This window comes from Klebsiella sp. C349492, assembly GCF_042055345.1.
Taxonomy (GTDB): domain Bacteria; phylum Pseudomonadota; class Gammaproteobacteria; order Enterobacterales; family Enterobacteriaceae; genus Klebsiella; species Klebsiella scottii.
In genome coordinates this window covers 402,718-460,388 of sequence record NZ_JANQCE010000004.1, presented here as the reverse complement: position 1 = coordinate 460,388, position 57,671 = coordinate 402,718, and the positions used below count along the sequence as shown (strand labels likewise).

Here is a 57,671-nt window from a genome sequence, read left to right as displayed (position 1 = left end):
GCGGCGAAAGCTATGCTAAAACAGTCGGGATGCTACAGTATTACATTGATGTACTGCATGTATGCAGAGGAATTCACATTACAGGCTGAAGAAAAATCACCAGCCAGCTTCCCAGGCATAGGGAAACAATACGATTGCATGCCCGGATGCCGTGTAGTGTCGGCACCCGGAGATAGCTTATAACAGAGGATAACCGCGCATGGTGCTTGGCAAACCGCAAACAGACCCTACCCTCGAATGGTTCTTGTCTCATTGCCACATTCATAAGTACCCATCTAAAAGCACGCTGATCCACCAGGGTGAAAAAGCAGAAACGTTGTACTACATCGTCAAAGGCTCTGTGGCTGTGCTCATCAAGGATGAAGAGGGTAAAGAGATGATTCTCTCTTACCTCAACCAGGGCGATTTCATCGGTGAATTAGGCTTGTTCGAAGAAGGCCAGGAGCGTAGCGCCTGGGTACGTGCGAAAACCGCATGTGAAGTGGCCGAAATCTCCTATAAAAAATTCCGTCAGCTGATTCAGGTTAACCCGGACATCCTGATGCGTCTCTCGTCGCAGATGGCCCGCCGTCTGCAGGTGACCTCTGAGAAAGTCGGTAACCTTGCCTTCCTCGACGTCACCGGTCGTATCGCCCAGACGTTGCTGAACCTGGCAAAACAGCCTGACGCTATGACCCACCCGGACGGTATGCAAATCAAAATTACCCGTCAGGAAATCGGTCAGATCGTCGGCTGTTCACGTGAAACCGTTGGCCGTATTCTGAAGATGCTGGAAGATCAAAATCTGATCTCCGCACACGGTAAAACTATCGTCGTCTACGGCACGCGTTAAGCTGATAAAACGGCGTGTTGCTCCCGCAATACGCCGTTTTTGTTTTCCCTCTATGTGGCGCAGGCTGATTTACCACCCGGAAGTCAACTACGCACTGCGGCAAACGCTGGTGCTGTGTTTGCCGGTCGCAATTGGCCTTCTCCTCGGCCATCTGCAGCAGGGCCTGCTGTTCTCGCTGGTTCCCGCATGCTGCAACGTCGCCGGCCTTGATACGCCGCATAAGCGCTTCTTTAAGCGCCTGATTATTGGAGGCTCGCTTTTTGCCGGCTGTAGCCTGATCGTTCAGCTCCTTCTCCAGCATGATATCCCGCTCCCACTAATTCTCAGCGGCCTGACCCTGCTCCTTGGCGTCACGGCAGAGATCAGCTCGCTGCACGCGAGGCTGCTGCCCGCCTCGCTGATTGCCGCCATCTTTACCCTGAGCCTCGCCGGCAATATGCCGGTCTGGGAGCCGCTGCTGATCTACGCGCTCGGCACGCTGTGGTACGGACTATTCAACTGGTTCTGGTTTTGGCTATGGCGCGAGCAGCCGCTGCGCGAATCCCTCAGCCTGCTCTACCGGGAGCTGGCCAACTATTGCGAAGCCAAATACAGCCTGCTGACCCAGCATATCGACCCGGCAACCTCGCTGCCTCCGCTGCTGACCCGCCAGCAAAAGGTCGTCGACATGATCACCCAGTGCTACCAGCAGATGCATATGCTGGCGGCCAATCAGCGTAACGATCATAAGCGCCTGCTGCGGGCGTTTCAGGTTGCCCTCGATCTCCAGGAGCATATTTCCGTCAGCCTGCATCAGCCGGAGGAGGTGCAGAAACTGGTCGAACGCAGCCACGCTGAAGCGGTAATCCGCTGGAATGCGCAAACCGTCGCGGCGCGGCTGAGGGTTCTGGCGGATGACATCCTGTACCACCGCTATCCGCAGCGCTTTAATATGGATAAACAGATCGGCGCGCTGGAGAAGATTGCCTCGCAGCACCCCGACAACCCGGTCGGGCAGTTCTGCGCATGGCACTTCAGCCGCCTTGCCCGGGTGCTACGCACCCAGCGGCCGCTGTACGCGCGTAACCTGATGGCCGATAAGGAACGCCGCCTGCCGCTGCTTCCTGCGCTGAAGAACTATCTCTCTTACAAATCACCGGCTTTGCGCAGCGCCGCCCGGATCAGCGTGATGCTCACCGCCGCGAGCCTGATGGGCAGCGCGCTACATCTTCCCAAACCCTACTGGATCCTGATGACGGTGCTTTTCGTTACCCAGAACGGCTACGGCGCGACGCGGGTCCGCATCGTGCATCGGGCGGCGGGTACCCTTGCCGGCCTGGTGATTGCCGGGCTGACGCTGCACTTCCACGTCCCGGAGGGCTATACGCTGACCGCGATGCTGATTATCACGCTGTTGAGCTATCTGATTATCCGTAAGAGCTACGGCTGGGCGATGGTTGGCTTTACCGTCACGGCGGTGTATACCCTGCAGCTGCTGACGCTTAACGGCGAACAGTTTATTGTCGCCAGGCTTATCGATACGCTTATCGGATGCCTGATCGCCTTCGGAGGGATGGTGTGGCTGTGGCCGCAGTGGCAGAGCGGGCTGCTGCGTAAAAACGCCCACGACGCGCTGGAAGCGGACCAGGAAGCCATCCGGCTCATTCTCAGCGACGATCACCAGGCGCCGGCGCTGGCCTACCGGCGGATGCGCGTCAACCAGGCGCATAACTCGCTGTATAACTCGCTGAATCAGGCAATGCAGGAGCCCGGGTTTAACTCGCACTATCTTGACGATATGAAGCTGTGGGTCACCCATAGCCAGTTTATTGTCGAACATATCAACGCCATGACCACGCTGGCCCGCGAGCACAATATGCTGACGCCGGATCTAGCCCGGCGCTATCTTGAATCCTGTGAAATTGCGCTGCAGCGCTGCCAGCAGCGGCTGGATACCGACGGGCCGGGTAGCGCCGGCGAGGTGAATATCATGGAGTCGCAGAATGCGGACGTGCCCCGTGGCCCGCTGAGCACTATGGAGCAGCACCTGCAGCGGATCCTCGATCATCTGAACACCATGCACACCATCTCGTCGGTGGCATGGCGTCAGCGCCCGCATCACGGCATCTGGCTACGCGCAACTAAGCGCTAAGTACGCGCTGAACGGCCTGCGCGAAGCGCGCCATTCCTTCATCAATATCGCTCTCGTCAATGACCAGCGAAGGCACAAAACGCATGACGTCAGGCCCGGCATTGAGCACCATAACGCCCGCATCCGCCGCGGCATACAGGAAATCACGCGCCCGGCCGTGATGCTGCGGTTTCAGCTCCGCGCCGATCAGCAGCCCCATACCGCGAATATCGCTAAACAGATCGAAGCGGGCATCAATCTGCTGCAGATGCTGCACAAAGCGTTCGCGCTTCGCGTTGACTCCGTCCAGTACCTCAGGCGTGTTAATCAAATCAAACGCCGCACCGGCGACGGCGCAGGCGAGCGGGTTTCCCCCGTAGGTTGAACCGTGAGAGCCGGCATGGAACGCGCTGGCAATGTCATGGGTGGTCAGCATGGCGCTAACCGGGAAACCGCCGCCGAGCGCTTTCGCGCTGGTCAGGATATCCGGCGTCACGCCGTAATGCATATAGGCGAACAGCGAGCCGGTGCGCCCCATCCCACACTGCACTTCATCAAATACCAGCAGGGCCTGGTGCTGGTCGCACAGTTCACGCAGGCCTTTGAGGAACTCAGGAGTCGCGGCCATCACGCCGCCTTCGCCTTGAATCGGCTCGACCACCACCGCGCAGGTGTGATCGTCCATTACCGCCTTCACCGCGTGCAGGTCGTTGAACGGCACGTGAACGATATCCGCCGGTTTTGGCCCGAAGCCATCAGAGTATTTTGGCTGTCCGCCAACGGATACCGTAAACAGCGAACGGCCGTGGAAAGCGTTATGGAAGGCGATAATTTTGGTTTTATAGGGGCTATGGCGGGTGATCGTGTAGTTACGCGCCAGCTTGAATGCGGTTTCGTTGGCTTCGGTGCCGGAGTTCATAAACACCACGCGATCGGCGAAGGTAGCATCGACCAGCTTGCGGCCCAGGCGCAGCGCCGGTTCGTTGGTGAATACGTTGCTGGTATGCCACAGCGTTTCCCCCTGCTCATGCAGCGCCGCAACCAGCGCCGGATGGCAATGGCCTAGCGCCGTGACGGCAATACCACCAGCAAAATCAACGTACTCCTTGCCCTGCTGATCCCATACGCGGCTACCTTTACCTTTTACCGGAATAAACTCTGCCGGTGCATAAATCGGCAAAATAACCTCATCGAACGTGGCGCGGGTAATTGCCGGTTGCTCAGTTGCCATGTGATGCCATCCTTCTTCGTTATGCAATGATGATAGTGATATTATAATCACAAAATATGCATAAAAAATCAGTCAATGGCAACTACAAATCAACGATTGAGGAAGTTTGCCAGCAGCTGATGCCCCTGCTCGCTGAGGATACTTTCCGGGTGAAACTGCACCCCTTCAAGATCCCACTCGCGATGGCGAATAGCCATAATCTCTCCGCTCTCGCTGCGGGCCGTCACTTCGAAGCAGTCAGGCAGAGTATCCGGGTCAATGACCAGAGAGTGGTAGCGGGTGACGGTGAGAGGATTGCTTAACCCTTGAAACACGCCGCGTCCGCCGTGGCTGACGGGCGACGTTTTTCCGTGCATGATTTTGGCGGCGCGGACGATGGTGGCACCGAAGACCTGGGCGATAGCCTGATGGCCCAGGCAGACGCCCAGCAGCGGCACCTTCCCGGCATAATGCCCGATGACGGCCAGGGAAATCCCCGATTCATCCGGAGTGCAGGGGCCTGGTGAGATAACGATTTTCTCCGGCGCCAGCGCCGCGATCTCCTCCAGCGTCAGCTCATCGTTACGCTTAACCAGCACTTCGGCTCCCAGCTCGCAGAAGTACTGATACAAATTCCAGGTAAAAGAATCATAGTTGTCGATAAGCAGGATCATAGTGGCTCCGGAAAGAACAAAACCGGGCTATTCTACTCAGATTCTCGCGCTTCGCTTACCACTTTGGCAAAGATCCGTTCGAGCGGCTGAGGATCGCCCATGGCCCCCAGCTGATTAGCCCGGCTCCACTCCTCAGGATCGATATCGCGCCAGTCGAGGATAAAGCCGGCATGAATCGCCAGCTGCTCAAAGAAAATGCGCTGCGCCAGCCCGCTGCCGAGGCGAAAAGGGTGCAGCACATTGATTTCGCCGTAGTACCAGCTCAGGCGCGCAATAAAAGCGTTGCGCTCCAGGCCGCTCAGATAGTTCTCCTCTTCCAGAGCACGCATCAGCGCGTTGCCCTCCTTTTCAATCCATGCGAAATGACAAAAAGGAGTATCTCCCTGATAGATATCAATTTCCCTGAACTGTCCGGCCCAGGAAAAAATATCCTGGTAGAGCTGATGGTGAATAGAGCAGAGATAGGGCAGCCCGCGCCCGCGCGGCCCCAGGGGAATCGTCGCCGCGCGTAGCGAGGTGACCTCCAGCATCACCTGCTCCAGACGCCGGGCCTGGCGAATGCCGGGAAGATTACGCAATACATCGAGTACGGGATAGAGATAGGGATCGCGATCGTCGCCATATTTACTGCTCATGACGCCCCCTCAGCTCAGCAAGACGCGCCAGCGCTTCCTCGGAGCTTAGCGTCACCAAAGGTACAGCGACCCCTTCCAGGCGACGGCTGGCCTGAAAATTCACGCTACGAGTCTGTTCCCAGAGCCGGGATTTTTGCTTATCGGTGAGTGAACGCATGCTCGCCTCTCTTATCGTCCCCTGTGCCACAAGTATAAGCAGCAATTTCGGGTCACGCAGAAAGGCGGAAACAACGGCGCGAGCGTGAGCCGCCCGCGCGGAAGAACTTAAGGCAGGACCTTCGCTGAGAGGATCACGACAGGTTTTGACGGCACATTCTGATACGGCCCAACGTTATGCGTCTGGACCTGAGAAATCTTGTCGGCGACGTCCATTCCTTTGACGACTTTACCGAACACCGCGTAGCCAAAATCACGCTGTCCGTGGTCGAGGAAGGCATTGTCCGCAATGTTGATGAAGAACTGGCTGGTCGCGCTGTCCTGATCGGCGGTGCGCGCCATCGCGATGGTACCGCGGGTGTTACGCAGGCCGTTGTCCGCTTCGTTCTTGATCGGCGGGTTCGGCTGCTTTTGCTGCATCTGTTCGCTGAAGCCACCGCCCTGCACCATGAACCCTGGGATCACGCGGTGAAAAGTGGTGTTGTTGTAGAAGCCGCTGTTCACGTACTTGAGGAAGTTATCTACGGAAATCGGTGCTTTCTGGCTATTTAACTCCAGCTCAATATTTCCCGCAGAAGTCGTCAGCAAGACATGAGGATCGCCCTTCGCTGCCATAGCCGGGGAGAAAGCGGAAATAGCGAAAACGGCAACCACCGCCGCCAGAGTTGATTTGAGCATCGAGATTCCTTAACGGAGCAGAAAAAAAGCAAGTGCATTGATTCTAAAGAGCCTTTGCATCCTGGGCCAGCCTTTTACCTAATTTTACGTAGCTGAAACAGTTGTAACGAGGCGTCTGCCGCTCGGCTGAATATATAAAAGAGATCCACATCACACTAATCCATGCAAAAAGATCTACATTTCATAATAAACGTTTGCTTACATCACTCGAATGAATAAAATCTGTTCGCCCTGGCGCAGAGTCAACGCGCTTTACATTTCTATTCACAGGCCAGTCATGACTAACAGCAATCGTATCAAGCTCACATGGATCAGCTTCTTCTCCTACGCCCTGACCGGAGCGTTGGTGATCGTCACCGGGATGGTGATGGGCAATATCGCGGATTACTTCCATCTGCCCGTTTCCAGTATGAGCAACACCTTCACCTTCCTCAATGCCGGGATCCTGATCTCTATCTTCCTGAACGCCTGGCTGATGGAAATCGTGCCGCTGAAAACGCAGCTGCGTTTTGGCTTTATCCTGATGGTACTGGCGGTAATCGGGCTGATCTTTGGCCACAGCCTGACGCTGTTCTCCGCGGCGATGTTCGTGCTGGGTCTGGTCAGCGGGATCACCATGTCGATCGGTACCTTCCTGATAACCCATATGTACGAAGGCCGCCAGCGCGGCGCTCGCCTGCTGTTCACCGACTCCTTCTTCAGCATGGCGGGAATGATTTTCCCGATGGTTGCCGCCTATCTGCTGGCGCGCAGCATTGAGTGGTACTGGGTGTATGTCTGTATTGGTCTGGTTTACGTCGCCATCTTCGTTCTGACCTTCGGCTGTGAATTCCCGGTGCTGGGTAAAAAAGCGCAGCAGGACAGCCAGCCGGTAGTCAAAGAGAAGTGGGGTATCGGCGTGCTGTTTCTTTCCATCGCCGCGCTGTGCTATATCCTTGGACAGCTGGGCTTTATCTCCTGGGTGCCGGAATATGCCAAGGGCCTGGGCATGAGCCTTGGCGACGCGGGTAAGCTGGTGAGCGATTTCTGGATGTCGTACATGATCGGTATGTGGTCATTCAGCTTCATTCTGCGTTTCTTCGACCTGCAGCGCATTCTTACCGTTCTGGCGGGCCTGGCTACGGTGCTGATGTACCTGTTTATTAACGGTTCACCGGAGCATATGCCGTGGTTTATCCTGACCCTTGGCTTCTTCTCCAGCGCTATCTACACCTCGCTGATCACCCTGGGCTCGCAGCAGACCAAAGTGTCGTCACCGAAGCTGGTTAACTTTGTGCTCACCTGCGGCACCATCGGGACGATGCTGACCTTCGTGGTCACCGGCCCTATCGTCGCCGCCAGCGGGCCGCTGGCAGCGCTGCAAACCGCTAACGGCCTCTATGCCGTGGTATTTGTGATGTGCATTATCCTCGGCTTCGTCTCCCGCCACCGCCAGCACGGCGCGCAGGCAGGGTCACACTAAGTCGCGTTAGACCTTTGGCCCCTTTGCGTCAGCAGAGGGGCTATTACGGGTAAAGAACAGCTCCTCCCCGCCTTTATCGGTCTGTATCCAGGTCTGCGCCAGCTGCGTTGTGGCAATCACCCGCCCCTGACGAATGGACCAGCGTACCGGTACCTGGCAGCGCACGGCTTCGAAACCGTTTTCCGCAGGTAGAATAATCAGGTTGGCCGTATTCCCCGGGCAGATGCCATAGTCGCTCAGACCAAAAGTGCGGGCGCTGTTGTCGGTAATCAGCTTCAGCCCGTCGTTAATCTGCTGATAGCCCATTAGCTGACAAACGTGCAGCCCCATATGCAGTACCTGCAGCATATTGCCGGTACCCAGCGGATACCACGGGTCTAAAACGTCGTCGTGACCAAAGCAAACGTTGATCCCTGCGGCCATCAGCTCTTTTACCCGGGTAATACCGCGCCGCTTTGGATAATCATCGAAGCGTCCCTGCAGGTGGATATTCACCAACGGGTTGGCGACAAAGTTGATCCCCGAGAGCTTCAGCAGGCGAAACAGCCGCGAGGTATAGGCGCCGTTATAGGAGTGCATGGCGGTGGTATGGCTGGCCGTAACCCGTGGGCCAATCCCCTCTTTTAAAGCCAGGGCCGCGACCGTTTCGACAAACCGCGACTGCTCATCGTCGATTTCATCGCAGTGGATATCCAGCGGACGCTGATATTTCTGCGCCAGGCGAAAGGCGATATGCAGGGACTCAACGCCGTACTCGCGGGTAAACTCAAAGTGGGGAATAGCCCCAACCACATCGGCACCGAGGCGCAGCGCCTCTTCAAGCAAGGCCTCCCCATTGGGGTAGGATAAAATCCCCTCCTGTGGGAAGGCGACTATCTGCAAATCTACCCACGGGGCTACCTCCTGCTTCACCTCCAGCATCGCTTTTAAGGCGGTCAGCGTCGGGTCTGAAACATCGACATGCGTGCGCACAAACTGTATACCGTTCGCAATTTGCCACTTCAGGGTTTTCCACGCCCGGGCTTTTACATCCTCATGGCTCAGCAAAGCCTTGCGCTCTGCCCAACGCTCAATACCCTCGAACAGCGTCCCGGATTGATTCCAGCTCGGCTCGCCGGCAGTTTGCGTCGTATCCAGATGGATATGCGGTTCAATAAACGGTGGAATGGCCAGCCCACCGCGGGCGTTGAGCACTTCAAGGCTATCGCCACGCGCTTCATCCATCGGGGTTATATCGCCAAAGCAGCCTTTATCTATTGCTATCTGCCATAGCCCGTCGCGGTCCGGCAGGCGCACGTTCTGAATCAACCAAAGTGGTGCTGCTGTCATCTTGATGACCCCCGTTGAAATTGCTTAATTTTCATCCATCCCGAACCCGCAATTCCCTACTGTTTTTGTACACAAAAGCAACAAAAAGGAAAAGCCTGACTTTTCCATGACTTAGAAAAACCTAAATAAATCATGATAATACCCATTAAGTGGTAGGCAGGATTGAATTTGATTTGCATCAATAAGTGTACCGGCTGAATCGTTAAGGTAGGCGGTATTAGAAAAGAAATCGAGGCAAAAATGAGCAAAGTCAGAATCGCTATTATCGGTAACGGCATGGTTGGCCATCGCTTTATCGAAGAGCTTCTTGATAAGGCGCCTGCCGGACAGTTTGATATTACCGTGTTCTGCGAAGAACCCCGTATCGCTTACGACCGCGTCCACCTGTCATCTTACTTCTCCCATCATACCGCGGAAGAACTTTCGCTGGTTCGTGAAGGATTTTACGAGAAGCACGGCGTTAACGTCCTGATCGGCGAGCGCGCAATTACGATTAACCGCCAGGAGAAGGTCATTCACTCCAGCGCGGGACGCACCGTATTTTACGACAAACTGGTCATGGCAACCGGCTCCTATCCGTGGATCCCGCCGATTAAAGGCGCAGAAACCCAGGACTGCTTCGTTTACCGTACGATTGAAGATCTTAACGCCATCGAATCCTGCGCACGGCGCAGCAAACGCGGCGCCGTAGTCGGCGGCGGTCTGCTGGGCCTCGAAGCCGCAGGCGCGCTGAAAAACCTCGGCGTTGAAACCCACGTTATCGAATTTGCGCCAATGCTGATGGCCGAGCAGCTTGACAATATGGGCGGCGAGCAGCTGAAGCGCAAAATCGAAAGTATGGGCGTGAAGGTTCATACCAGCAAAAATACGAAAGAAATCGTCCAGCAGGGCAGCGAAGCGCGGAAAACCATGCAATTCGCCGACGGTAGCGAGCTGCAGGTCGATTTCATCGTGTTCTCCACCGGTATCCGCCCGCGCGACAAGCTCGCCACCCAGTGCGGTCTGGCGGTAGCTCAGCGCGGCGGTATCGTAGTGAATGATACCTGCCAGACCTCCGATCCGGATATTTACGCCATCGGCGAGTGCGCCAGCTGGAACAACCGCGTTTATGGTCTGGTCGCGCCGGGCTACAAAATGGCCCAGGTTACCGTCGACCATATCCTCGGCGCGGACAACGCCTTCACCGGCGCCGACCTTAGCGCTAAGCTGAAACTGCTCGGCGTTGACGTTGGCGGTATCGGCGATGCGCATGGCCGCACGCCCGGCGCACGCAGCTACGTCTATCTTGATGAGAGCAAAGAGGTCTACAAACGCCTGATCGTCAGCGCAGATAACAAAACCCTGCTCGGCGCGGTGCTGGTCGGCGATACCAGCGATTACGGCAATCTGCTGCAGCTGGTGCTGAACGCTATCGAACTGCCGGAAAACCCGGACGCGTTGATTCTGCCGTCCCATGCCGGCAGCGGTAAACCTTCTATTGGCGTCGATAAACTGCCGGACAGCGCGCAAATCTGCTCCTGCTTCGACGTGACCAAAGGCATGCTGATTTCCGCTATCAATAAAGGCTGCCACACCGTTGCCGCGTTGAAAGCCGAAACCAAAGCCGGTACCGGCTGCGGCGGCTGTATCCCGCTGGTGACCCAGGTGCTGAACGCAGAGCTGGCAAAACAGGGTATCGAAGTTAACCATAATTTGTGCGAACACTTCGCCTACTCGCGCCAGGAGCTGTTCCATCTGATCCGCGTCGAAGGCATTAAAACGTTCGATGAGCTGCTGGAGAAACACGGCAAGGGCTACGGCTGCGAAGTGTGCAAACCTACCGTGGGTTCTTTGCTGGCCTCCTGCTGGAATGAGTACATCCTCAAGCCTCAGCATACGCCGCTGCAGGAGACCAACGATAACTTCCTCGCCAACATCCAGAAAGACGGGACCTACTCCATTATCCCACGCTCCGCAGGCGGCGAAATCACGCCGGAAGGGCTGGTGGCCGTCGGTCGCATCGCGCGCGAATATAACCTCTACACCAAAATTACCGGCTCGCAGCGTATCGGCATGTTTGGCGCTCAAAAAGACGATCTGCCGGAAATCTGGCGTCAGCTGATTGAAGCGGGCTTTGAAACCGGCCACGCCTACGCCAAAGCGCTGCGTATGGCCAAAACCTGCGTCGGCAGCACCTGGTGTCGCTACGGCGTTGGGGACAGCGTAGGCTTCGGCGTCGAGCTGGAGAACCGTTACAAAGGCATCCGTACGCCGCATAAAATGAAGTTTGGCGTGTCCGGCTGTACGCGTGAATGCGCTGAAGCGCAGGGTAAAGACGTCGGCATCATCGCCACCGAAAAAGGCTGGAACCTCTACGTTTGCGGCAACGGCGGGATGAAACCTCGTCACGCGGATCTGCTGGCGGCCGACCTTGACCGCGAAACGCTGCTCAAGTATCTCGACCGCTTTATGATGTTCTACATCCGTACCGCCGATAAGCTGACGCGTACCGCGCCCTGGCTGGATAACATGGAAGGCGGCATCGATTATCTGAAGCGCGTCATTATCGACGACAAGCTTGGTCTGAACGAACACCTGGAAGAAGAGCTGGCCCGCCTGCGTGCAGCCTTCGCCTGCGAGTGGACTGAAACCGTCAACAGCCCGGCAGCGCAGATCCGCTTCAGGCACTTTATCAACAGCAGCCAGCGCGACCCGAACGTTCAGGTTGTGCCGGAACGCGAACAGCATCGCCCGGCCACGCCGTATGAGCGTATCCCGGTGACTCTGGTGGAGGAAAACGCATGAGCCAGTGGATAAACATCTGCAAGATTGACGAAATCCTGCCGGCAACCGGGGTCTGCGCGCTGCTTGGCCAGCAGCAGGTCGCCGTATTCCGCCCTTACCAGGACGAGCGGGTTTTTGCGATCAGCAATATCGATCCCTTCTTCAACGCCAGCGTTCTTTCTCGCGGCATCATTGCCGAACATGAAGGCGATCTGTGGGTCGCCAGCCCGTTGAAAAAGCAGCGTTTTCGTCTGCGCGACGGCTTCTGCATGGAAGATGAGAGCCACTCCATCGCCCATTTTGACGCGCGGGTAAAAGACGGAAAAATTCAGCTTAAAGCCTGATTTTCCGTGGTTCCCTCTGGTATTCAGGGGGAACCATATGTTCTGCTTATGCCCACTAATCGGTAAGCACCGGAAAAGTCGTATATTTTGTAGGTACTCCGCTGCTATGCTACGGCGGCTCATCATCTCTCATTGCCCTGCTGCGAGGATATTCCGTGGATCACTTACCCATTTTTTGCCAATTGCGCGATCGCGACTGTTTGCTGGTCGGCGGCGGTGATGTTGCCGAACGTAAGGCGCGACTGCTGCTGGATGCCGGTGCCAAATTAACGGTTAACGCCCTCGATTTCTCTCCGCAGTTTCAGGTGTGGGCTGATGAACAGATGCTGACGCTGGTAAAAGACAGGTTTAATCCCCAACTGCTCGATTGCTGCTGGCTGGCGATCGCCGCGACTGATGACAACGACGTTAACCAGCAGGTCAGCCAGGCGGCGGAAGCGCGACGTATCTTTTGCAACGTCGTGGATTCGCCGCAGCAGGCCAGCTTCATTATGCCCTCGATTATCGACCGCTCGCCGCTGATGGTCGCCGTCTCCTCCGGCGGAACTTCACCGGTGCTGGCGCGGCTGCTGCGCGAAAAGCTGGAGTCGGTTCTGCCGCTCCATTTGGGCCAGCTGGCGCATTATGCCGGCCAGCTGCGGGCGCGGGTTAAAAAACAGTTTGCCACGGTGGCCGAGCGTCGCCGCTTCTGGGAAAAGCTGTTTATGAACGACCGCCTGGCGCAGTCGTTAGCCAACGAAGACCGGCAGGCCGTAGCCGATACGACCGAGCAGCTGCTGAACGAACCGCTGGATCACCGCGGTGAAGTCGTTCTGGTGGGCGCCGGACCGGGTGATGCCGGTCTGCTGACCCTGAAAGGGCTGCAGCAGATTCAGCAGGCGGATGTCGTGGTTTATGACCGGCTGGTCTCAGACGATATTATGAATCTGGTTCGCCGCGACGCCGACCGGGTGTTCGTCGGCAAGCGTGCGGGCTACCACTGCGTGCCGCAGGATGAGATTAACCAAATTTTGCTGCGGGAAGCGCAGAACGGCCGCCGGGTTGTGCGTCTGAAAGGCGGCGATCCGTTCATTTTCGGCCGCGGTGGCGAAGAGCTCGAAACCCTGTGTAATGCCGGTATTCCCTTCTCAGTCGTGCCGGGGATCACCGCCGCCTCCGGCTGCTCCGCCTATTCCGGTATTCCTCTGACCCACCGCGACTTCGCGCAGGGCGTTCGCCTGGTCACCGGGCATCTGAAAACCGGGGGAGAGCTGGACTGGCAAAACCTGGCAGTCGAAAAGCAGACGCTGGTGTTTTATATGGGGTTAAACCAGGCGCCAGCGATCAGAGAGAAGCTTATTGCCCACGGCATGGCGGCTGATATGCCGGCGGCTATTGTTGAAAACGGCACGGCGGTCAGCCAGAAGGTGGTCACCGGCACCCTGGATCAGCTGGATGTGCTGGCGCAGCAGATGGCGAGCCCGGCGCTGATTATCGTCGGCCGCGTGGTGAGCCTTCGCGACAGGCTCAACTGGTTCTCTAACCATTAAGATTCGCCGCTTCGGCTTCTCTGCCCGCAGCATGATGAACGGGCGGGCGGCGGACAAGGACAAAAAAGCAAAAGGGCGGGATTAACCCGCCCTCTTTACCGACTTTATGCGTTCTGTCTTGACCGCCGATGCTTACGGCTTCGCAACAAAACCAATCGCTTCGTATACCGCTTTCAGCGTTTGTGAGGCGCGAGCGCTGGCTTTCTCCGCCCCGTCTCTCATCACCTGATTCAGGAAGGCTTCATCGTTACGGAAGCGGTTATAGCGCTCCTGAAGCTCAACCAGCATGCCGGACACCGCATCGGCAACTTCGCCTTTCAGATGACCATACATTTTCCCGTCGAAGTGCTGCTCCAGCTCCGCAATGCTCTGGCCGGTAACGCCGGAGAGAATATCCAGCAGGTTAGAAACGCCGGCTTTGTTCTGCTGGTCGTAGCGCACCACCGGCGGCTCGTCGGAGTCCGTTACCGCACGCTTGATCTTTTTCACGACCGATTTCGGGTCTTCCAGCAGGCCGATCACGTTGTTGCGGTTGTCGTCCGACTTGGACATCTTTTTCGTCGGCTCAAGCAGCGACATGACGCGCGCGCCGGATTTAGGAATAAACGGCTCAGGAACTTTGAACACCTCGCCGTAGATAGCGTTGAAGCGCTGCGCGATATCGCGGCTCAGCTCCAGGTGCTGCTTCTGGTCTTCTCCCACCGGTACCTGGTTGGTCTGGTAAAGCAGAATATCTGCCGCCATCAGCACCGGGTAATCAAACAGGCCGGCGTTAATGTTTTCCGAGTAGCGGGCGGATTTGTCTTTGAACTGGGTCATGCGGCTCAGCTCACCGAAATAGGTGTAGCAGTTCAGCGCCCAGCCCAGCTGCGCATGCTCCGGCACGTGCGACTGAACGAAGATGGTGCTTTTCGCCGGATCGATACCGCATGCCAGGTAAAGCGCCAGCGTATCCAGCGTGGCTTTACGCAGTTTCTCAGGGTCCTGACGCGCGGTGATGGCGTGCAGATCCACGATGCAGTAGATGCAGTGATAGTCATCCTGCATGCCCACCCACTGACGCAGCGCACCCATGTAGTTGCCAATGGTCAATTCACCTGAGGGCTGTGCGCCACTAAAAACGATGGGCTTAGTCATTTTTTAATTCCTGAGTTTCACTGGACGGTAACCCGAGAGCGGGTAAGAGTTCGTTAAATTGGTCAAAGATATAATCCGGCTCGCTGAGCGCAATCGGCTCACCGTAGTTGTAGCCGTAAGTCAGGCCGACTGAGCCAAAGCCGGCCGCTTTCGCCGCCAGAATATCGTTACGCGAATCGCCGACAAACAGCATCTCAGCGGCAGCCAGCCCCAGCTTTTCCGCTACCAGCAGCAGCGGTTCGGGATGCGGCTTCTTGTTCTGTACATCGTCGCCGCCGATAACCACGCTAAAATATTTCGCGATATCCAGGGCTGCCAGCATCGGCGCGACAAACGGCGTCGGTTTGTTGGTTACCAGCGCCAGCGGCAGCCCTTTGGCGTGCAGAGCGCCCAGCGTATCGGCAACCGCCGGGAACAGGAAGCTACCCTCTTCCGCGGCTTCAGCATAGTAGCGGTCAAACAGCTTGCGCAGCACTGCGAGCTGCTCGGCCTGCGGGATGTCATCGCGATCGACGGAAGGTTTCCCCCCGGCCGCACGCAGCGTCGCGCGCTCCTGGCGTGCCCAGGTAAGGGCGCGCTCCATCAGCACGTCCGCGCCGTTGCCAATCCAGGTGACAACGCGATCCTCTCCCGCCATCGGGAGTTCTAAAGCGTAAAGCGCGCTATCAACGGCGGCCGTCAGGCCCGGCGCGCTGTCCACCAGCGTACCGTCGAGGTCAAACGCGATGCCGCGAATAGCCTGTAATTTATCCATGACTAACCTTCGCTAATTCACTGCGCATTTGATCAATGACTTTTTTATAGTCCGGCTGGTCGAAAATCGCCGAGCCGGCCACGAACATATCCGCCCCTGCTGCCGCAATTTCCGCGATATTGCTGACTTTTACGCCGCCATCGACTTCCAGGCGAATATCGTAACCGGATGCATCGATGCGCTGGCGAACCTCACGAAGTTTGTCGAGGGTCTGCGGAATGAAAGACTGGCCGCCGAATCCCGGGTTGACGGACATCAGCAGGATCACATCCAGCTTATCCATCACGTAATCAAGGTAGCTCAGCGGGGTTGCCGGGTTGAACACCAGGCCTGCCTTGCAGCCGTGCTCTTTGATGAGCTGCAGGCTGCGGTCGACGTGTTCCGACGCCTCCGGATGGAAGGTGATGATGCTGGCGCCCGCTGCGGCAAAATCAGGAATGATGCGGTCGACCGGCTTGACCATCAGGTGCACGTCGATGGGAGCGGTGACGCCATAGCCGCGCAGCGCTTTCAGCACCATTGGGCCGATAGTCAGATTCGGCACGTAGTGGTTGTCCATCACGTCAAAGTGCACAACGTCTGCACCTGCAGCTAACGCTTTGGCGGTATCTTCACCCAGACGGGCAAAATCAGCCGACAGAATCGAAGGGGCAATCAAATACTGCTTCATCCGCATCTCCTTGAAAATTATTTAGTCTTCGGCGGACGGTAAAGAGCAAGAAGCTCGTCCACCTTCTTTCGGGTACCACCGTTGCTGCTGATACTGCGTCGAACTTTGACGACGTGCAGTTTAGCCAGACGATACCATTCGCGCGTCAGCGCGGTATCGTGGTTAGAAATCAGAACCGGAACCCGCTGCTCGAACAGGTTCTCCGCCAGCTGCGCCAGGTGGGCCTGCTGTTCAGAATTAAAGCTGCTCGTATGGTACGCCGTAAAATTAGCGGTAGAAGACAAAGGCGCGTACGGCGGGTCGCAGTAGACCACAGAAGCCCCGTCGGCTCGCGCCATGCTGTCGGCATACGACTCGCAGTAGAAGTACGCATTCTGCGCCTTCTGTGCAAAATGATACAGTTCAGCTTCGGGGAAATAGGGCTTCTTATAGCGGCCAAAAGGCACGTTGAACTCACCGCGCAGATTGTAACGACACAGACCGTTGTAGCCATGACGATTCAGATAAAGGAACAGCACCGCACGACGAAGCGGGTCCTGGCTTTGATTGAATTCAGCACGGAACTGGTAGTATCTCTCTGCCACGTTGTTCTCAGGCGTAAACATCTCCTGCGCCGCGGTAACATAATCATCTGCCTGCGATTTGACGATGTTGTACAGGCTGATCAGATCGCTGTTGATGTCCGCGAGGATATAACGAGAAAAGTCGGTATTAAGAAATACCGACCCGGCGCCCACAAAGGGCTCAATCAGACAGTCGCCCTGCGGCAAATGTTTTTTTATATCGTCAAGCAGGGGGTATTTCCCCCCCGCCCATTTCAGAAAAGCGCGATTCTTTTTCATGCTGCCTAACTAATTACACATTCTCCAGCTGTGGAGAAAGCTCCGACAGCACCCTGCGCTTAAGACTACGCCGCGGCTTATTTCAGGTCAGCCTGAACCTGATGCAGCGGTTTTGCCCACGGATTTTTCGCCTGCACATCCGCTGGCAGAGTCGCTACAGCGCGTTTAGCTTCATCTTTCGAAGCGTAAATGCCGCTGACCAGCACATACCAAGGCTGACCGTTACGGGTAGTTTCATAGACGACGTACTTATCCAGCTTCTCTTTCTTCGCCCAGCTACTCAGATTGTTGTAGTTGGAGGAAGAGCTGAGCTGCAGGGTGTAGTTGCCGGCCGGAGCCGCTTTCATCGAGCTCACGTCGCCGGACGTTTTGCCGCCAGAAGCGGCCGCTGTCGCCGCCGGAGCAGCAGTTGCGGTTGCCGCAGGCGCGGCGGCCGGCGTCGGCTTAGCCTGGGCAGTCGCGGCAGGCTTAGCTGGCTCTACGGCTGGCGTTCTCACCGGCGCCGCAGCGACGGTGCTTTCTACACGCTTCGGCTGTGCCGGCTTCGACTCAACCGGTGCTTTCGCGGTAGCCATCGGCTTCGGCTCAATAACGGTGTGCTTACGCTCAGCCGGACGCGGAGCGGCGGCTGTCTGAGTCTGGCGCTCGGTGGTTGCCTGACGCGGAGCCGCACCGTTGCGCATCGGGGCGACGGTTGCAGGTTCGGTCGGTAACGTAGAGTTTGCCACGGCGCTGTCAATCTGGCCCTGCTGCTGAGTCAGGGCGTTGTTCAGATCGCCCTGAACCTCGACGCGCTGCTGTCCCTGAGGCTCAGCGGTAGTCTGACCCTGGGTTGGATTAGACGCAATTGGCGGCAGAGAAACATCCTGCTGCTGGGCGTTACCCGCGGTCTGGTCCTGAGCGGCAGGCTGACCGCTGTTGTCCTGTGCGTCTGACAGATTGATACTCTTCTCACCTGTCGCCGCTTGTTCGTTAGAGGAAGACGGCGATTTCAGTGCGGAACCGATGCCGACAATCAGCAGCAGAAGCACGAGGATCCCCACCCCCATCATAATATACTGGCGAGAGGCAGGCTTCGCTGGCGCTTTCTTACGCTTACGCGGACGGCGCTCAACCTGCTGCTCTTCGACCTCGTCTTCTTCAGACTCCAGGTCTTCTTCATACTCTTCTTCATCGCGCTCACGACGTGCTTTACTCGCGCGCGTCGGACGGCTCTCGTCCGCCTCAAGATCGACATCATCAAAATTGATCTGCGGATCGCTATCGCGCTCGGAAGACTGACGGGAACGACCAGCACGACGATCGTTGCGATCGGCTCTCAAATCGTCTTCTGGTTTTAATTCATCCATTTAACACCCCACTAAAAGGCTTATGCTCACGACTATTGCACGTCACCTGAAATGATAACGCCGCGCGGACGCGGCTAGACCTTCTTATTGTTGCGCCTGCTCAGTATCAGCAATCGCGCCAAGAACTACATCGTGCGACACTCCGCCGCGAACCTCGCTTTTCCCTATAGCGAGCGGTAGCACCAGCCGCATTTCGCCTGCCAGCACCTTTTTATCACGCATCATGTGGGGCAGATACGCCTGCGCGGTCATCTCCTGCGGCCCACTGACCGGCAGACCCGCGCGCTGTAGCAGCGTAATAAGACGCTGCGTATCCTGTGCGCTGAACTGCCCTAACCGTTCGGACGTACGCGCAGCCATCACCATCCCGGCAGCGACAGCCTCGCCGTGCAGCCAGTTACCGTAGCCCATTTCGGCTTCGATAGCATGACCAAAAGTATGTCCAAGATTCAGTAAAGCACGTAACCCGGTTTCACGCTCGTCGGCGGCGACAACTTCGGCTTTCAGCTCACAGCAGCGGCGAATACAGTACGCCATTGCTTTTTCATCCAGCGCCAGCAGCGCATCGATGTTATTTTCCAGCCAGTCGAAGAATTCACCGTCAAGGATTACGCCGTATTTAATGACTTCAGCCAGGCCGGAAGACAGTTCGCGCGCCGGCAACGTCTTAAGACAGTTGAGATCGACAACGACAGAAACTGGCTGCCAGAAGGCACCAATCATATTTTTACCGAGAGGATGATTGACGGCAGTTTTACCACCGACCGAAGAATCCACCTGCGACAGCAGGGTGGTTGGAACCTGAATAAAACGCACACCGCGCTGATAGCTAGCCGCAGCAAAGCCGGTTAAATCACCGACCACGCCGCCGCCGAGTGCTACCAGTGTGGTGTCACGGCCGTGCGGTTTCTGCAGCAAAGCGGTGAAGACCGTATCCATCACCGTCAGGCTTTTATACTGCTCGCCGTCGGGCAAAATAACGCTGTCGACCTTAACACCCGCCTGCTCCAGTACGGAACGAACGTTATCCAGATAAAGCGGCGCCAGCGTTTCATTGGTGACCAGCATAACCTGGTCGCCTGATTGCAGTGGCTGAAAGGAAGCTGGATCGTTAAACAAACCAGCCGCGATGGTAATCGGGTAACTACGTTCCCCGAGAGTTACAGTAAGCCTCTCCATAACGCGACGTCCACCTCAGTTGCTTTTACTCTGACGCACTTTATTAAGCCAGAATCAATTGCTTTCCAGCATATGAATAATCTGGTTTGCCACCACTTTCGCACTCTGATCGTCAGTACGAATAGTGACGTCTGCAATCTCTTCATACAGCGGGTTGCGCTCGTCTGCCAGCGCTTCAAGCACTTCGCGAGGCGGCGCTTCAACCTGTAATAGAGGACGCTTTTTATCGCGCTGCGTACGGGCAAGCTGTTTTTCGATCGTTGTTTCCAGGTAGACCACCACGCCGCGGGCGGAGAGACGGTTACGCGTTTCACGGGATTTTACAGAGCCGCCGCCTGTTGCCAGCACAATTCCCTGTTTTTCCGTCAATTCATTGATGATTTTTTCTTCACGGTCACGGAAGCCGTCTTCGCCTTCTACATCGAAGACCCAGCCAACATCAGCGCCGGTGCGTTTCTCAATCTCTTGATCGGAATCGTAAAATTCCATGTTGAGCTGTTGGGCTAACTGGCGCCCAATAGTGCTTTTGCCGGCACCCATAGGCCCAACCAGAAAGATATTGCGTTTCTCTGCCATTTTTTCGGTACTACTAAGACTATTCGTTAATGGTAAACCCGCTTCGCGAACACCCAGCGCAGCAGGACATGAACTGAAACCTCATATGCAATAGAGCGAGAGTCAGACTAAAAATTATCTCAATACTCCGGCAGGTTTGGCAACTGAATATACGCTTCATTATTCAAACTACCTCGCCGTTGGCTGCACTTATTCGCCTCCAGGTGCATAGTTAGCTATGTTTCTGGGGGTGAACTCGCTTACCGCCTCAATACGTCTTGAACGATTATGAGAATAAATCACCGGACAAAAAGGGAGGATTGATGCCGAACCCGACTCTCAAATCGGTACCCCTTGTATGCTAAATCCGTCCTCACGTCAAACACCTGAAACGTGTTTAGCAAGAAAAACGCCTAATGCACTGCCAGAATACGTGGGGTAATGAAGACAACCAGTTCGCGGCGCTCATTATCTTTTCCGTCCCGGCGAAACAGCTGACCAAGCAGCGGAATATCGCCCAGTAGCGGAATACTGTCGCGGGCAGATTTGTTCTTTTGTGAAAAAATCCCTCCCAGCGCCAGGGTTTCACCGCTGTTAACCTCAACCTGGGTTTCAATTTCCTGTTTATCGATCGCCAGTACTTCGCCATTTTCCTGCTTCAGCACCTGACCCGGCATATTTTCACTGATTCGCAGCTTCAGACGCACGCGGTTCTGTTGCAGTACCGTTGGCGTCACCTCCATTCCCAGCACGGCCTCTTTGAACTCGACCGCCGTTGCGCCGCTCTCTCCCCGGGAAACCTGATAGGGTATCTCGCTCCCCTGCTTGATACTGGCGGGCTGCATATGGGAAGCCAACAGGCGCGGGCTGGCGATGATGTCTACCTGCTGCTTTTGTTCCAGCGCCGACAGCTCCAGCGCCAGCAGCCTCCCGTTAATGCGCCCGATATTAAAGCCCGTGCGCGTACTGGCATCGCTTGCCGCCAGCTGGCTGCCCAGCGCAGTAAATTTGCCGGAACCCGGCATGCTGCTGGCTTCAGCCAGGCTCCATTTCACGCCCAGCTCGCGCAGGCTGGTTTCACTCATTGAGACAATATGCGCCGCCAGCTCTACCTGGCCGACGGGCAGGTCCATCTCCAGAGCCCAGTCCTTCAGCGCGGCCAGATGTTCAGCGTCATCACGAATCAGCAGCCGGTTGGTGCGCTTATCGACGGTCAGGCTACCGCGCGGGCTGAGCAGCCTGTCGCCGTCCTTCGCAAGCTCGCCCGCATCAGCATAGCGCAGCACGATGCTATGCCGCTGCAAGGGGAGATTCTGTGCTCGTTTTGCGCGATCCGACTCAAGCTGCGCCTGCTGCGCTTTTTTCCACGCCAAAGTATGCACATACAGTATCGTTCCCTGCTGGCTGAACGTCAGCCCGGCGCTGTCGACGACTGAGCGCAGGGCCTGCTGCCAGGGAACGTTGTTCAGGCGCAGCGAGAGCGTCCCGCTAACGTCGGAAGCGACCACCAGATTCTGCTGACGCAGCGCCGCCAGCGTTTGTAGCACCTGCACCACCGGGGCATCATCGACCACCAGAGAGATCGGCGGCTCTTTTTTTGCCGCCGCGACCGCCAGCGGCAGCAGAAATAACAGGCTTATCCATCGCATCTTTTTTCTCCTCGCGCAGCCAGCGCCAGTGCCGGGGGTCGCATCCCGGCCCCGTCGTTATTTCGATTTTTTCCGCCGTCAGCAGGCTAATCTTCCAGCCGGCCGCGAGGGTTTCGTTTACCCTCACCCGACGCCACTTTCCCGCGCTGTCCTGCAGGATACCGATCCACTGCTCCGGGGAACCTATCGCCCCGCCGTAGCGCCACTGCGTCAGTTGCGCCACCTGACAGCGATCTTCCGCCGGCTGGAAGGGATCTCGCTCCTCGCCGGGCAGAGGAAGAGGTAGCAGCAGCACCAGACTCCACCATTTACTCCGCATCTTCGGCCTCCAGCTGCAGGCTCAGCCGCAGCACCTTTTTCTGCGGATGTAGCGAAAACGCGACAACCCGCATCCCGCAGTCTGCCAACCAGGAAAAGAGAGCCGGTACCGACGGCCAGCGCAGCTCAAGCACCATCTCCCCGCCTCTTCCTCCGGGCTTCCAGGCAATCAGCGCCGCCTCATCGACCGGCAGATGAAGCGGGGAAAAAGCCCGTCTCGCCAGCCCGACCGCCTCCTCCTGGGCCAGCGCTCCCCGCAGCGGCAGCAGCTTCCGCCACTGCTGGCGCAAACGATCCGAGCGGCCGTTTTCCTGCGCCGGTGGCGGAGCTATCAGCCAGAAACCGGCGGCGATCGTGAGCGGCAGCGCGATTGCCAGCGCCAGCCAACCGCCGCGAAGAGGGAAAAGTGATGCCTTCCAGCGCTCAATGAGTGCCCGCATAAACGCTTTCTCCTGCAAGGGAAAAACTAAACAGCCAGCGCCCACCGCCATCGCGCCGGGTTTCACCGGTTTTTGCCGGCCGAAATCCATCGATCTTCGTCAGCGCGGTTTCCAGCGCCGATAATGCGTTCAGGTGAAGGGTCAGGCCGCTGAGCGTCAGGGTGTTTTGCTGATATTCCAGCCGGGTTAGCCAGGCCGGCTCCGGCACCAGCGACGCAATCTTGCGCAGCCGCGGCTGCCAGGATCGGGTCAGCTCCCGCTGCCGTTGGCGCAGGTGCTGCTTTTCATGCTGCCGGAGCTGCTCGCGCATCAGGCTTTCACGCTGCTGGAGCGCGGCATACAGCTGATTTTCGGCTGCTAATCTCACTGAGCCGAGCCTGTCGTCCGCTTCCCGCGACGCCCGGGAAAGCGATAGCGCCATCAGCAGGCCCAGCAGCAGCCCGCCGGCAGAGAGCAGCCAAAGGCGCAGCCGCTGCCGCCGACGCGTTTCCCGCCAGGGAAGAAAGTTGATTGCCTGCACCACGATCAGCGCACTCCCAGCGCAAGCCCTAGCGCCACGACGAAGCTGTCGCCGCTGGAAGGAAGCGGAGGCTGCAGGCGATGGATCACGCTCCACGGGTCAAAGCGATATTCATCGGCAGGCCGGCCCGCGCAAAGCCCGAGCTGCCGGACGTTTAATCGCGCAGAAAGCTGAGCGAATGAGGCAACCTCTGCGCACGGGCAGCTGCCCCAGCTATCCTGCAAAGCCCATATCCAGTGCATTTCATCCTGCCACGCCAGTCCTGACCATTCCGGGGGCAGCCAGGGGAAAAAGGCGCTGAGGGCGCTGGCATCCGGGACAATGGCGCTAACCCTGAGCTTTAGCCGGGCGGCAAGCTGGCGTAGGGCGTCGATATCCAGCCGCTGAGCGGCAGTCACCCGCCACTCGTTGGCGACCGAGGATGCGCTATAATCGACGCATAATGAGGAGGCGGGCATTTCCAGCTGCTGGGCCATAGCGCTGGCTGCCCACATCGCCAGCTCGCTTTCACGCAGAGAAAGCTGCGGATGAGGGAGTCTCTTTTGCAGCGTTCGGCTGGCGGGAAAGGCGATGCTCACCTGATGCTGTAGCGGCAGCTCCCGTCGCCAGCCGCGCAGCCGCTCGGCCAGCGCAATGCCGTCAGCCACCTGCCCGTTTCGGACGATGCCGGGAGCCAGCGCAATATGCCACCAGCGACACAGCGCCCAGCGGGAGCGTTCAAGCCGCAGCGCCACGATAGCTATCTTATCCTGCTGGATATGCATCCCTATTCGCCAGTTCCTGAAAGCCATGCCGATATCTCCTTATCCGCCGTTACGGTTGAGCTCTATCAATGCACCAGGCTTGCCTTTATACTACTGCGCGTTTGTTTATAAACTGCCCAAATAAAACTAAATGGGAAATCTCCGGTGAAGTTCGTAAAGTATCTATTCATCCTTGCAGTCTGTTGCGTTCTGCTGGGTGCAGGCTCGATTTTTGGCCTTTATAAATATATTGAGCCACAGCTCCCCGACGTCGCGACCCTGAAGGATGTGCGCCTGCAGATCCCGATGCAGGTCTACAGCGCGGATGGCGAGCTTATTGCGCAATATGGCGAGAAGCGCCGTATTCCCGTAACCCTGCAACAAATGCCGCCTGAGCTGCTCAAAGCGTTTATTGCCACCGAAGACAGCCGCTTTTACGAGCATCATGGCGTCGATCCGGTCGGTATTTTTCGTGCAGCCAGCGTCGCCATGTTCTCAGGCCATGCGTCGCAGGGCGCCAGCACCATCACCCAGCAGCTAGCGCGTAACTTCTTCCTTAGTCCGGAGAAGACGCTGATGCGTAAGATCAAAGAGGCATTCCTCGCGATCCGCATCGAGCAGCTGCTGAACAAAGATGAAATCCTTGAGCTGTACCTGAATAAAATCTACCTCGGCTATCGCGCCTATGGCGTCGGCGCCGCGGCGCAGGTCTACTTTGGTAAATCCGTCGACCAGCTCAGCCTGAGCGAAATGGCCGTCATTGCCGGCTTGCCGAAGGCGCCGTCGACCTTTAACCCGCTGTACTCAATGGACCGCGCGACCGCACGCCGCAACGTGGTGCTGGCGCGTATGCTGAGCGAAGGCTATATCACGCAGCCTCAGTACGACCAGGCGCGTGGCGAAGCGATCGATGCCCGATACCATGCGCCGGAAATCGCCTTCTCCTCACCGTACCTCAGCGAAATGGTGCGTCAGGAGATGGTTAACCGCTACGGCGAAAAGGCCTATGAAGACGGCTATCGCGTCTACACCACGATTACCCGTAAAAACCAGCAGGCGGCTCAGCAGGCGGTGCGTAATAACGTGCTGGACTACGACATGCGCCACGGCTATCGCGGACCGGCAGGCGTGCTGTGGAAAGTGGGTGAAACCCCGTGGGACAACAAGAAAATCATCGCGACCTTAAAAAATCAGCCCGGCGCCGGGCCGCTCTCTCCGGCGGTCGTGACGTCAGCGAATCCGCAGGAAGCCGTTGCGCTGCTCGCTGACGGTACGTCGGTGATGCTGAATATGGACGGCGTTCGCTGGGCTCGTCGCTTTATCTCTGATACCCAGCAGGGCGCCACGCCGCGTAAAGTGACCGACGCAGTGCAGACGGGGCAGCAGATCTGGGTCCGTCAGGTGGGCAGCAGCTGGTGGCTATCGCAGGTACCGGATGTAAACTCGGCGCTGGTCTCCATTAACCCGCAAAATGGCGCCATTATCGCGCTGGTCGGCGGCTTCGACTTTAACCAGAGCAAATTTAACCGCGCCACCCAGGCCTTGCGTCAGGTGGGGTCGAACATTAAACCGTTCCTCTACACCGCAGCGATGGATAAAGGCTTAACCCTGGCGAGCATGCTCAACGATGTGCCGATTTCCCGCTGGGATGCCGGCGCAGGTTCTGACTGGCAGCCGAAAAACTCACCGCCGCAGTACGCGGGGCCAATTCGTCTGCGTCAGGGGCTGGGACAGTCGAAAAACGTGGTGATGGTTCGCGCGATGCGCGCGATGGGCGTTGATTACGCGGCGGAATACCTGCAGCGGTTCGGCTTCCCGGCGCAGAACATCGTGCATACCGAATCCCTGGCGCTGGGTTCAGCGTCCTTTACGCCGCTACAGGTTGCCCGCGGCTACTCGGTGATGGCCAACGGCGGCTTCCTGATCACACCGTTCTTTATCAGTAAGATAGAAAACGATCAGGGCGGCGTAATCTTCGAAGAGCGGCCGAAAATTGCCTGCCCGCAGTGCAACTCCCCGGTGATTTACGGCGATACGCCGAAGTCCAACGTTCTGGAGAATAAAGACGTCGAAGAGGTGGCGACCTCTGAAGATCCGCAAAACCCGGCAGTTCCGCCGCAGCCGCAGCTTGAACAGGCTAACCAGGCGCTGGTTGCCCAGAGCGGAACGCCGGAGTACGCGCCGCACGTGATTAACACGCCGCTGGCCTTCCTGATTAAAAGCGCGCTGAACAGCAACATCTTCGGCGAGCCGGGCTGGATGGGAACCGGCTGGCGCGCCGGCCGCGATCTACAGCGCCACGATATTGGCGGCAAAACGGGCACCACCAATAGCTCGAAAGATGCGTGGTTCTCAGGCTACGGCCCGGGCGTGGTGACGTCAGTATGGATTGGCTTTGACGATCACCGACGCGATCTGGGCCGCACCACCGCTTCCGGCGCCATTAAAGAGCAGATCTCCGGCTATGAGGGGGGGGCGAAAAGCGCCCAACCGGCGTGGGATGACTTTATGAAGAGAGTGCTTGAAGGCGTACCGGAAGAGCCGCTGACGCCGCCTTCCGGCATAGTCACGGTCAATATCGATCGCAGCACCGGCCAGCTGGCCAGCGGCGGCAATAGCCGCGCGGAGTACTTTATTGACGGCACGCAGCCCACGCAGCAGGCGGTCCATGAAGTCGGTACGACCCTTACCGACGGCGGTGGAGAGACCCACGAGCTGTTCTGACAAAAACAAAAAAAGCGCCTGCGGGCGCTTTTTCTTTTTCATCCATCCGTACGCTCAATGCGTCGCATCGCCGCAAGGAGCGTCTTCGAACTACAGGCGGCCCTGCGCCTGCAGCCATTCACGCAGCAGGAACAGCGCGCTGACGTTGCGTGCTTCGTTAAAATCTTCTTCGTCCAGCAGCGTCATCAGCTCGGATAGCGGCCAGCGCACCTGCGGTAAGGGTTCCGGCTCATCGCCCGGCAGCGATTCAGGGTAGAGATCTTCGGCAACCAGGATATTCATTTTGCTGGAAAAGTAGGACGGTGCCATGCTCAGCTTTTTCAGAAACGTCAGCTTCTGCGCGCCGAAGCCGACCTCTTCTTTCAGCTCGCGGTTCGCCGCTTCCAGCACGCTCTCGCCCGGATCGATCAGCCCTTTAGAGAAACCTAACTCATAGGACTCCGTTCCTACCGCGTATTCGCGAATCAGAATAATATGGTCGTCGACAATCGGCACAATCATCACGGCTTCACGCGTAGAAGGCCGCATGCGTTCATAAACGCGCCGCACGCCGTTGCTGAATTCCAGATCCACGCTTTCAACGTTAAAAAGACGCGAACGCGCTACCGTTTCAACATTGAGAATGGTGGGTTTTTGTAATGATTTGCTCATTGTTATCGGTCTATGCTGTGATTACAGAGGTCATTGTGCGATATGGAGCACGCTTTCGGCAATTCAATTCGCCACTAATTTACATAGTTGCAACGTATTCGGTCGCAATGAGAGAATCATAAAGATAAAAAAGTCAATAGGTTGAAATGTATTTGAGAATTTACCGATTCCTGCATTTTAACGTTTTTGATAAGCTTGTATGCTGCTGTAACGCGCAATAAATTTTCCCTTACTTACACAATATCTGCCGGTAGCAAACTGCAGGCTCACGCGACGAGCCTCCCCCGTCGGGCGTTAGTGTCGCCGGCAGTCTGAGCGGATAGCGCGCAGAAACCGAAGCGTACCGAGCGTAGCCGAGGATTTCTCGCTCTTTCCTGGCCCATAATCGCAGGTAAAATAATCCTGAAGGATGGCTTTTGAGTGTTAATGGCAGCCAACGATACCGGTAAGAAAAGAATAACTATGATGGGATGGGCATGGGCACCTTTCTGATTTTTTTCACGGCGCTGCTGCTCTGCGCACTGCTGATCGGGTGGCGGTATCGCGCGCATGTCAGACGTCGTCGCCTCCCTTTGCTGCATGCCTTTAGCGATGCCGCTACGCGCAAGCTTTCCGCCGATGAGCGCCGGGCGGTAGAAAAGTACCTGGAAGGACTCAGCCAGGCTCAGAAGATGCCGGCCACGGGCGCGAGCGTTGCGCCCGTCTCTCTGACGCTGAACGCGCAGAGCGATACCGTTATTACGGTGACCCGGGCCATCACCCGCTACGGCATCACCACTGACGATCCGAACAAATGGCGCTACTTCCTTGATTCGGTGGAGGTCCACCTGCCGCCGTTTTGGGAGCAGCACATCAACGACGAAAATAGCGTTGACCTGATCCCAACCGACAGCCTGCCGCTGGTCATTGCGCTCAACGGCCACGCGCTCAGCGACTATCCGCAGGAGGCCCGCGGCTACGCTCTTGAAAGGGCGTCGGCAACTCAGGCATCTATCCGCGGTGAAGAGAGTGAGCAGATCGAGCTGCTGAATATTCGCCAGGAGACCGCTGAAGAGCATGCGCTTAGCCGCCCCGACGGTCTGCGCGAGGCGGTGCTGATAGTCGCCGCGTTCCTGCTGTTTTACTTCAGCCTGATCAGCCCCTACGTTTTCACTCCCTGGCTGCTCGGCGGCGGGCTCCTGCTGCTGCTCGCTGGCCTGTGGGGGATGTACGCTCCGCCGCGTAAAAACTCCCTGCGGGAGATCCACTGCCTGCGCGGAATGCCAAAACGCTGGGGTCTGTTTGGCGAAAACGATCAGGAGCACATCAATAATATCTCCTTGGGTATTATCGACCTGATCTACCCGCGCCACTGGCAGCCGTGGATTGCCCAGGATCTCGGTCAGCAAACGGATGTGGATATCTATCTCAATCGCCACGTCGCGCGCCAGGGGCGCTTCCTGTCGCTACACGATGAGGTCAGGCACTTCCCGCTCCAGTACTGGCTACGCAGCGCCATTATCGCTGCCGGCGCCCTGCTGGTGGTGGTGATGCTGTGGGCCAGCGTGCCGCTGAACATGCCGTTTAAATTCACGCTTTCGTGGCTCAAAGGCGCACAGACGATCGAAGCGACGACCGTCGCGCAGTTAGAAAAGTCGCAGGTCCGCATCGGCGATACCCTGCGGCTGCAGGGCATCGGGATGTGTAATATCCACACTCCGGATACCTGGACGGCAAAAGAGAACTCGCCGTTTATGCCGTTTGACTGCTCGCAAATCGTCTGGAACGATGCGCCTCCCCTGCCGCTGCCGGAGTCTGACATCGTTGGCAAAGCCACCGCGCTGATGCAGTCCGTCCAGCGCCAGCTGCACCCGGACCCGGACGACGATTCACGCGTTAGCCCGGCGCTGCGCTCGGCCATTCAGAAATCCGGAATGGTGCTGCTGGATGATTTTGGCGATATCGTTATCAAAACCAATAGCCTATGCTCGGCAAAAGATGACTGCACGCGCCTGAAGAATGCGCTGGTCAACCTTGGCAATACGCGCAGCTGGGATGCCCTGACCAAACGCGCCAGCGCCGGCAAGCTGGACGGCATCAACGTGCTTTTACGCCCGGTCAGCGCGGAGTCGCTGGAGAACCTGGTGACGACCTCCACGGCGCCGTTCGTGATCCGCGAAACCTCGCGCGCGGCGCAGGCGCTGAACAGCCCGGCTCCCGGCGGTTTCTTAATCGCCAGCGATGAAGGCAGCGATCTGGTCAGCCAGCCGTGGCCCACCGTCAGCCTGTATGATTACCCTGCCCACGATCAGTGGGGCGAGCTGCAGCGGCTGGCCGGAATGCTGATGCATACGCCTTTCCACGCCGAGGGCATTGTCACCAATCTCTATACCGATGCCAACGGCACGCAGCACATCAATCTGCACAGCATTCCCGATCGTTCAGGGCTGTGGCGCTATCTCGGCACGACGCTCCTGCTGCTGGTGATGCTCGGCTGCATGTCCTGGCATGGCGTCCTGGCGATTCGCCGCTACCAGCGCCATCGCCAGCGGATGGAAGAAATTCAGAAGTATTATGAAAGCTGCCTGAACCCGGTGCTTATCCCCTCGCCGGAACATCACGAGTAATCCTTTGCGCGACGGGGTGTGTTAACCTGTCGCGCATTTCCCCTCGCTGGAGACTCACCATGCACTTTGATATCGCCTGGCAGGAGGTTGATACCGTTCTGCTGGATATGGATGGCACCCTGCTCGACCTCGCCTTCGACAACTATTTCTGGCAAAAGCTGGTCCCGGAAACCTGGGGAGCCGCCCGCGGTCTTAACCTGCAGGAGGCCAGAGAGGCGATGCATCAGGAGTATCACGCGGTGCAGCATACGCTAAACTGGTACTGTCTGGACTACTGGAGCGAGCGCCTGAATTTGGATATTCGTGCGATGACCAGCGAGCAGGGGCCGAAAGCCGCCCTGCGCGAAGATACCGTGCCGTTCCTTGCTGCCCTCAAAGCCAGCGGCAAGCGGCGCATCCTGCTGACCAACGCCCATCCGCACAATCTGGCGGTCAAGCTCAAGCACACCGGTCTTGATGCACACCTTGATTTATTGCTTTCCACCCACACATTTGGTTATCCGAAAGAAGATCAGCGTCTGTGGCGCGCGGTGGCTGAGGAAACCGGCTTCGATGCGCGCAAAACGCTGTTTGTTGATGACAACGAGGCGATCCTCGATGCGGCAGCGCAGTACGGCATTCGCTATTGCCTCGGGGTGACCAATCCTGATTCCGGGCTGGCGGAAAAGAGCTACGTCCGTCATCCTGGCCTGAATGATTACCGGCGCCTGATCCCCTCGCTGACGCCAAAGGAGAGGCCATGAAAGAGAAGCCCGTCGTGGCCATCCGGCTGGACAAATGGCTTTGGGCAGCCCGCATTTATAAAACCCGTGCGCTGGCGCGCGAGATGATTGAAGGCGGCAAGGTGCACTATAACGGACAGCGCAGCAAGCCTGGGAAAATCGTCGAGCTGGACGCCACCCTGACGCTACGCCAGGGCAACGACGAACGCACCGTCATAGTAAAAGGCATTACTGAACAGCGCCGGCCCGCCAGCGAAGCCGTCGCGTTGTACGAAGAGACGGCAGAGAGCATCGAGAAACGCGAAAAAATGGCGCTGGCGCGCAAGATGAACGCGCTAACCATGCCGCATCCCGACAGACGTCCGGACAAGAAAGAGCGCCGCGACCTGATGAGATTTAAACACGGCGATAGTGAATAACGGCCTGAACGCCAGGCACCGCTGTTGCCAGCAAGAGAGACTATTATGACTCAACACGATCAATTACATCGTTACCTGTTTGAAAACTATGCCGTGCGCGGCGAGCTGGTTACCGTTTCAGAAACTCTGGAACAAATTCTGGCTAACCATAGCTACCCGCAGCCGGTCAAAACCGTGCTGGCGGAGCTGCTGGTGGCCACCAGCCTGCTGACCGCAACGCTGAAGTTTGCCGGCGATATTACCGTGCAGCTCCAGGGTGACGGCCCCCTCTCTCTGGCGGTGATTAACGGCACTAACCAGCAGCAGCTGCGCGGCGTCGCGCGCATCCAGGGCGAGATCCCGGAAGATGCCGATCTGAAAACGCTGGTGGGTAACGGGTATCTGGTCATTACCATCTCTCCGGATGAGGGCGAGCGCTATCAGGGCGTCGTCGGTCTGGAAGGCGAAACCCTGGCCGCGTGCCTGGAAGATTACTTCCAGCGCTCGGAGCAGCTGCCGACCCGCCTGATCATTCGTACCGGCGAACATGACGGAAAACCGATGGCCGGCGGCATGCTGCTGCAGGTGATGCCGGCGCAGGACGCCCAGGCCGCTGATTTCGAGCACCTGGCTACCCTGACGGAGACCATTAAGGCCGAGGAGCTGTTCACCCTGCCGGCCAACGATGTCCTGTGGCGCCTGTACCATGAAGAAGAGGTCACGGTTTACGATCCGCAGAACGTGGAGTTCAAATGTACCTGCTCCCGCGAACGCTGTGCGGGCGCGCTGAAGACGCTGCCGGATGAAGAGATTGATAGCATTCTGGCCGACGAGGGCGAAATTGATATGCACTGCGATTACTGCGGCAATCACTATCTCTTCAACGCTATGGATATTGCTGAAATCCGCAATAACGCTTCTCCGGCCGATCCCCAGCTTCACTAATCGCCCCACCCCGCCAGGAGCTTCGCCGGGGGTTTGCTCCCCCGCCGTTCCTGGCGTCAAGTTTTTTTCGCGCGAGATGAATCGATTCTGACTGAAAGGGTTACGTAATTTTCTTTCAGGAAAGCGATTACATTCACAGTTCAGCAGTTTTTTTAATTACTTTTTAACCATTAAGAAACATCTATCCCCACCAATAGCCAATTTCCTGAGATAATCCACCCGTTTCGTGACAGGAGTCACCGTGTTTTCCGTCAGCAAGGCGTTTGTCGAGATACGTAAATCTATGAGCCTGGTCGCGGTCTATACCCCTCAATAACCCCTACAATTTAAAGCAGTATATATTGGCTAAGGAGCAGTGACATGCGCGTTAATAATGGTTTAACCCCGCAGGATCTCAAGGCTTATGGTATCAACGACGTCCAGGATATCGTCCACAATCCCGACTACGACACATTGTATCAGGAGGAGCTCGACCCCAATCTGGAAGGGTATGAGCGTGGCGTATTAACCAATCTTGGTGCTATCGCTGTCGATACCGGTATTTTCACCGGCCGTTCGCCGAAAGATAAATATATCGTTCGCGACGATACGACCCGTGACACCGTCTGGTGGTCCGATAAGGGTAAGGGCAAGAACGACAACAAGCCGCTCTCACAGGAGACCTGGCAGCACCTGAAGGGGCTGGTTACCCATCAACTCTCCGGCAAGCGTCTGTTCATCGTTGACGCCTTCTGCGGCGCTAATGCCGACACCCGCCTGAGCGTACGCTTTATTACCGAAGTGGCCTGGCAGGCGCACTTCGTCAAAAACATGTTTATCCGCCCTACGGATGAAGAGCTGGCGGTATTTGAGCCGGATTTTATCGTCATGAACGGCGCGAAATGCACCAACCCGCAGTGGCAGGAGCAGGGGCTGAACTCAGAGAACTTCATCGCCTTTAACCTGACCGAGCGTATCCAGCTGATTGGCGGGACCTGGTACGGCGGCGAAATGAAAAAAGGGATGTTCTCGATCATGAACTACCTGCTGCCGCTGCAGGGCATCGCGTCAATGCACTGCTCGGCCAACGTCGGTGAAAAAGGCGATGTCGCCGTCTTCTTCGGCCTCTCCGGCACCGGTAAAACCACCCTTTCCACCGATCCGAAGCGCCGCCTGATTGGCGATGACGAACACGGCTGGGATGACGACGGCGTGTTTAACTTCGAAGGCGGCTGCTACGCGAAGACCATTAAGCTTTCCGAAGCCGCTGAGCCTGATATCTACCACGCCATTCGCCGCGACGCGCTGCTGGAAAACGTCGTCGTTCGCCCGGACGGTACCGTCGATTTTGATGACGGTTCAAAGACCGAGAATACCCGCGTCTCCTACCCGATCAATCACATCGAGAATATTGTTAAGCCGGTATCTAAAGCGGGTCATGCCACCAAGGTTATCTTCCTGACGGCCGATGCGTTTGGCGTACTGCCGCCGGTATCGCGCCTGACCGCCGATCAGACGCAGTACCACTTCCTCTCCGGCTTTACCGCCAAGCTCGCGGGAACCGAGCGCGGCGTGACTGAGCCGACGCCGACCTTCTCCGCCTGCTTCGGCGCCGCCTTCCTGTCGCTGCACCCGACGCAGTACGCGGAGGTGCTGGTGAAGCGCATGCAGGCATCCGGGGCGCAGGCATACCTGGTGAACACCGGCTGGAACGGCACCGGCAAGCGTATCTCGATTAAAGATACCCGCGCGATCATCGACGCGATCCTTAACGGTTCGCTGGATGATGCGGAAACCTTCACGCTGCCGATGTTCGACCTGCAGATCCCGACCGAGCTGCCGGGCGTGGATACCCATATCCTCGATCCGCGCAACACCTACGGTTCTCCGGAACAGTGGCAGGAAAAGGCAGAGCAGCTGGCGAAGCTGTTTGTGGAAAACTTCGAGAAGTATACCGATACGCCGGCAGGCGCGGCGCTGGTTGCCGCAGGGCCGAAACGCTAAGCGTGAACCCGCGTTAAGCAAAAGCCGGGCGCTGCCCGGCTTTTTTATGCCCCGTTGCTCATTTCCCCGGCTGACGATGACGATCGGCGCAGAGCGCGATCAGCTCTCTTTGCCCGGTCTCGCCGGCGCCAGGGCGCGATGGACGGGGATCGGCAGCCATGCGCGAATCAACAGCCCGCCCCGCTCGCTGGAACCTATCTCCAGCCGACCGTTATGGTTATCGATAATGCGCTGCACGATGGCCAGCCCCAGACCGGTACCGCTGGTGCTGCGGGCGCTATCGCCGCGAACAAACGGCTGGAACAGGTGCTCGCGCTGCTCCGGCTTGATGCCAGGACCATCGTCCTCAACCTGGAACCACGCGCTGCTTGCTTCACTTCCGCTGCTGACCTTAATCCAACCGTTGCCGTAGCGCGCGGCGTTCACCACCATATTGGCCAGCGCGCGCTTGATGGACAGAGGATGGATGCGTAGCGGGATCTCCCCCGCCTGCAGGTCGGTGGCAATCTCGCGCTCATAGCCGCTTTCCGCCGCGATAACCTCACCCAGCACCGAGTTAAGGTCCGCCAGCTCCATCGGCATCTCCTGCCCGGTACGCAGATAGTCAATAAACTGCTCAATGATGGCGTTGCACTCTTCGATATCTTTATTAATCGACTCGGCAAGGTAACCGTCTTCTGCCGCCATCATCTCAGTCGCCAGACGAATACGCGTCAGCGGCGTGCGCAGATCGTGGCTAACGCCGGCCATCAGCAGCGTGCGATCGTCAGCCAGCTGCTTAACGCCCGCGGCCATATGGTTGAAGGCGCGGGTCACCGAGCGGACCTCTGACGCCCCGTACTCCCGCAGCGGCGGCGGAATAATGCCCCGCCCAACCTGCAGCGCCGCATGCTCAAGGTCAACCAGCGGTCGGTTCTGAATACGGATAAAGAGCCAGGCTCCGCCAATCGCCAGCAGCATAATCGCCAGGGTATAGCGGAACAGCGGCGAGAAATCGCCCTGATGGATTTCCGTCAGCGGGACACGCACCCAGATATTGGGGGAGAGCCAGGTTTTCAGCCACACCACCGGCGAGCTTTTGTTGACCTCGACCCGCACTTCGGTTGGCCCGCCGAGCTGGTGCGCCATCTGCTGACTTAAAAATTCGTAATGCTGCGCCCAGCGCAAACCCGCATCTTCCGCCGCTTCGTTGGAATAGAGCGAAATGCCCAGCTCCCGATAAATCTCGCGACGAAAAGCCGGAGGCACCACCAGCTGGGTGCCATCCTCTAGCTGCAGCTTATCGGTCATCAGCATACGGACTTCGTAGGCCAGAACCTTATTAAACTGCTGCAGACTCGGCAGGATCGCGAAATTCAGCACCACCAGATAGGTCGTCACCAAGCTGACGAACAGCAGGGTGACAATCAGCAACAGGGTGCGAGCAAACGAACTTCGCGGCGAAAAGCGCACGCGTTTCATGCCTTAGAGCCGTCCGGTACGAAGACGTAGCCAAGGCCCCACACGGTCTGGATATAGCGCGGATGTGCCGGGTCCTCTTCCACCATGCGGCGCAGGCGGGAGATTTGCACATCGATGGAGCGCTCCATTGCCGAGTATTCGCGGCCGCGGGCAAGGTTCATCAGCTTATCGCGGGAGAGCGGCTCGCGCGGGTGGCTCACCAGCGCCTTCAGCACCGCAAACTCACCGCTGGTCAGCGGCATAGGCTCATCTTCACGGAACATCTCGCGGGTGCCGAGGTTAAGCTTGAATTTACCAAAAGCGATAACTGCCTCTTCCTGCGATGGCGCGCCCGGCAGCTCATTCGCCTGACGGCGCAGCACGGCGCGGATACGCGCCAGCAGCTCGCGCGGGTTGAAGGGTTTGGGAATGTAGTCGTCAGCGCCGATCTCCAGGCCAACGATACGGTCAACTTCTTCCCCTTTCGCCGTCACCATAATGATCGGCATCGGGTTGCTCTGGCTACGCAGGCGACGGCAGATGGACAGGCCATCTTCGCCAGGCAGCATCAAATCCAGCACCATCAGGTGGAAGGACTCGCGGGTCAGCAGGCGATCCATCTGTTCGGCGTTGGCTACGCTTCGAACCTGGAAGCCCTGCTCGGTCAGATAACGCTCGAGCAGCGCGCGCAGGCGCATGTCGTCATCGACAACCAGAATCTTATAATTCTCTTGCATTGTTTATACTCCCAAAGGTTCACTGCAATTGTCAGTGCGTATTCTCAAAAAAGCCCGTGCCGCTCACCAGCTAAATCTGGTATATATTCCAGGCTAAATTGTTACAAAGCATATTTAACAGCAGCTTAAGTATACATTTAATCATACGACACATTATTTATCCTGTCGGTATTATTACGCGCTACGAACCGTGCGCAGCAGCACAGAACCCTGCGCAATACCCGACAATCAGAAGGTAGAACGATTAATGAAAACGCCGCTGATTACCCGTGAAGGGTATGAAAAACTTAAAAAAGAGATGGACTATCTATGGCGCGAAGAGCGCCCTGAAGTCACTAAAAAAGTTACCTGGGCGGCAAGTCTTGGCGACCGCAGTGAAAACGCCGACTATCAGTATAATAAAAAACGCCTGCGCGAAATTGACCGCCGGGTGCGTTATCTGAGCAAATGTCTTGAGAATCTGAAGATCGTTGATTACTCCCCGCAGCAGGAGGGCAAAGTGTTCTTCGGCGCGTGGGTCGAGATTGAAAACGATAGCGGCGACAGCAAGCGCTTTCGCATCGTCGGTTACGACGAAATCTTCGGCCGCAAAGACTATATCTCCATCGACTCGCCCATGGCCCGCGCCCTGCTGAAAAAAGAGGTCGGCGACCTGGCTACCGTCCAGACGCCCGCCGGCGAAGCCAGCTGGTACGTTAACGAAATTGAATACGTCAAATAGACCCCCGTCTCCTCGGGCTATTTTATTTGCCACTTTGCTCCCGGGTTTATGCCCGGAAGATTCCGAGAGACCTCCGCCGCGACTGGCATTTTGCGGTGTCAGTCCGTATAACTATCCCCTGATTTTTTGATCCAGTAGATGAAACCAAGCCATGATGAATGATTCGCTCTGCCGCATTATTGCGGGTGAACTTCAGGCCAGGTCTGAACAGGTAGAAGCTGCCGTTCGCCTGCTTGATGAAGGGAACACCGTGCCGTTTATTGCACGTTATCGTAAAGAAGTCACCGGCGGTCTGGATGACACGCAGCTGCGTAATCTGGAAACCCGCCTCGGCTATCTTCGCGAGCTGGAAGACCGCCGTCAGTCGATCCTCAAATCGATCGGGGAGCAGGGTAAATTGACCGATGCGCTGGAAAAAGCCATCACCACCACCCTGAGCAAAACCGAGCTCGAAGACCTTTACCTGCCGTATAAACCCAAGCGCCGCACCCGCGGGCAGATCGCTATCGAAGCCGGGCTGGAGCCGCTGGCGGACCTGCTGTGGAACGACCCGTCCCACGATCCGGAAGCCGAAGCCGCCAAATTTATCAATGCCGATAGCGGCGTGGCGGATACCAAGGCCGCCCTCGACGGCGCGCGCTATATCCTGATGGAGCGCTTTGCTGAAGATGCCGGGCTGCTGGCAAAAGTGCGCGACTATCTGTGGAAGAACGCGCATCTGGTCGCTACCGTGGTCAGCGGGAAAGAAGAGGAAGGCGCGAAGTTCCGCGACTACTTCGATCATCATGAACCGATTTCAACCGTGCCTTCACACCGCGCGCTGGCGATGTTCCGCGGCCGCAACGAAGGCATCCTGCAGCTGGCCCTGAACGCCGATCCGCAGTTCGACGAGCCGCCGAAAGAGAGCCACTGCGAGCAGATCATTATCAGCCATCTCGGCCTGCGCCTGAACAACGCTCCGGCAGATAGCTGGCGTAAAGGGGTGGTGAGCTGGACATGGCGCATCAAGGTCCTGATGCATCTCGAAACCGAGCTGATGGGCACCGTACGCGAACGCGCGGAAGATGAAGCCATCAACGTCTTTGCGCGCAACCTGCACGACCTGCTGATGGCGGCGCCCGCGGGGCTGCGCGCGACGATGGGTCTCGATCCGGGCCTGCGTACCGGCGTGAAGGTGGCGGTCGTTGACGGCACCGGCAAGCTGGTCGCCACCGACACCATCTATCCGCATACCGGCCAGGCGGCTAAAGCCGCGGTGGCGGTCGCCGGGCTCTGTCAAAAGCACAACGTTGAGCTGGTCGCTATCGGTAACGGCACCGCATCGCGCGAAACCGAACGCTTCTTCCTCGACGTGCAGCAGCAGTTCCCGAAGGTCACCGCGCAGAAGGTGATCGTCAGCGAAGCGGGGGCGTCGGTTTATTCGGCCTCCGAGCTGGCGGCGCTGGAGTTCCCGGACCTTGACGTTTCCCTGCGCGGCGCCGTATCTATCGCGCGCCGCCTGCAGGATCCGCTGGCCGAGCTGGTGAAGATCGATCCGAAGTCTATCGGCGTGGGCCAGTATCAGCACGATGTCAGCCAGTCCCAGCTGGCGCGCAGGCTGGATGCGGTGGTTGAGGACTGCGTAAACGCCGTCGGCGTTGACCTGAATACCGCCTCCGTGCCGTTGCTCACCCGCGTCGCCGGGCTGACCCGCATGATGGCGCAAAACATCGTCGCCTGGCGCGATGAAAACGGTCAGTTCCAGAACCGCCAGCAGCTGCTGAAGGTGAGCCGCCTCGGTCCCAAAGCCTTTGAGCAGTGCGCGGGGTTCCTGCGCATCAACCACGGCGATAACCCGCTGGATGCCTCCACCGTGCACCCGGAAGCCTATCCGATCGTAGAGCGGATTCTGGCCGCTACTCAGCAGGCGCTCAAAGAACTGATGGGTAACAGCAGCGAGCTGCGCAACCTCAAGGCCAGCGAGTTCACCGATGAGAAATTTGGCGTTCCGACGGTGACCGACATCATCAAAGAGCTGGAAAAACCGGGCCGCGATCCGCGTCCGGAATTCAAAACCGCGAAGTTCGCTGATGGCGTAGAAACCATGAACGATCTGCTGCCGGGCATGGTGCTGGAAGGGGCGGTCACCAACGTCACCAACTTTGGCGCGTTTGTCGATATCGGCGTGCACCAGGATGGCCTGGTGCACATATCATCGCTATCGAATAAGTTCGTTGAAGACCCGCATACCGTGGTCAAAGCGGGTGATATCGTCCAGGTTAAGGTGATGGAAGTTGACCTGCAGCGTAAGCGTATTGCCCTGACGATGCGCCTGGATGAACAGCCTGGCGAGAGCAACGCGCGCCGCGGCGGCAGCGAGCGCCCGCAGGGCAATCGTCCGCCGGCAAAAGCGGCAAAACCGCGCGGCCGTGAAACGCAGTCGAACGGCAATAGCGCAATGATGGATGCGCTGGCGGCGGCAATGGGTAAAAAACGCTAGCCTCTCTTTGCCCCCCGTTCCGGGGGGCAAACTCCTGCTAATCACTCAGCAATATTGCGCAAACGCTTCACAATAAATTCCAGTAACCTGTTAATAAACGCGAAGGGAATTCTATTTATTAAGGTTTCATTTCATTAACCAATGAAACCTTAATTAAACATTAATTTCAGAATGTAATATTTAATTTATTTATTGCTATCGCACAGACCTTGAGTCATATCAATAAAACAGTAAATTTCCGCACAAAGTCTATTATTACGCCAGTTATGTATTGATGATAAAAACTATTCTCATTATCATTATTTGCAGTATGAATTTATCTTCATTGGCTATGCTCCCCGGTGCCGCATGACCGCTGCGCACGGTAAACTCTCGTTCAGTTAGCGATATATAAGTAGGCCCTATGCAATTCACTCCTGATAGCGCGTGGAAAATCACCGGTTTCTCTCGCGAAATAAGCCCGGCTTATCGGCAGAAACTGTTATCTCTTGGCATGTTGCCTGGCTCTTCTTTTAACGTGGTACGCGTGGCGCCGCTTGGCGATCCTGTTCATATCGAAACCCGGCGCGTGAGCCTGGTATTACGTAAAAAAGATCTCGATTTAATAGAACTGGAAGCGGTTGCACAATAACGTCCGGCCCGGCAATAAGAGTCTGAAATATGAAAAAATTAACCATTGGTTTAATTGGTAATCCTAACTCCGGCAAGACCACGTTATTTAATCAGCTCACCGGCGCGCGCCAGCGCGTGGGGAATTGGGCTGGCGTGACCGTCGAGCGTAAAGAGGGAGCCTTTACCACGACGGATAATCAGGTCACGCTGGTTGACCTGCCCGGCACCTATTCGCTGACCACCATCTCCTCGCAAACCTCGCTGGATGAGCAGATTGCCTGCCACTATATTCTCAGCGGCGACGCCGATCTGCTGATTAACGTCGTGGATGCGTCAAACCTTGAGCGCAACCTCTACCTGACGCTCCAGCTGCTGGAGCTGGGGATCCCCTGCGTCGTCGCCCTGAACATGCTGGATATTGCCGAGAAGCAGAAAATTCGCATCGACGTCGACGCCCTCTCCGCCCGCCTTGGCTGCCCGGTTATCCCGCTGGTGTCGACCCGCGGCCGCGGTATCGAAGCCTTGAAGATGGCTATCGATCGTCACCAGAAAAATAAAGAGATTGAGCTGGTGTACTATCCGCAGCCGCTGCTGCGCGAGGCGGAAAAACTGGCGCAGGCCATGTCCCGCGACATTTCGCAGCGTCAGCGCTGCTGGCTCGGCCTGCAGATGCTGGAAGGCGATATCTACAGCCGTGCCTACGCGGGCGACGCCGCCGATAAGCTCGACGCCGCCGTTGCGAACCTGAGCAAAGAGATTGACGATCCGGCGCTGCATATTGCCGATGCCCGCTACCAGAGCATTGCCGCCATCTGCGACGCCGTCAGCAACACGCTGACCGCCGAGCCGAGCCGCTTCACCACCGCGATGGATAAAATCATCCTCAACCGGGTGCTTGGGCTGCCCATTTTTCTGTTCGTTATGTATCTGATGTTTTTACTGGCCATCAACATCGGCGGCGCGCTGCAGCCGATATTCGACGCCGGATCGGTGGCTATCTTTATCCACGGCATTCAGTGGCTGGGCTATACCCTGCATCTCCCGGATTGGCTGACCGTGTTCCTCGCCCAGGGGATCGGCGGCGGTATCAACACCGTGCTGCCGCTGGTGCCGCAAATCGGCATGATGTACCTGTTCCTCTCCTTCCTCGAAGACTCCGGCTATATGGCACGCGCGGCGTTCGTAATGGATCGCCTGATGCAGGCGCTGGGCCTGCCGGGGAAATCCTTCGTGCCGCTGATTGTCGGCTTCGGCTGCAACGTGCCGTCGGTGATGGGCGCGCGTACGCTGGATGCGCCGCGCGAGCGCCTGATGACGATCATGATGGCGCCGTTTATGTCCTGCGGCGCGCGGCTGGCTATCTTCGCCGTCTTCGCCGCGGCCTTCTTTGGTCAAAACGGCGCGCTGGCGGTCTTCTCGCTGTACCTGCTGGGCATCGTGATGGCGATCCTCACCGGCCTGATGCTCAAACACACCATTATGCGCGGCGAAGCCTCGCCGTTCGTGATGGAGCTGCCGGTATATCACGTACCGCATATCAAAAGCCTGGTCATTCAGACCTGGCAGCGCCTGAAAGGCTTCGTGCTGCGGGCGGGTAAAGTCATTGTGATCGTCAGCATCTTCCTCAGCGCGCTGAACAGCTTCTCGCTCAGCGGCAGGCTGGTGGATAACATTAACGACTCGGCGCTGGCGTCGGTCAGCCGGGTCATCACCCCGCTGTTTAAGCCGATTGGCATTCATGAAGACAACTGGCAGGCGACGGTCGGGCTGTTCACCGGCGCAATGGCCAAAGAAGTGGTGGTCGGCACGCTAAATACGCTCTATACCGCGGAAGACATTCAAAACGAAGCGTTTAATCCGCAGACCTTTAGCCTCGGCGACGAGCTGCTGGCGGCAGCGGATGAAACCTGGCAGAGCCTGAAAGATACCTTCAGCCTGAGCGTGCTGGCGAACCCGATTGAAGCCAGCAAGGGCGATGGCGAAATGGCCACCGGCGCTATGGGCGTGATGAGCAGCAAATTTGGCAGTGCCGCCGCGGCGTACAGCTATCTGATTTTCGTCCTGCTCTATATTCCGTGTATCTCGGTGATGGGCGCCGTCGCCCGCGAATCGAGCCGCGGCTGGATGTCGTTCTCCATCCTGTGGGGGCTGAACATCGCCTGGTCGCTCTCCACGCTCTACTATCAGACCGTGAGCTTTAGCCAGCACCCGCGCTACAGCCTGGTGTGCATCCTCGCCGTCGTGCTGTTCAACGTCGTGCTCTTTGGCCTGCTCCGTCGCGCGCGCAGTCGGGTCGACATCTCGCTGCTGGCCACGCGCAAAACGCCGTCGTCGTGCTGCCAGAGCCCGGCCGGTGATTGCCACTAAGGAGTGATGATGGCGTCGTTGATTGAAGTACGCGATATGCTGGCTCTGCAGGGGCGTATGGCGGCCGCACAGCTCAGCGCCCACCTGCATGCGCCGCAGCCGCTGATTGACGCGATGCTGAGTCGCCTGGAAGCTATGGGCAAGGTTCAGCGGATCGCCCAGGACCCTGAAGAATGCCTGGCCGGCAGCTGCAAAAGCTGCCCGGAAGGAAAGGCCTGCTTACAGGAGTGGTGGTCGCTGCGTTGACGGGTTGTGAAGAGTAAAGCCGCCTTCGGGGAGAAGCGGGTCCAGGGACCCGCTTAGTGGATTATTTGTAGACGTCTGCGTTAGCGTGAACCGTTCTTTCGTTTTTGTTACCCGCAATGACTACGAAATATTTACCACCAAGCTCATCCGCCTTATTCGACAGATCGCGCTTCGCATCCATCGGCGAGGTCGTTTTAGAGGTGGTGATGCTTCCGACTTTGGTCAGCTTCAGCGTAGCGACCTCATCTTTCTGAATTTCTTTCGCTGCGAACGCGCCAAACGACAGACTGCCAATCACCAGAGATGTCAAAATACCCGTAATAAGTTTCATAGCCTCTACTCTCCATTAGGTTGTTTTTTTAGGCCGCCGAGATGAAATGAAATAATCATCTGCCGCAACAACCTAAGTATTGCTATGCCCCGGATTTTTACCACGTGCGGTTAAAAATAATTCCTCAACCGGTTTTTCAACGCCAGCAGCGGTTGGCAGAAGTCGTGTGGATGCGAGATAAACGGCGCATGTGCCGCCTTTTCGAAGACGATGGATTCACTCTTTTCCCACATCGTATCGAGAAGAGGGACGATTTTGCGCGGCACCAGGCCGTCCAGGCGACCGTACAGCCGCAGGAAAGGCATCGGCAGCGCGGCCAGCGGCTGGCGCAAATCGGCGGTTTTCAGAATTTCCAGCCCGCCGTTCAGCGCCGCTATCGACGGCATCGGTAGCGACAGGACGGTGCTTTTCAGCGCTCGGGCATCCTGGCGCGCGCTTTCGGTTCCCATCGTTTGCAGAGCCAGAAAACGCTCAACGGTACGCTGAAAGTCGTCGCTGAGCTGCTGCTGAAAACCGCTCAGCACTTCCGGTTTAATGCCCGGCCAATCGCCATGAGCGCTGAAGCTCGGGGACGAAGCGACGGTAACCAGCGCCAGTACGCGCTGCGGATGCTGTAAGGCTATCTGGCTTGCTACCAGGCCGCCCAGGCTCCAGCCCAGCCAGATGGCCTGCTCGGGGGCTTTTGCCAGCACCTGCTGCGCCATCTCCTCCAGCGACAGCGCGCCGAAGCCGCTGCTGCGACCATAGCCCGGCAGGTCAACCACATGCAGCGTGAAGTGCGAAGCCAGCTGCGGCGTAATGCAATCCCACACCCCGGCATTCAGTCCCCATCCGTGCAGCAGCACAAGATGACACTTCCCTTCGCCCACGGTTTGCCACCAGATGTCGTTCATCAGCTATTGTTCTCTTTTCACCAGATATGAGGGGGAAATATGCTAACAGCACACGGCTTATGCTGGCTATGCCAAATGCCGCTGGCCATAGCCAGCTGGGGATTCTGCTCCCGCTGCGCCGCATCGCTGGCGTCCCGGCTGCCGCGGTGTCCGCGCTGCGGTCTACCTGCCGGCGTCAGCGCCGTTCCCTGCGGGCGCTGTATACAGGACCCTCCGCCGTGGCAGCGGCTGGTGGCCGTCAGCGACTACCTTCCGCCGCTCAGCGGCCTGATCCATCAGCTGAAATTTACCCGGCGCCCCGAGCTGGCCCCGGCGCTGGCTCGCCTGCTGCTGCTGCGTATCCGCCAAAGCGAAGGCTTACCTCGTGCGGATCGGATTGTCGGCGTCCCGCTGTGGCAGCGGCGGCAATGGCGGCGGGGTTTTAACCAGAGCGACCTGCTGTGCCGTCCGCTGGCCCGCTGGACGCGCGCTATCTGGCGCAGCGACGCGCTGCGGCGCAACCGCCCTACTGCAACCCAGCACCAGCTCACCGCGAGGTTGCGCAAGCAGAACCTGAAAAATGCGTTTCAGCTTGAATTATCGGTTCAGGGTCACCATATCGCCATTGTGGATGATGTCGTCACAACCGGAAGCACCGTCGCCGAGATATCCCGCCTGCTTTTGCGAAACGGCGCCGCGACGGTTCAGGTATGGTGTATATGCCGTACCTTGTAGACCCCTGCTGATGGGCGTATTATAACCCAGTAAAATAGTCAACTATTAGGCCAACGCTATGATCCGTATTTCCGATGCTGCACAAGCGCACTTTGCCAAACTGCTGGTAAATCAGGAAGAAGGGACACAAATTCGCGTATTTGTGATTAATCCCGGCACCCCAAACGCTGAGTGCGGCGTATCCTACTGCCCACCGGATGCGGTGGAAGACACCGACACGACGCTGAAGTTTGAGCAGCTGACCGCGTACGTCGACGAACTCAGCGCGCCGTATCTGGAAGATGCTGAAATCGACTTCGTGACCGATCAGCTTGGCTCCCAGCTGACGCTGAAAGCGCCAAACGCCAAGATGCGTAAAGTGTCCGACGACGCGCCGCTGATGGAACGCGTTGAGTATATGCTGCAGTCGCAGATCAACCCGCAGCTGGCCGGCCACGGTGGTCGCGTTACGCTGATGGAAATCACCGAAGACAACCTGGCGATTCTGCAATTCGGCGGCGGCTGTAACGGCTGCTCGATGGTCGATGTGACCCTGAAGGAAGGGATCGAGAAGCAGCTGCTGAACGAATTCCCGGACCTGAAAGGCGTGCGCGATCTGACCGAGCATCAGCGCGGCGAGCACTCCTACTACTAAGCAGCCCGCCATACCGCACTCCCCAGCCCGGCCGTACTTTTGCTGCCGGGCCGCCCCCTCCTGACGTTACTCCGCCCGCTTTATCGCTAGTCGCACATGCAAAAAACCCGCGAAAGAGTATGACTTAAGTCTCATATTTAAAATATTCACCGCCAGGGTGATTCTCAACCTTCACATGTTACCCGTATCATCTCTCTCAGGCTCCGCTGCTATAAAAATAGCCAGCTATCCTTTCTGATAAGAAGTGATAGTCGATTTTATGGCACCACACAGTTTGTATCCCCGCCAGGAGCAAACGGAACAAGATTGATTTTTTACGTTACCCATAACAAATGAAAGGCCAGGTAAATTATGCCATTAGTCATCGTTGCTATCGGGGTTGCCCTGTTATTACTGCTGATGATCCGCTTCAAAATGAACGGCTTCATCGCTTTGGTTCTGGTGGCGCTCGCCGTCGGGCTTATGCAGGGCATGCCTCTGGATAAAGTCATCGTATCCATCAAAAACGGCGTCGGGGGCACCCTCGGCAGCCTCGCGCTGATCATGGGCTTCGGCGCTATGCTCGGCAAGCTGCTGGCGGACTGCGGCGGCGCGCAGCGAATTGCCACCACGCTCATCGCTAAATTTGGCAAAAAGCACATTCAGTGGGCGGTGGTCCTGACCGGTTTCACCGTCGGTTTCGCGCTGTTCTATGAAGTGGGCTTCGTACTCATGCTGCCGCTGGTGTTCACCATCGCCGCATCAGCCCGCATCCCGCTGCTGTACGTTGGCGTACCGATGGCGGCCGCGCTCTCCGTTACCCACGGCTTCCTGCCGCCGCACCCGGGCCCGACGGCGATCGCCACGATCTTCCACGCCGATATGGGTAAAACCCTGCTGTACGGTACGCTGCTGGCAATCCCGACCGTGATCCTCGCCGGCCCGGTCTTCGCCCGCTTCCTGAAAAATATCGATAAGCCAATTCCGGAAGGCCTGCACAACCCGAAGACCTTCACTGACGAAGAGATGCCGGGCTTTGGCGTCAGCGTCTGGACCTCTCTGGTGCCGGTCGTGCTGATGGCGATGCGTGCCGTTGCCGAAATGGTGCTGCCGAAAGGCCACGCGTTCCTCTCCTGGGCCGAGTTCTTTGGTGACCCGGTTATGGCAACGCTGATCGCCGTCCTGATTGCTCTGTTTACCTTTGGCCTTAACCGTGGCCGCTCGATGGAACAGATCAACGAAACGCTGACCTCGTCGATTAAAATCATCGCCATGATGCTGCTGATTATCGGCGGCGGCGGCGCCTTTAAGCAGGTTCTGGTTGATAGCGGCATGGATAAGTACATCGCCTCGATGATGCATGGTTCCAGCATGTCTCCGCTGTTTATGGCGTGGTCAATTGCGGCGGTTCTGCGTATTGCGCTGGGTTCAGCGACCGTCGCCGCCATCACCGCTGGCGGTATTGCCGCTCCGCTGATCGCCACCACCGGCGTCAGCCCGGAACTAATGGTTATCGCCGTCGGCTCCGGCAGCGTGATTTTCTCCCACGTCAACGACCCGGGATTCTGGCTGTTTAAGGAATACTTCAACCTGACCATCGGCGAGACCATTAGATCGTGGTCGATGCTGGAAACGATTATCTCGGTCTGCGGCCTGATCGGCTGTCTGCTGCTGGGAATGGTCGTGTAAGGATCAATTAAGCATAAAAAAAGGCCGGGTATGCGTGATGCTACCCGGCCTTTTTATCGTTTGTTTTCGCCGCTTCCCCGGCGACGAATCTCCGCCGCCGGGGAAGCACGATCTCATTACGGTTTCTTCTTTGCCGCCGCCCTGCGACGCTTGTCTAAATCCTTGATCAGCTTGTTGACCTGCGCATCGGCAAACATCTGCTCAAGCGAAGTCGAAAGCTTACGCCGCCAGTTCGGATATTCGGTGCTGGTGCCCGGAATGTTAACCGGCGTGGCCATCTCCAGCCAGTCCTCCGGCTGCAGGCCCAGCAGCGCGCTATTGCTGTCGGCGATGTAGCGCTGCATTCCGCGGTTCAGAGTCGAGGTCATCGTCATCAGCGACGCTTTATGTCCGGCGCGCTTAGGCAGGCAGCCGTACCGATGCAGCGCATTCAGCAGCCCCTGCTTCGCCAGCTCCCTGTCCTGATATAACCCACGCAGCACCACTTCATCCGGATAGAGTCCCAGAGATTTGCCGAGCGTCAGGTCGCCGCTTTCCCAGTAGCCGCGCAGCGTTGGCAGGTCATGCGTTGTTGCCACAGCCATTGATTGCTCCGGATACGTCTGCGGCGCACGGAACGTCTTTTCATTGTCATTTTCAAAGTACAGCACTTTGTAGGAGTAGACGCCGCTCTTACGCAGCTTGCTGACAATTTCCACCGGCACGGTGCCAAGATCTTCACCGATCACCATGCAGCTATGACGCTTACTCTCCAGCGCCAGAATAGACAGCAGATCGTCTACCGGATACTGGACGTAGGCTCCGTGATCGGCGGTTTCGCCGTACGGGATCCACCACAGGCGAAGAACCGACATAACGTGGTCGATACGCAGCGCGCCGCAGTTTTGCATATTGGCGCGCAGCAGCTCGATAAACGGCTCGTAGGCGCGGGCGACGATGATGTGCGGATCCATCGGCGGCAGGCCCCAGTTTTGCCCGAGCGGGCCCAGAATATCCGGCGGAGCTCCTACCGAGGCTTTCAGGCAGTAAAGCTCGCGATCGCACCAGGTCTCAGACCCGCCTTCCGCTACGCCAACCGCCAGATCGCGATAGAGGCCAATCGGCATCGCATCGCGCTGGCTGGTGTGCCAGCAGGTGGCAAACTGCGAACAGGCCAGCCACTGCAGCCAGAGGTAAAAATCCACCTCATCGGCGTGTTCAGAACAGAAAGCCTTCACTTCCGGGCTGGAGATATCCTGATACGCCTTTGGCCATGCCGGCCAGCCCCAGCGCAGCGGATCCTGCTGGACCTGCCGCGCGTGCAGCGCATCGAACGCCGCCTGCCAGTAGAGGCTTTCCCCTTCGCGCTGAACGAACTGACGGAACTCCGTCATCGCCTCATCGCTGCGGGCAGAGAAGCCCTTCCAGGCCATGCGCAGCGCGGTCATTTTCAACGCCGTGACGGCGGTGTAGTCAACATCATCCGTCTGCCGTGCCGCCCGTAAAGCCTGCTGGGTCGCCGGCAGCTGCCACCACGCCTGCGCCTCTTTGCTCAGGCGGAAATCTTCGACCGCGTTAACGTCGATATAGATAACGTTCAGCCAGCGGCGCGAGGAGGGGCTGTACGGGCTGGCGCTTTCCGGGTTCGCCGGATAGAGCGCATGAATCGGGTTGAGGCCAATAAACGCCCCGCCTCGCTGAGCGATTTGCGGCAGCATCGCGCGCAGGTCGCCGAAGTCGCCAATCCCCCAGTTTTTTTCCGAACGCAGCGTATACAGCTGCACGCAGGCGCCCCACAGCTTCTGCCCCTCTTTCAGGGCCTGCGGCTCGTAGCAGCGCACGGGGGCGACAATCGCCCGACAGTGCCAGCGGTCGCCGTCCCGGGTGAGCGTCAGGGTATGATAGCCTTCCGGCAGCTTCGTCGGCAGCGACAGCGTGTCGCCACCTTTTACCTGCCCCTGATACTGCTTCCCTTCTTCGGTGGTAAGGATCCACTGAAACTCACCGTGCCCGGCCACCGGCAGCGACATTTTTTTGCCGTGGGTGAAAACCTGTACATTCGGCAGCGGGTTAACCGCCACCTGCGCGGCGGTTGTCGTACGATGCATCGCATCAAGCAGACGCTGCTTGGTCACCGCGGCAATCGACTGCGGCTTGCCGTGCGCGTTGATGTAGCTCGGGCTGATCCCCGCCGCTAACGCGGCGTTATCAAGGCGTTTCGTCTCCATAGGCCTGTCCTTAGCGTTTTGCCTGCCAGATACGTTGCTGATAATCGCGAATTGAGCGATCGGAACTGAACATTCCGCAGCGGGCGGTATTCAGAATCGTTGCCCGGGTCCAGGCATCCTGGTCACGGTACAGCTCATCCACCTGCTTCTGCGCGGCAACATAGGCCGCGAAGTCCGCCAGCACCAGGTACGGGTCGCCGCCTTTGAGCAGGCTATGCAGCATCTGGTCAAACGCGTGCTTATCACCGTCGCTGTACTTACCGCTTTCCAGCTCTTTCAGCACCGCGTCCAGCAGCTTATCTTTCTTACGCCATTTCAGCGGATCGTAGCCTTTGGCCTTCAGCGCCTTAACTTCTTCCACGGTATTACCGAAGATAAAGATGTTCTCCTCGCCCACCTGCTCGGCGATTTCAACGTTCGCGCCGTCCAGCGTGCCGACGGTCAGCGCGCCGTTCAGCGCCAGCTTCATGTTGCCGGTACCGGAGGCTTCTTTACCCGCCGTCGAGATCTGTTCAGAGATGTCCGCCGCCGGGATCAGCATTTCCGCGGCCGACACGCAGTAGTCCGGCAGGAAGACCACCTTCAGCTTATCGCCCACCAGCGGATCGCTATTGACGGCCTGCGCCACCTTGTTGATAGCGAAAATGATATTCTTCGCCAGGTAGTAGCCCGGTGCCGCCTTCGCGCCGAACAGGAACACGCGCGGTACGCGGTCGGCCTGCGGGTTTTCGCGAATCTCTTTATACTGCGCCAGGATATTCAGCAGGTTGAGGTGCTGACGTTTGTACTCATGCAGGCGCTTAATCTGGATATCAAAAATCGCCTGCGGGTTAATGTCGATCCCGGTACGCGCCTTCACAAACTCAGCCAGGCGAACCTTGTTGGCCTGCTTAATCTCGCGATAGCTCTGGCGGAACGCCGCATCATCGGCGTACTTTTCCAGGTTAATCAGCTGGTCGAGATCGTTCGCCCACTCTTTTTTCAGCGATTTATCGAGCAGCGCGGCCAGGGCCGGGTTGCACTGTTTAATCCAGCGGCGCGGCGTGATGCCGTTGGTCACGTTGTGGAACTTGTTCGGCCACAGCTGGTGATATTCCGGGAACAGATCCTTCACCACCAGTTCGGAGTGCAGCGCGGCCACGCCGTTTACCGCAAAACCGCTGACCACGCACATGTTCGCCATGCGAACCTGCTTGTCATGCACCACCGCCAGCTTAGCCCATACCTGCTCGTCGCCGGGCCAGGTTTTCTCCACCAGCGTCTTAAAGCGGGCGTTAATCTCTTTGATAATCTGCATATGGCGCGGCAGCAGCGCTTTGACCAGCTTCTCGTCCCAGCACTCCAGCGCTTCAGGCATCAGCGTGTGGTTGGTATAGGCGAAGGTTTTACTGGTGATTGCCCACGCGTCGTCCCAGCTCAGCTGGTGCTCATCGATCAGCACCCGCAGCAGTTCAGGGATCGCAATCGTCGGGTGGGTATCGTTCAGCTGAATCACTTCATAATCCGCCAGCTCGCCCAGCTTACGGCCCGCCAGATGATGACGACGTAGAATATCGGCAACCGAGCAAGCGCACTGGAAGTACTGCTGCATCAGGCGCAGCTTTTTCCCGGCCTGGTGGTTATCGTTCGGATAGAGCACTTTGGTCAGTTTTTCCGCGTCAATGCCCTGCTGCTCGGCGCGCAGGAAATCGCCGTCGTTAAATTTGGTCAGGTTGAACGGATGCGCGTGCTTAGCCTGCCACAGGCGCAGCGGCTGCGCGACGTTGTTGCGATAGCCCAGCACCGGCAGATCCCAGGCTTCACCGGTAATCACGAACGCCGGCTGCCAAAGCCCGTTTTTCGAGACCTTGCCGCCTAACCCTACCTGCACGTCGAGCTGCTCGTTGTGGCGGAACCACGGATAGCTGCTGCGTCCCCAGTCATCCGGCGCTTCCGCCTGCTGGCCGTCGTCGAAAGACTGACGGAACAGACCGTACTGATAGTTCAGGCCATAGCCGGTTGCCGACTGGCCGACGGTGGCCATCGAATCCAGGAAGCACGCCGCCAGACGACCCAGACCGCCGTTACCGAGGCCCGGATCGATCTCCTCTTCCAGCAGGTCCGTCAGGTGAATGTCGTGCGCCTTCAGCTCGTCGCTCACCCCTTGATACCAGCCAAGATTAAGCAGGTTGTTGCCGGTCAGACGACCAATCAAGAACTCCATCGAAATGTAGTTAACGTGGCGTTGACCTTCCGCAGGCCTCGCTGCCGGTTGAGCAGCCAGCAGCTCGGCTAACGCGCCGCTCACGGCACGCCACCACTGACGCTGGGTCATCTCAGAAGCGGACTGTAGGCCAAAATGCTGCCACTGACGCGTCAGTGCAGCCTGAAACCGATCTTTGTTAAAAGAAGTCTGTGACATAAGAAATCCGGGTCCTTTACTAAAACGTTAGCGTTAGTGTGCCGACCTGCCGGGATAACGTCCTCATCCCGGCAGGGATTAGCCAGGGAGGAGTAGCAGGGATGAGCGAAAAGTGTGATCGCTGCCACTATAACGGTAGCCTCCCGCTAAAAAGATGCTGCAAAATTCACCGCCAGGAAACAATATACCGTTCAATTACCGTGCTAACAGATTTGTTACAGCCCAATACCGCACGGATGAATAAAAAAGCCCCTGCTAATTATCAGCAAATAACAATTAGGCCTGCAGCAAAATAAACATGTTTGATGATGTAAATACGTCAAAGAGATTACTTATCAGAATTAACTGACATTAACTTAATAAAAACAAACAACTACAAAAAATGGGAATAAAAGTGATTTCCCGGCAGGTGAAAGTGAGGAAAACCCAGACGTCATGCCCACTGGTACCGGTTTTAGGATGTTGACGATCTAATTGAGAATTTGTGACATGGTGCAAATTCAAGAGCATAAAATTCGGACATAACTTGCAATAACTTTCATTATCGCCGACCTTATTAGGTATTAATTACGAAGCGCAAAAAAAATCGCACCTCCTCTCTTGCACAGCGAAATGTTGAACTATGTTGATTCCGTCTAAATTAAGTCGCCCAGTCCGCCTTGAACACACCGTGGTTCGCGAACGATTGCTGGCGAAACTTTCCGGCGCGAACAATTATCGTCTCGCGCTGGTCACCAGCCCCGCCGGGTATGGCAAGACCACGCTCATTTCTCAGTGGGCGGCAGGAAAAAATGAGCTCGGGTGGTTCTCGCTGGATGAAGGCGATAACCAGCAGGAGCGTTTTGCCAGCTATCTGATCGCCTCTATTCAACAGGCGACCGGGGGCCACTGCGTGGCCAGCGAAACGATGGTGCAAAAGCGCCAGTATGCCAGCCTGCCCTCGCTGTTCGCGCAGCTGTTCATCGAGCTTGCCGAGTGGCAGCGTCCGCTATTCCTCGTCATTGACGATTACCATCTGATCAATAATCCGGTGATCCACGACGCCATGCGCTTCTTCCTGCGCCACCAGCCGGAAAACCTGACTCTGGTGGTCCTGTCGCGTAACCTGCCGCAGCTGGGTATTGCCAACCTGCGCGTGCGCGATCAGCTGCTGGAAATTGGCAGCCAGCAGCTGGCGTTTACCCATCAGGAAGCAAAACAGTTTTTCGACTGCCGCCTCGCCTCGCCTATTGAGGCTGAAGATAGCAGCAGGCTCTGCGACGACGTCGCCGGTTGGGCAACGGCCCTCCAGCTTATCGCCCTCTCCGCGCGCCAGAATAACTCCTCCGCCCAGCACTCCGCCCGCCGCCTCGCCGGCATTAACGCCAGCCACCTTTCCGACTACCTCGTCGATGAGGTGCTGGACAACGTTGACGCGCGCACCCGCAGCGTGCTGCTAAAAAGCTCGCTGCTGCGTTCGATGAACGATGCGCTTATCGTTCGCGTTACCGGTGAAGAAAACGGCCAGATGCAGCTGGAGGAGATTGAACGCCAGGGGCTGTTCATGCAGCGCATGGACGATTCCGGCGAGTGGTTCCGCTACCATCCGCTGTTCGGCAACTTCCTGCGCCAGCGCTGTCAGTGGGAGCTGGCGACCGAGCTGCCCGAGATTCACCGCTGTGCGGCGGAAGGCTGGATGGCGCAGGGCTTCCCTAGCGAAGCGATCCACCATGCGCTGGCGGCCGGCGATGCCAAAATGCTGCGCGATATTTTACTTAATCACGCCTGGGGCATGTTCAACCACAGCGAGCTGGGGCTGCTCGAACAGTCGCTGGCGGCGCTGCCGTGGTCAAACCTGCTGGAAAACCCGCGGCTGATCCTGCTGCAGGCCTGGCTGATGCAAAGCCAGCACCGCTACAGCGAAGTTAACACCCTGCTGGCCCGCGCTGAGCAGGAGATGGACGCGGAGATGGATATCGCCATGCATGGCGACTTTAACGCCCTGCGCGCGCAGGTCGCCATTAATGCCGGCGATCAGGACGAAGCCGAACGTCTGGCGATGGTGGCATTAGAAGAGCTGCCGCTGGCAAGCTACTACAGCCGCATCGTCGCCACCTCGGTGCACGGCGAAGTTCTGCACTGCAAGGGCCAGCTCAGCAAATCGCTGGCGGTGATGCAGCAGACGGAGCAGATGGCTCGCCGCCACGATATCTGGCACTACGCCCTGTGGAGCATGATCCAGCAAAGTGAAATCCTGTTTGCCCAGGGTTTCCTGCAGGCGGCGTGGGAAATTCAGGAGAAAGCCTTCCAGCTCATCCGCGACCAGCACCTCGAACAGCTGCCGATGCACGAATTCCTGCTGCGCATTCGCGCCCAGCTGCTGTGGGCCTGGGCGCGGCTGGACGAAGCCGAGGCCTCTGCGCGCGGCGGGATGGACGTTCTTTCAACCTATCAACCACAGCAGCAGCTTCAGTGCCTGGCGTTAATGGTGCAGTGCTCGCTGGCGCGCGGGGATTTAGATAATGCCCGCAGCCACCTGAACCGGCTGGAAAACCTGCTCGGCAACGGCCACTATCACAGCGACTGGGTGTCAAATGCCGACAAGGTGCGGGTGATCTACTGGCAGATGATCGGCGATAAAGCCTCGGCGGCCAACTGGCTGCGCCAGACGCCGAAGCCGGAGTTCGCCAATAACCACTTCCTGCAAAGCCAGTGGCGCAACATCGCCAGAGCGCAAATCCTGCTCGGTGATTTCGATTCCGCCGAAATGGTGCTGGAAGAGCTCAATGAAAACGCGCGTTCGCTGCGCCTGATGAGCGATATTAACCGCAACCTGCTGCTGCTCAACCAGCTCTACTGGCAGGCGGGACGTAAGAGCGAGGCGCAAAAAGTCCTGCTGGAAGCGCTCACGCTCGCCAACCGCACCGGATTTATCAATCACTTTGTTATCGAAGGCGAGGCTATGGCCCAGCAGCTGCGCCAGCTTATTCAGCTCAATACGCTGCCGGAGCTGGAGCAGCATCGCGCTCAGCGCATTCTGCGCGATATCAACCAGCACCATCGCCACAAGTTCGCCCACTTCGATGAAGGCTTTGTCGAACGACTGCTCAACCACCCGGAAGTCCCGGAGCTTATCCGGACCAGCCCGCTCACCCAGCGCGAATGGCAGGTGCTCGGCCTGATCTATTCCGGCTATAGCAACGAGCAGATCGCCGGCGAGCTTGACGTCGCGGCAACGACCATTAAAACGCACATTCGCAATCTGTATCAGAAGCTCGGAGTCGCGCACCGCCAGGATGCCGTTCAGCACGCCCAGCGGTTGCTTAAAATGATGGGATACGGCGTCTGACGCCGTTTAGCACAGCTCCAGCTGCAGGTTATTGTCCTTAATAACCTTCAGTACGCCCGCTGGCGGCATCACGTCAGTATAAACCGCATCAACCATGCTGATGCTGCCCATATTCACCATCGCGTTACGGCCGAATTTCGAATGATCCACTACCAGCATCACGTGGCGCGAGTTTTCAATAATCGCGCGCTTGGTGCGGACTTCATGATAATCAAACTCCAGCAGCGAGCCGTCGCTATCGACGCCGCTGATGCCGAGAATGCCAAAATCAAGGCGGAACTGGGAGATAAAATCCAGCGTCGCTTCGCCGATAATCCCGCCGTCCCGGCTGCGCAGCTCGCCGCCCGCCAGAATAATGCGGAAGTCGTCCTTCACCATTAGCGTATTCGCAACGTTGAGGTTGTTGGTGACGATGCGCAGATCGTTGTGCTCCAGCAGCGCGTGCGCCACCGCTTCTGGCGTCGTGCCGATATCAATAAACAGCGTCGCCCCGTCGGGGATCTGGCTGGCAACCTTGCGGGCAATACGCTCTTTTTCCTGGGTCTGGGTCGCCTTCCTGTCGTGCCAGGAGGTGTTAACCGAGCTGGACGGCAGCGCGGCGCCGCCGTGATGGCGCAGGATCATTTTTTGTTCGGCGAGATCGTTCAGGTCACGACGAATGGTCTGCGGGCTGACGGAAAATTGCTCAACCAGCTCCTCCGTACTGACATATCCCTGTTTTTTTACCAGCTCGATAATAGCGTCATGACGTTGTGTTTGTTTCATGCAATATCCCTGGGAAAATTTGACTCGCTTATCATGGATGACGGGGGAGTCTCTATGTTCGTTTTCGCACATGCTGAGTATCAACAAACGCCATCGCCAGTCCGGTCGCCAGGCCGGCTACGTGCGCGCCGTTCGCAATCGACATGCCAAAAACATCAAACCATCCAGCAATTAACCATACTAAGGAGAAGAGTATCAAGCCGCGCTGTAAATAAACGCCGCTCTGCGGATCCCGCTCTCCCCGCAGCCAGACGTAGCCCATCAGCGCATACACCACGCCGGATAAGCCGCCAAACCAGGGGCCGCTAAACTGATGTTGAACAAATCCGCTCAGCAGCGCGCTGATGACGGCGATCACCACCAGCTTGCCGCTGCCAATCCGTTTTTCAACCGCGCCGCCGAGGTACCACCACCATAGCAGGTTAAACAGAATGTGCATCAGCGAGAAGTGCATCAACGCATGGCTAAAGTAGCGCCAGACCTCAAACTTCAGTGAGGGATCGTACGGCCAGGCCAGCAGCAGCATAACCGGCTGGTCGCCAAGGACATTTTGCAGCACAAAGACCAGCACGCAGAGCACGAGAACCGCCCACGTAAAGGGCCCGGCGTTGTGGCGCAGGGTCGCGAAGAAGGGAAAGCGCTGGTAGTGCAGCCCGCTGTTGGTTTGTCCCGATTGCCAGCTTGCCGCCAGATAGCGCGGGTCGGCGGGGTTTTCGAGAAAGCGAGTCAGTTCGGCCTGAACCCGCGCAGCCTGGCTTTCGTCCGCCAGCCAGACGTCGCTCTGGCTGTGCTGCTGAATCGTCAGGATAACGCCCTGGGTCGCCATATAGTCGACAAACGCCTGGGCCACGCGCGGGTTAGCAAAAGAGGTAATCATTAACATGCAGCGGGTCGCTTATTCCACACAAAGGGGGACAGTATATACGCAAAATCATTCAAGGTGCGTGGCGACGGCAGCCGCGGGCGAGCATCGGTGCCCGGCACGGCGGCCGTTTGAAACATCAAGCGTATACGGTAACGGCTCAGAGCGTTCCGTGAGCCACTTCGGCCGGGAAGTGACGATGCCAGGCATCGAAGCCGCCGTCCACGCTGTAGACTTTGTCATAGCCCTGCTGCAGCAGATACTGCGCGGCGCCCTTACTGCTATTTCCGTGGTAGCACATCACCATCACCGCCGTCTCAAAGTCGTTATCACGCATAAACGCGCCCAGCGTATCGTTGGTCAGATGAAACGCACCCGGAGTGTGGCCCATCGCATAGCTTTGCGGGTCACGGATGTCCACCAGTACCGCCATCGCCTGCTGCAGCTTCTGATGCGCCTCTTCTACGTTGATACATTCAAAGTGATCCATGTGCTCTTGTCTCTTTATTGCGGGGTGATATAGCAGGCTGGTTACCGGCCATGATTCTACTATCTAGTGTACCGTCAGACGGGAAATAAACGCCAATATGTTACATGCATCACTCTGAAATGTTTTTTTGATGTTACCAATGGCGCGTTTGTTTGCTATATTGAGCGATATCGAACATTTATGAGCTTAAACGAAAGTGCCAGAGGTAGCGAACGTGGAAACCAAAGATCTGATTGTGATAGGGGGAGGCATCAACGGTGCCGGTATCGCGGCAGACGCCGCCGGGCGTGGTTTATCCGTACTGATGCTGGAAGCGCGCGATCTCGCCTGCGCCACCTCCAGCGCCAGCTCAAAGCTGATTCACGGCGGGCTGCGCTACCTTGAACACTACGAATTCCGCCTGGTCAGCGAAGCGCTGGCCGAGCGTGAAGTGCTGCTAAAAATGGCGCCGCATCTCGCCTTCCCGATGCGCTTCCGCCTGCCGCACCGCCCGCATCTGCGCCCGGCGTGGATGATCCGCATTGGTCTGTTTATGTACGATCATCTGGGAAAACGCACCAGTTTACCCAGCTCAACCGGCTTGCGATTTGGCGCAGAATCGGTACTAAAACCTGAAATCGTGCGCGGTTTCGAATATTCCGACTGCTGGGTAGACGATGCGCGGCTGGTGCTGGCGAACGCGCAGATGGTGGTGCGCAAGGGCGGTGAAGTTCGTACCCGCACCCGGGCCATCTCCGCCAGACGCGAAAACGGGCTGTGGATTGTCGAGGCGGAAGATATCGATAGCGGCGAGAAGTTTACCTGGCAGGCGCGGGGCCTGGTGAACGCCACCGGCCCGTGGGTCAAACACTTCTTTGACGAAGGCATGC

50 protein-coding genes (1 of these 50 running past the window's edge) are annotated in these 57,671 nt (G+C 57.5%); 22 read left to right on the top strand and 28 right to left on the bottom strand.

Annotation, left to right across the window (positions count from 1 at the left end; genetic code table 11):
- The first annotated feature begins 199 nt into the window (after positions 1–199).
- On the top strand, positions 200–832 hold the full coding sequence (gene crp, locus NWP14_RS17435; protein WP_000242758.1) for a cAMP-activated global transcriptional regulator CRP: 633 nt from the start codon (positions 200–202) through the stop codon (positions 830–832).
- A gap of 52 nt (positions 833–884) precedes the next feature.
- The gene (locus NWP14_RS17430; protein WP_331835177.1) at positions 885–2,963 is read left to right on the top strand and encodes a YccS/YhfK family putative transporter; all 2,079 of its coding nucleotides are present in this window, start codon (positions 885–887) and stop codon (positions 2,961–2,963) included.
- Here the strand turns inward: NWP14_RS17430 and NWP14_RS17425 are convergent.
- From NWP14_RS17425 to ppiA, 5 genes are all read right to left on the bottom strand, one after another.
- Positions 2,953–4,173, bottom strand: coding sequence for an aspartate aminotransferase family protein (locus NWP14_RS17425; RefSeq protein WP_375215737.1), 1,221 nt, complete (start codon positions 4,171–4,173; stop codon positions 2,953–2,955). The genes NWP14_RS17430 and NWP14_RS17425 overlap by 11 nt on opposite strands.
- Before the next feature lie 89 nt (positions 4,174–4,262).
- Entirely contained in the window at positions 4,263–4,826 is a 564-nt protein-coding gene (gene pabA / locus NWP14_RS17420) for an aminodeoxychorismate synthase component 2 (protein WP_375215736.1), read from the bottom strand.
- Positions 4,827–4,858: 32 nt separating this feature from the next.
- Entirely contained in the window at positions 4,859–5,461 is a 603-nt protein-coding gene (locus NWP14_RS17415; protein ID WP_095105260.1) for a putative adenosine monophosphate-protein transferase Fic, read from the bottom strand.
- Positions 5,451–5,618 (bottom strand): YhfG family protein, encoded by a 168-nt coding sequence (locus tag NWP14_RS17410; RefSeq protein WP_375215735.1) that lies wholly within the window; start codon positions 5,616–5,618, stop codon positions 5,451–5,453. The genes NWP14_RS17415 and NWP14_RS17410 overlap by 11 nt, the downstream gene beginning before the upstream one ends.
- 107 nt (positions 5,619–5,725) lie before the next feature.
- Positions 5,726–6,295, bottom strand: coding sequence for a peptidylprolyl isomerase A (gene ppiA / locus NWP14_RS17405; RefSeq protein ID WP_045854052.1), 570 nt, complete (start codon positions 6,293–6,295; stop codon positions 5,726–5,728).
- A gap of 277 nt (positions 6,296–6,572) precedes the next feature.
- Between ppiA and tsgA the strand changes: the two genes are divergently transcribed.
- The gene (tsgA, locus tag NWP14_RS17400) at positions 6,573–7,757 is read left to right on the top strand and encodes an MFS transporter TsgA (RefSeq protein ID WP_331835173.1); all 1,185 of its coding nucleotides are present in this window, start codon (positions 6,573–6,575) and stop codon (positions 7,755–7,757) included.
- 6 nt (positions 7,758–7,763) lie between these two features.
- On the opposite strand, the gene NWP14_RS17395 is transcribed toward tsgA, so the two are convergent.
- Positions 7,764–9,086: a cytosine deaminase gene (locus tag NWP14_RS17395; protein ID WP_375215734.1), complete on the bottom strand. Its 1,323-nt coding sequence runs from the start codon at positions 9,084–9,086 to the stop codon at positions 7,764–7,766.
- Between the two features lie 240 nt (positions 9,087–9,326).
- Between NWP14_RS17395 and nirB the strand changes: the two genes are divergently transcribed.
- The 3 genes from nirB to cysG all read left to right on the top strand — a co-directional run bounded on the left by nirB (position 9,327) and on the right by cysG (position 13,722).
- Positions 9,327–11,870, top strand: a complete 2,544-nt coding sequence (nirB, locus tag NWP14_RS17390; RefSeq protein WP_331835171.1) for a nitrite reductase large subunit NirB — start codon at positions 9,327–9,329, stop codon at positions 11,868–11,870.
- Positions 11,867–12,193: a nitrite reductase small subunit NirD gene (gene nirD, locus NWP14_RS17385; protein WP_095105270.1), complete on the top strand. Its 327-nt coding sequence runs from the start codon at positions 11,867–11,869 to the stop codon at positions 12,191–12,193. The genes nirB and nirD overlap by 4 nt, the downstream gene beginning before the upstream one ends.
- A gap of 155 nt (positions 12,194–12,348) precedes the next feature.
- Positions 12,349–13,722, top strand: coding sequence for a siroheme synthase CysG (cysG, locus tag NWP14_RS17380; protein WP_375215733.1), 1,374 nt, complete (start codon positions 12,349–12,351; stop codon positions 13,720–13,722).
- 132 nt (positions 13,723–13,854) lie between these two features.
- Here cysG and trpS read toward each other — a convergent pair whose 3' ends face one another.
- The 12 genes from trpS to NWP14_RS17320 form a co-directional block, all read right to left on the bottom strand.
- Positions 13,855–14,859 carry a tryptophan--tRNA ligase gene (gene trpS / locus NWP14_RS17375; protein WP_095105272.1) on the bottom strand — a complete coding sequence of 335 codons (1,005 nt, stop codon included), beginning with the start codon at positions 14,857–14,859 and terminating at the stop codon, positions 13,855–13,857.
- Positions 14,852–15,613, bottom strand: coding sequence for a phosphoglycolate phosphatase (gene gph / locus NWP14_RS17370; protein ID WP_095105274.1), 762 nt, complete (start codon positions 15,611–15,613; stop codon positions 14,852–14,854). Before gph ends, trpS begins: the two co-directional genes overlap by 8 nt.
- A complete protein-coding gene (gene rpe, locus NWP14_RS17365) occupies positions 15,606–16,283 on the bottom strand; it encodes a ribulose-phosphate 3-epimerase (protein WP_095105275.1) in 678 nt (225 codons plus the stop codon). Before rpe ends, gph begins: the two co-directional genes overlap by 8 nt.
- A gap of 17 nt (positions 16,284–16,300) precedes the next feature.
- Positions 16,301–17,125: an adenine-specific DNA-methyltransferase gene (gene dam, locus NWP14_RS17360; RefSeq protein WP_095105276.1), complete on the bottom strand. Its 825-nt coding sequence runs from the start codon at positions 17,123–17,125 to the stop codon at positions 16,301–16,303.
- 77 nt (positions 17,126–17,202) lie between these two features.
- Positions 17,203–18,474 carry a cell division protein DamX gene (gene damX / locus NWP14_RS17355; protein WP_331835169.1) on the bottom strand — a complete coding sequence of 424 codons (1,272 nt, stop codon included), beginning with the start codon at positions 18,472–18,474 and terminating at the stop codon, positions 17,203–17,205.
- A gap of 84 nt (positions 18,475–18,558) precedes the next feature.
- A complete protein-coding gene (aroB, locus tag NWP14_RS17350; protein WP_331835168.1) occupies positions 18,559–19,653 on the bottom strand; it encodes a 3-dehydroquinate synthase in 1,095 nt (364 codons plus the stop codon).
- A 54-nt stretch (positions 19,654–19,707) separates the two neighbouring features.
- Entirely contained in the window at positions 19,708–20,229 is a 522-nt protein-coding gene (aroK, locus tag NWP14_RS17345) for a shikimate kinase AroK (RefSeq protein ID WP_004868452.1), read from the bottom strand.
- Positions 20,230–20,621: 392 nt separating this feature from the next.
- Positions 20,622–21,857, bottom strand: coding sequence for a DNA uptake porin HofQ (hofQ, locus tag NWP14_RS17340; protein ID WP_375215732.1), 1,236 nt, complete (start codon positions 21,855–21,857; stop codon positions 20,622–20,624).
- Complete coding sequence (locus tag NWP14_RS17335; RefSeq protein ID WP_375215731.1) at positions 21,772–22,176, bottom strand: HofP DNA utilization family protein; 405 nt, start codon at positions 22,174–22,176, stop codon at positions 21,772–21,774. The genes hofQ and NWP14_RS17335 overlap by 86 nt, the downstream gene beginning before the upstream one ends.
- Complete coding sequence (locus NWP14_RS17330; RefSeq protein ID WP_095105282.1) at positions 22,166–22,615, bottom strand: hypothetical protein; 450 nt, start codon at positions 22,613–22,615, stop codon at positions 22,166–22,168. The genes NWP14_RS17335 and NWP14_RS17330 overlap by 11 nt, the downstream gene beginning before the upstream one ends.
- Positions 22,599–23,138, bottom strand: a complete 540-nt coding sequence (locus tag NWP14_RS17325; protein ID WP_095105283.1) for a PilN domain-containing protein — start codon at positions 23,136–23,138, stop codon at positions 22,599–22,601. The genes NWP14_RS17330 and NWP14_RS17325 overlap by 17 nt, the downstream gene beginning before the upstream one ends.
- A 2-nt stretch (positions 23,139–23,140) precedes the next feature.
- Entirely contained in the window at positions 23,141–23,926 is a 786-nt protein-coding gene (locus NWP14_RS17320; protein WP_375215730.1) for a pilus assembly protein, read from the bottom strand.
- 117 nt (positions 23,927–24,043) lie between these two features.
- On the opposite strand from NWP14_RS17320, the gene mrcA reads away from it, so the two are divergent.
- Positions 24,044–26,602, top strand: coding sequence for a peptidoglycan glycosyltransferase/peptidoglycan DD-transpeptidase MrcA (gene mrcA / locus NWP14_RS17315; protein ID WP_189339929.1), 2,559 nt, complete (start codon positions 24,044–24,046; stop codon positions 26,600–26,602).
- Between the two features lie 90 nt (positions 26,603–26,692).
- Here the strand turns inward: mrcA and nudE are convergent, their stop codons facing one another.
- Positions 26,693–27,253, bottom strand: a complete 561-nt coding sequence (gene nudE, locus NWP14_RS17310; protein ID WP_041147478.1) for an ADP compounds hydrolase NudE — start codon at positions 27,251–27,253, stop codon at positions 26,693–26,695.
- A 476-nt stretch (positions 27,254–27,729) separates the two neighbouring features.
- Between nudE and NWP14_RS17305 the strand changes: the two genes are divergently transcribed.
- From NWP14_RS17305 to pckA, 5 genes are all read left to right on the top strand, one after another.
- The gene (locus NWP14_RS17305) at positions 27,730–29,859 is read left to right on the top strand and encodes an intracellular growth attenuator family protein (RefSeq protein ID WP_375215729.1); all 2,130 of its coding nucleotides are present in this window, start codon (positions 27,730–27,732) and stop codon (positions 29,857–29,859) included.
- 59 nt (positions 29,860–29,918) lie between these two features.
- Positions 29,919–30,602, top strand: a complete 684-nt coding sequence (yrfG, locus tag NWP14_RS17300; RefSeq protein ID WP_095105289.1) for a GMP/IMP nucleotidase — start codon at positions 29,919–29,921, stop codon at positions 30,600–30,602.
- The gene (gene hslR, locus NWP14_RS17295) at positions 30,599–31,000 is read left to right on the top strand and encodes a ribosome-associated heat shock protein Hsp15 (protein WP_095105290.1); all 402 of its coding nucleotides are present in this window, start codon (positions 30,599–30,601) and stop codon (positions 30,998–31,000) included. The genes yrfG and hslR overlap by 4 nt, the downstream gene beginning before the upstream one ends.
- A 45-nt stretch (positions 31,001–31,045) precedes the next feature.
- Positions 31,046–31,924: an Hsp33 family molecular chaperone HslO gene (gene hslO / locus NWP14_RS17290; protein ID WP_095105292.1), complete on the top strand. Its 879-nt coding sequence runs from the start codon at positions 31,046–31,048 to the stop codon at positions 31,922–31,924.
- Positions 31,925–32,284: 360 nt separating this feature from the next.
- On the top strand, positions 32,285–33,907 hold the full coding sequence (pckA, locus tag NWP14_RS17285) for a phosphoenolpyruvate carboxykinase (ATP) (RefSeq protein WP_095105293.1): 1,623 nt from the start codon (positions 32,285–32,287) through the stop codon (positions 33,905–33,907).
- Positions 33,908–34,006: 99 nt separating this feature from the next.
- On the opposite strand, the gene envZ is transcribed toward pckA, so the two are convergent.
- Together envZ and ompR are read right to left on the bottom strand one after the other, a co-directional pair.
- The gene (gene envZ, locus NWP14_RS17280; RefSeq protein WP_095105295.1) at positions 34,007–35,368 is read right to left on the bottom strand and encodes a two-component system sensor histidine kinase EnvZ; all 1,362 of its coding nucleotides are present in this window, start codon (positions 35,366–35,368) and stop codon (positions 34,007–34,009) included.
- Positions 35,365–36,084: a two-component system response regulator OmpR gene (ompR, locus tag NWP14_RS17275; RefSeq protein WP_001157751.1), complete on the bottom strand. Its 720-nt coding sequence runs from the start codon at positions 36,082–36,084 to the stop codon at positions 35,365–35,367. The genes envZ and ompR overlap by 4 nt, the downstream gene beginning before the upstream one ends.
- A 247-nt stretch (positions 36,085–36,331) precedes the next feature.
- Here ompR and greB point away from each other — a divergent pair, with 247 nt between their 5' ends.
- From greB to feoC, 5 genes are all read left to right on the top strand, one after another.
- A complete protein-coding gene (gene greB, locus NWP14_RS17270; RefSeq protein ID WP_095105296.1) occupies positions 36,332–36,805 on the top strand; it encodes a transcription elongation factor GreB in 474 nt (157 codons plus the stop codon).
- Between the two features lie 151 nt (positions 36,806–36,956).
- Positions 36,957–39,284 (top strand): Tex family protein, encoded by a 2,328-nt coding sequence (locus tag NWP14_RS17265; RefSeq protein ID WP_095105297.1) that lies wholly within the window; start codon positions 36,957–36,959, stop codon positions 39,282–39,284.
- A gap of 403 nt (positions 39,285–39,687) precedes the next feature.
- The gene (gene feoA, locus NWP14_RS17260) at positions 39,688–39,915 is read left to right on the top strand and encodes a ferrous iron transporter A (protein WP_095105298.1); all 228 of its coding nucleotides are present in this window, start codon (positions 39,688–39,690) and stop codon (positions 39,913–39,915) included.
- A gap of 29 nt (positions 39,916–39,944) precedes the next feature.
- On the top strand, positions 39,945–42,263 hold the full coding sequence (feoB, locus tag NWP14_RS17255; RefSeq protein ID WP_375215728.1) for a Fe(2+) transporter permease subunit FeoB: 2,319 nt from the start codon (positions 39,945–39,947) through the stop codon (positions 42,261–42,263).
- Between the two features lie 9 nt (positions 42,264–42,272).
- Positions 42,273–42,509 (top strand): [Fe-S]-dependent transcriptional repressor FeoC, encoded by a 237-nt coding sequence (feoC, locus tag NWP14_RS17250; RefSeq protein WP_095105301.1) that lies wholly within the window; start codon positions 42,273–42,275, stop codon positions 42,507–42,509.
- 61 nt (positions 42,510–42,570) lie between these two features.
- On the opposite strand, the gene NWP14_RS17245 is transcribed toward feoC, so the two are convergent.
- Together NWP14_RS17245 and bioH are read right to left on the bottom strand one after the other, a co-directional pair.
- Positions 42,571–42,840 carry a YdgH/BhsA/McbA-like domain containing protein gene (locus NWP14_RS17245; protein ID WP_375215727.1) on the bottom strand — a complete coding sequence of 90 codons (270 nt, stop codon included), beginning with the start codon at positions 42,838–42,840 and terminating at the stop codon, positions 42,571–42,573.
- 110 nt (positions 42,841–42,950) lie between these two features.
- Entirely contained in the window at positions 42,951–43,733 is a 783-nt protein-coding gene (gene bioH / locus NWP14_RS17240) for a pimeloyl-ACP methyl ester esterase BioH (RefSeq protein WP_375215726.1), read from the bottom strand.
- A gap of 39 nt (positions 43,734–43,772) precedes the next feature.
- Between bioH and gntX the strand changes: the two genes are divergently transcribed.
- From gntX to gntT, 3 genes are all read left to right on the top strand, one after another.
- The gene (gene gntX / locus NWP14_RS17235; RefSeq protein ID WP_095105306.1) at positions 43,773–44,447 is read left to right on the top strand and encodes a DNA utilization protein GntX; all 675 of its coding nucleotides are present in this window, start codon (positions 43,773–43,775) and stop codon (positions 44,445–44,447) included.
- A 58-nt stretch (positions 44,448–44,505) separates the two neighbouring features.
- Positions 44,506–45,081 (top strand): Fe-S biogenesis protein NfuA, encoded by a 576-nt coding sequence (nfuA, locus tag NWP14_RS17230; RefSeq protein ID WP_045854024.1) that lies wholly within the window; start codon positions 44,506–44,508, stop codon positions 45,079–45,081.
- Between the two features lie 351 nt (positions 45,082–45,432).
- On the top strand, positions 45,433–46,749 hold the full coding sequence (gntT, locus tag NWP14_RS17225) for a gluconate transporter (RefSeq protein ID WP_331835157.1): 1,317 nt from the start codon (positions 45,433–45,435) through the stop codon (positions 46,747–46,749).
- Between the two features lie 116 nt (positions 46,750–46,865).
- On the opposite strand, the gene malQ is transcribed toward gntT, so the two are convergent.
- Together malQ and malP are read right to left on the bottom strand one after the other, a co-directional pair.
- Positions 46,866–48,956 carry a 4-alpha-glucanotransferase gene (gene malQ, locus NWP14_RS17220; protein WP_375215725.1) on the bottom strand — a complete coding sequence of 697 codons (2,091 nt, stop codon included), beginning with the start codon at positions 48,954–48,956 and terminating at the stop codon, positions 46,866–46,868.
- Positions 48,957–48,966: 10 nt separating this feature from the next.
- On the bottom strand, positions 48,967–51,357 hold the full coding sequence (malP, locus tag NWP14_RS17215) for a maltodextrin phosphorylase (RefSeq protein ID WP_375215724.1): 2,391 nt from the start codon (positions 51,355–51,357) through the stop codon (positions 48,967–48,969).
- Positions 51,358–51,979: 622 nt separating this feature from the next.
- Here malP and malT point away from each other — a divergent pair.
- Positions 51,980–54,685 carry an HTH-type transcriptional regulator MalT gene (malT, locus tag NWP14_RS17210; RefSeq protein ID WP_095105311.1) on the top strand — a complete coding sequence of 902 codons (2,706 nt, stop codon included), beginning with the start codon at positions 51,980–51,982 and terminating at the stop codon, positions 54,683–54,685.
- 6 nt (positions 54,686–54,691) lie between these two features.
- On the opposite strand, the gene NWP14_RS17205 is transcribed toward malT, so the two are convergent.
- The 3 genes from NWP14_RS17205 to glpE form a co-directional block, all read right to left on the bottom strand.
- Positions 54,692–55,450, bottom strand: a complete 759-nt coding sequence (locus NWP14_RS17205; RefSeq protein WP_041143027.1) for a DeoR/GlpR family transcriptional regulator — start codon at positions 55,448–55,450, stop codon at positions 54,692–54,694.
- 52 nt (positions 55,451–55,502) lie between these two features.
- Positions 55,503–56,333: a rhomboid family intramembrane serine protease GlpG gene (gene glpG / locus NWP14_RS17200; RefSeq protein WP_095105312.1), complete on the bottom strand. Its 831-nt coding sequence runs from the start codon at positions 56,331–56,333 to the stop codon at positions 55,503–55,505.
- Between the two features lie 139 nt (positions 56,334–56,472).
- On the bottom strand, positions 56,473–56,802 hold the full coding sequence (gene glpE / locus NWP14_RS17195) for a thiosulfate sulfurtransferase GlpE (protein WP_041143029.1): 330 nt from the start codon (positions 56,800–56,802) through the stop codon (positions 56,473–56,475).
- A gap of 214 nt (positions 56,803–57,016) precedes the next feature.
- Between glpE and glpD the strand changes: the two genes are divergently transcribed.
- Positions 57,017–57,671 carry the 5' end (the start) of a glycerol-3-phosphate dehydrogenase gene (gene glpD / locus NWP14_RS17190; RefSeq protein WP_375215723.1) on the top strand. It continues 854 nt past the right edge of the window, so the window shows 655 of its 1,509 coding nt (coding positions 1–655); it begins with the start codon at positions 57,017–57,019; the stop codon falls past the right edge of the window.

What these genes read in the sequence shown, in the direction of transcription:
- crp (WP_000242758.1), top strand. Translation starts at nt 200, where the DNA reads ATGGTGCTTGGCAAACCGCAAACAGACCCTACCCTCGAATGGTTCTTG.
- NWP14_RS17430 (WP_331835177.1), top strand. Translation starts at nt 885, where the DNA reads ATGTGGCGCAGGCTGATTTACCACCCGGAAGTCAACTACGCACTGCGG.
- NWP14_RS17425 (WP_375215737.1), bottom strand. Translation starts at nt 4,173, where the DNA reads ATGGCAACTGAGCAACCGGCAATTACCCGCGCCACGTTCGATGAGGTT.
- pabA (WP_375215736.1), bottom strand. Translation starts at nt 4,826, where the DNA reads ATGATCCTGCTTATCGACAACTATGATTCTTTTACCTGGAATTTGTAT.
- NWP14_RS17415 (WP_095105260.1), bottom strand. Translation starts at nt 5,461, where the DNA reads ATGAGCAGTAAATATGGCGACGATCGCGATCCCTATCTCTATCCCGTA.
- NWP14_RS17410 (WP_375215735.1), bottom strand. Translation starts at nt 5,618, where the DNA reads ATGCGTTCACTCACCGATAAGCAAAAATCCCGGCTCTGGGAACAGACT.
- ppiA (WP_045854052.1), bottom strand. Translation starts at nt 6,295, where the DNA reads ATGCTCAAATCAACTCTGGCGGCGGTGGTTGCCGTTTTCGCTATTTCC.
- tsgA (WP_331835173.1), top strand. Translation starts at nt 6,573, where the DNA reads ATGACTAACAGCAATCGTATCAAGCTCACATGGATCAGCTTCTTCTCC.
- NWP14_RS17395 (WP_375215734.1), bottom strand. Translation starts at nt 9,086, where the DNA reads ATGACAGCAGCACCACTTTGGTTGATTCAGAACGTGCGCCTGCCGGAC.
- nirB (WP_331835171.1), top strand. Translation starts at nt 9,327, where the DNA reads ATGAGCAAAGTCAGAATCGCTATTATCGGTAACGGCATGGTTGGCCAT.
- nirD (WP_095105270.1), top strand. Translation starts at nt 11,867, where the DNA reads ATGAGCCAGTGGATAAACATCTGCAAGATTGACGAAATCCTGCCGGCA.
- trpS (WP_095105272.1), bottom strand. Translation starts at nt 14,859, where the DNA reads ATGACTAAGCCCATCGTTTTTAGTGGCGCACAGCCCTCAGGTGAATTG.
- gph (WP_095105274.1), bottom strand. Translation starts at nt 15,613, where the DNA reads ATGGATAAATTACAGGCTATTCGCGGCATCGCGTTTGACCTCGACGGT.
- rpe (WP_095105275.1), bottom strand. Translation starts at nt 16,283, where the DNA reads ATGAAGCAGTATTTGATTGCCCCTTCGATTCTGTCGGCTGATTTTGCC.
- dam (WP_095105276.1), bottom strand. Translation starts at nt 17,125, where the DNA reads ATGAAAAAGAATCGCGCTTTTCTGAAATGGGCGGGGGGGAAATACCCC.
- damX (WP_331835169.1), bottom strand. Translation starts at nt 18,474, where the DNA reads ATGGATGAATTAAAACCAGAAGACGATTTGAGAGCCGATCGCAACGAT.
- aroB (WP_331835168.1), bottom strand. Translation starts at nt 19,653, where the DNA reads ATGGAGAGGCTTACTGTAACTCTCGGGGAACGTAGTTACCCGATTACC.
- aroK (WP_004868452.1), bottom strand. Translation starts at nt 20,229, where the DNA reads ATGGCAGAGAAACGCAATATCTTTCTGGTTGGGCCTATGGGTGCCGGC.
- hofQ (WP_375215732.1), bottom strand. Translation starts at nt 21,857, where the DNA reads ATGCGATGGATAAGCCTGTTATTTCTGCTGCCGCTGGCGGTCGCGGCG.
- NWP14_RS17335 (WP_375215731.1), bottom strand. Translation starts at nt 22,176, where the DNA reads ATGCGGAGTAAATGGTGGAGTCTGGTGCTGCTGCTACCTCTTCCTCTG.
- NWP14_RS17330 (WP_095105282.1), bottom strand. Translation starts at nt 22,615, where the DNA reads ATGCGGGCACTCATTGAGCGCTGGAAGGCATCACTTTTCCCTCTTCGC.
- NWP14_RS17320 (WP_375215730.1), bottom strand. Translation starts at nt 23,926, where the DNA reads ATGGCTTTCAGGAACTGGCGAATAGGGATGCATATCCAGCAGGATAAG.
- nudE (WP_041147478.1), bottom strand. Translation starts at nt 27,253, where the DNA reads ATGAGCAAATCATTACAAAAACCCACCATTCTCAATGTTGAAACGGTA.
- NWP14_RS17305 (WP_375215729.1), top strand. Translation starts at nt 27,730, where the DNA reads ATGGGCACCTTTCTGATTTTTTTCACGGCGCTGCTGCTCTGCGCACTG.
- yrfG (WP_095105289.1), top strand. Translation starts at nt 29,919, where the DNA reads ATGCACTTTGATATCGCCTGGCAGGAGGTTGATACCGTTCTGCTGGAT.
- hslR (WP_095105290.1), top strand. Translation starts at nt 30,599, where the DNA reads ATGAAAGAGAAGCCCGTCGTGGCCATCCGGCTGGACAAATGGCTTTGG.
- hslO (WP_095105292.1), top strand. Translation starts at nt 31,046, where the DNA reads ATGACTCAACACGATCAATTACATCGTTACCTGTTTGAAAACTATGCC.
- pckA (WP_095105293.1), top strand. Translation starts at nt 32,285, where the DNA reads ATGCGCGTTAATAATGGTTTAACCCCGCAGGATCTCAAGGCTTATGGT.
- envZ (WP_095105295.1), bottom strand. Translation starts at nt 35,368, where the DNA reads ATGAAACGCGTGCGCTTTTCGCCGCGAAGTTCGTTTGCTCGCACCCTG.
- ompR (WP_001157751.1), bottom strand. Translation starts at nt 36,084, where the DNA reads ATGCAAGAGAATTATAAGATTCTGGTTGTCGATGACGACATGCGCCTG.
- greB (WP_095105296.1), top strand. Translation starts at nt 36,332, where the DNA reads ATGAAAACGCCGCTGATTACCCGTGAAGGGTATGAAAAACTTAAAAAA.
- NWP14_RS17265 (WP_095105297.1), top strand. Translation starts at nt 36,957, where the DNA reads ATGATGAATGATTCGCTCTGCCGCATTATTGCGGGTGAACTTCAGGCC.
- feoA (WP_095105298.1), top strand. Translation starts at nt 39,688, where the DNA reads ATGCAATTCACTCCTGATAGCGCGTGGAAAATCACCGGTTTCTCTCGC.
- feoB (WP_375215728.1), top strand. Translation starts at nt 39,945, where the DNA reads ATGAAAAAATTAACCATTGGTTTAATTGGTAATCCTAACTCCGGCAAG.
- feoC (WP_095105301.1), top strand. Translation starts at nt 42,273, where the DNA reads ATGGCGTCGTTGATTGAAGTACGCGATATGCTGGCTCTGCAGGGGCGT.
- NWP14_RS17245 (WP_375215727.1), bottom strand. Translation starts at nt 42,840, where the DNA reads ATGAAACTTATTACGGGTATTTTGACATCTCTGGTGATTGGCAGTCTG.
- bioH (WP_375215726.1), bottom strand. Translation starts at nt 43,733, where the DNA reads ATGAACGACATCTGGTGGCAAACCGTGGGCGAAGGGAAGTGTCATCTT.
- gntX (WP_095105306.1), top strand. Translation starts at nt 43,773, where the DNA reads ATGCTAACAGCACACGGCTTATGCTGGCTATGCCAAATGCCGCTGGCC.
- nfuA (WP_045854024.1), top strand. Translation starts at nt 44,506, where the DNA reads ATGATCCGTATTTCCGATGCTGCACAAGCGCACTTTGCCAAACTGCTG.
- gntT (WP_331835157.1), top strand. Translation starts at nt 45,433, where the DNA reads ATGCCATTAGTCATCGTTGCTATCGGGGTTGCCCTGTTATTACTGCTG.
- malQ (WP_375215725.1), bottom strand. Translation starts at nt 48,956, where the DNA reads ATGGAGACGAAACGCCTTGATAACGCCGCGTTAGCGGCGGGGATCAGC.
- malP (WP_375215724.1), bottom strand. Translation starts at nt 51,357, where the DNA reads ATGTCACAGACTTCTTTTAACAAAGATCGGTTTCAGGCTGCACTGACG.
- malT (WP_095105311.1), top strand. Translation starts at nt 51,980, where the DNA reads ATGTTGATTCCGTCTAAATTAAGTCGCCCAGTCCGCCTTGAACACACC.
- NWP14_RS17205 (WP_041143027.1), bottom strand. Translation starts at nt 55,450, where the DNA reads ATGAAACAAACACAACGTCATGACGCTATTATCGAGCTGGTAAAAAAA.
- glpG (WP_095105312.1), bottom strand. Translation starts at nt 56,333, where the DNA reads ATGTTAATGATTACCTCTTTTGCTAACCCGCGCGTGGCCCAGGCGTTT.
- glpE (WP_041143029.1), bottom strand. Translation starts at nt 56,802, where the DNA reads ATGGATCACTTTGAATGTATCAACGTAGAAGAGGCGCATCAGAAGCTG.